The organism is Xenorhabdus budapestensis (assembly GCF_002632465.1).
GTDB lineage: Bacteria > Pseudomonadota > Gammaproteobacteria > Enterobacterales > Enterobacteriaceae > Xenorhabdus > Xenorhabdus budapestensis.
Genome location: NZ_NIBS01000012.1, coordinates 1 through 57,671, shown reverse-complemented (window position 1 = coordinate 57,671; position 57,671 = coordinate 1). Strand labels below are relative to the sequence as shown.

At 44.0% G+C, this 57,671-nt stretch carries 32 protein-coding genes, 8 tRNA genes and 1 pseudogene (1 of these 41 running past the window's edge); 20 read left to right on the top strand and 21 right to left on the bottom strand.

All coding sequences use genetic code 11. From position 1 onward, the window contains the following. From Xbud_RS11910 to Xbud_RS11865, 10 genes are all read left to right on the top strand, one after another. Positions 1-3,994, top strand: partial view of an AMP-binding protein gene (locus Xbud_RS11910; protein ID WP_099136261.1) — the 3' portion only. It extends 815 nt beyond the left edge of the window; the window shows 3,994 of its 4,809 coding nt (coding positions 816-4,809); its start codon lies beyond the left edge, outside the window; it ends in the stop codon at positions 3,992-3,994. Further along, a complete protein-coding gene (locus Xbud_RS11905; RefSeq protein ID WP_099136260.1) occupies positions 3,991-5,241 on the top strand; it encodes an ACP S-malonyltransferase in 1,251 nt (416 codons plus the stop codon). The genes Xbud_RS11910 and Xbud_RS11905 overlap by 4 nt, the downstream gene beginning before the upstream one ends. 2 nt (positions 5,242-5,243) lie before the next feature. After that, positions 5,244-8,654, top strand: a complete 3,411-nt coding sequence (locus Xbud_RS11900) for an AMP-binding protein (RefSeq protein WP_099136259.1) — start codon at positions 5,244-5,246, stop codon at positions 8,652-8,654. Beyond that, complete coding sequence (locus Xbud_RS11895; RefSeq protein WP_244589934.1) at positions 8,651-15,379, top strand: type I polyketide synthase; 6,729 nt, start codon at positions 8,651-8,653, stop codon at positions 15,377-15,379. Before Xbud_RS11900 ends, Xbud_RS11895 begins: the two co-directional genes overlap by 4 nt. Further along, positions 15,372-16,916, top strand: a complete 1,545-nt coding sequence (locus Xbud_RS11890; RefSeq protein WP_244589933.1) for a serine hydrolase domain-containing protein — start codon at positions 15,372-15,374, stop codon at positions 16,914-16,916. The genes Xbud_RS11895 and Xbud_RS11890 overlap by 8 nt, the downstream gene beginning before the upstream one ends. A gap of 39 nt (positions 16,917-16,955) precedes the next feature. After that, positions 16,956-23,681, top strand: coding sequence for a non-ribosomal peptide synthetase (locus Xbud_RS11885; protein ID WP_099136258.1), 6,726 nt, complete (start codon positions 16,956-16,958; stop codon positions 23,679-23,681). Then, positions 23,671-30,270, top strand: a complete 6,600-nt coding sequence (locus tag Xbud_RS11880; RefSeq protein WP_244589932.1) for an AMP-binding protein — start codon at positions 23,671-23,673, stop codon at positions 30,268-30,270. Before Xbud_RS11885 ends, Xbud_RS11880 begins: the two co-directional genes overlap by 11 nt. Further along, positions 30,267-35,333, top strand: coding sequence for a beta-ketoacyl synthase N-terminal-like domain-containing protein (locus Xbud_RS11875; protein WP_099136257.1), 5,067 nt, complete (start codon positions 30,267-30,269; stop codon positions 35,331-35,333). Before Xbud_RS11880 ends, Xbud_RS11875 begins: the two co-directional genes overlap by 4 nt. 73 nt (positions 35,334-35,406) lie before the next feature. After that, the gene (locus tag Xbud_RS11870) at positions 35,407-36,138 is read left to right on the top strand and encodes a GNAT family N-acetyltransferase (protein ID WP_099136256.1); all 732 of its coding nucleotides are present in this window, start codon (positions 35,407-35,409) and stop codon (positions 36,136-36,138) included. A 64-nt stretch (positions 36,139-36,202) separates the two neighbouring features. Continuing rightward, a complete protein-coding gene (locus Xbud_RS11865) occupies positions 36,203-37,054 on the top strand; it encodes a 3-hydroxyacyl-CoA dehydrogenase family protein (protein ID WP_099136255.1) in 852 nt (283 codons plus the stop codon). A 126-nt stretch (positions 37,055-37,180) separates the two neighbouring features. On the opposite strand, the gene crr is transcribed toward Xbud_RS11865, so the two are convergent. The 5 genes from crr to cysZ form a co-directional block, all read right to left on the bottom strand. Next, on the bottom strand, positions 37,181-37,690 hold the full coding sequence (gene crr, locus Xbud_RS11860; RefSeq protein WP_099136254.1) for a PTS glucose transporter subunit IIA: 510 nt from the start codon (positions 37,688-37,690) through the stop codon (positions 37,181-37,183). A 65-nt stretch (positions 37,691-37,755) separates the two neighbouring features. Continuing rightward, positions 37,756-39,483: a phosphoenolpyruvate-protein phosphotransferase PtsI gene (gene ptsI / locus Xbud_RS11855; RefSeq protein WP_099136253.1), complete on the bottom strand. Its 1,728-nt coding sequence runs from the start codon at positions 39,481-39,483 to the stop codon at positions 37,756-37,758. A 133-nt stretch (positions 39,484-39,616) separates the two neighbouring features. After that, a complete protein-coding gene (gene ptsH / locus Xbud_RS11850) occupies positions 39,617-39,874 on the bottom strand; it encodes a phosphocarrier protein Hpr (protein WP_038262654.1) in 258 nt (85 codons plus the stop codon). A gap of 468 nt (positions 39,875-40,342) precedes the next feature. Next, positions 40,343-41,296, bottom strand: a complete 954-nt coding sequence (gene cysK / locus Xbud_RS11845; protein WP_099136252.1) for a cysteine synthase A — start codon at positions 41,294-41,296, stop codon at positions 40,343-40,345. Between the two features lie 181 nt (positions 41,297-41,477). Next, positions 41,478-42,257, bottom strand: a complete 780-nt coding sequence (cysZ, locus tag Xbud_RS11840) for a sulfate transporter CysZ (protein WP_099136251.1) — start codon at positions 42,255-42,257, stop codon at positions 41,478-41,480. Between the two features lie 220 nt (positions 42,258-42,477). Between cysZ and zipA the strand changes: the two genes are divergently transcribed. The 4 genes from zipA (at position 42,478) to Xbud_RS11820 (ending at position 47,203) form a co-directional block, all read left to right on the top strand. Continuing rightward, positions 42,478-43,398, top strand: a complete 921-nt coding sequence (zipA, locus tag Xbud_RS11835) for a cell division protein ZipA (RefSeq protein ID WP_099136250.1) — start codon at positions 42,478-42,480, stop codon at positions 43,396-43,398. Between the two features lie 61 nt (positions 43,399-43,459). Beyond that, positions 43,460-45,478, top strand: a complete 2,019-nt coding sequence (gene ligA / locus Xbud_RS11830; protein ID WP_099136249.1) for an NAD-dependent DNA ligase LigA — start codon at positions 43,460-43,462, stop codon at positions 45,476-45,478. Positions 45,479-45,730: 252 nt separating this feature from the next. Further along, positions 45,731-46,921, top strand: a complete 1,191-nt coding sequence (locus Xbud_RS11825; RefSeq protein ID WP_099136248.1) for a NupC/NupG family nucleoside CNT transporter — start codon at positions 45,731-45,733, stop codon at positions 46,919-46,921. 63 nt (positions 46,922-46,984) lie between these two features. Then, positions 46,985-47,203 carry a DUF3820 family protein gene (locus Xbud_RS11820; protein WP_099136247.1) on the top strand — a complete coding sequence of 73 codons (219 nt, stop codon included), beginning with the start codon at positions 46,985-46,987 and terminating at the stop codon, positions 47,201-47,203. Here Xbud_RS11820 and Xbud_RS11815 read toward each other — a convergent pair. From Xbud_RS11815 to gltX, 6 genes and pseudogenes are all read right to left on the bottom strand, one after another. Then, positions 47,200-47,577: a VOC family protein gene (locus Xbud_RS11815; protein WP_099136246.1), complete on the bottom strand. Its 378-nt coding sequence runs from the start codon at positions 47,575-47,577 to the stop codon at positions 47,200-47,202. The two genes, Xbud_RS11820 and Xbud_RS11815, sit on opposite strands and share 4 nt — an antisense overlap. Beyond that, complete coding sequence (locus Xbud_RS11810; protein WP_244589939.1) at positions 47,571-47,888, bottom strand: MATE family efflux transporter; 318 nt, start codon at positions 47,886-47,888, stop codon at positions 47,571-47,573. Before Xbud_RS11810 ends, Xbud_RS11815 begins: the two co-directional genes overlap by 7 nt. After that, positions 47,872-48,245 (bottom strand): annotated as a pseudogene (locus Xbud_RS21355) (transposase); the annotation flags it as partial. The pseudogene Xbud_RS21355 and the gene Xbud_RS11810, both read right to left, overlap by 17 nt. A 147-nt stretch (positions 48,246-48,392) precedes the next feature. Further along, positions 48,393-48,468, bottom strand: a tRNA-Ala gene (locus Xbud_RS11800). Positions 48,469-48,493: 25 nt separating this feature from the next. Beyond that, positions 48,494-48,569 (bottom strand) — tRNA-Ala (locus Xbud_RS11795). A 186-nt stretch (positions 48,570-48,755) separates the two neighbouring features. Continuing rightward, complete coding sequence (gene gltX / locus Xbud_RS11790; RefSeq protein ID WP_099136243.1) at positions 48,756-50,171, bottom strand: glutamate--tRNA ligase; 1,416 nt, start codon at positions 50,169-50,171, stop codon at positions 48,756-48,758. Between the two features lie 269 nt (positions 50,172-50,440). Between gltX and Xbud_RS11785 the strand changes: the two genes are divergently transcribed. From Xbud_RS11785 to Xbud_RS11760, 6 genes are all read left to right on the top strand, one after another. Continuing rightward, positions 50,441-50,516, top strand: a tRNA-Val gene (locus Xbud_RS11785). 63 nt (positions 50,517-50,579) lie between these two features. Next, a tRNA-Val gene (locus tag Xbud_RS11780) sits at positions 50,580-50,655 on the top strand. 78 nt (positions 50,656-50,733) lie between these two features. Continuing rightward, a tRNA-Val gene (locus Xbud_RS11775) sits at positions 50,734-50,809 on the top strand. Between the two features lie 42 nt (positions 50,810-50,851). Beyond that, a tRNA-Lys gene (locus tag Xbud_RS11770) sits at positions 50,852-50,927 on the top strand. A 31-nt stretch (positions 50,928-50,958) separates the two neighbouring features. Continuing rightward, a tRNA-Lys gene (locus Xbud_RS11765) sits at positions 50,959-51,034 on the top strand. Positions 51,035-51,064: 30 nt separating this feature from the next. Further along, positions 51,065-51,140: transfer RNA gene (locus tag Xbud_RS11760), tRNA-Lys, on the top strand. 132 nt (positions 51,141-51,272) lie between these two features. On the opposite strand, the gene Xbud_RS11755 is transcribed toward Xbud_RS11760, so the two are convergent. From Xbud_RS11755 to Xbud_RS11720, 10 genes are all read right to left on the bottom strand, one after another. Continuing rightward, positions 51,273-51,923 carry an L-fuculose-phosphate aldolase gene (locus Xbud_RS11755; protein ID WP_099136242.1) on the bottom strand — a complete coding sequence of 217 codons (651 nt, stop codon included), beginning with the start codon at positions 51,921-51,923 and terminating at the stop codon, positions 51,273-51,275. Between the two features lie 12 nt (positions 51,924-51,935). After that, a complete protein-coding gene (mtnA, locus tag Xbud_RS11750) occupies positions 51,936-52,937 on the bottom strand; it encodes an S-methyl-5-thioribose-1-phosphate isomerase (RefSeq protein ID WP_339353658.1) in 1,002 nt (333 codons plus the stop codon). A 117-nt stretch (positions 52,938-53,054) separates the two neighbouring features. Next, positions 53,055-53,813, bottom strand: a complete 759-nt coding sequence (gene mtnK / locus Xbud_RS20535) for an S-methyl-5-thioribose kinase (RefSeq protein WP_244589930.1) — start codon at positions 53,811-53,813, stop codon at positions 53,055-53,057. Further along, a complete protein-coding gene (locus Xbud_RS20530; RefSeq protein WP_244589929.1) occupies positions 53,810-54,313 on the bottom strand; it encodes a hypothetical protein in 504 nt (167 codons plus the stop codon). Before Xbud_RS20530 ends, mtnK begins: the two co-directional genes overlap by 4 nt. A gap of 158 nt (positions 54,314-54,471) precedes the next feature. Then, positions 54,472-54,837: a YkgJ family cysteine cluster protein gene (locus Xbud_RS11740; RefSeq protein WP_099136241.1), complete on the bottom strand. Its 366-nt coding sequence runs from the start codon at positions 54,835-54,837 to the stop codon at positions 54,472-54,474. A gap of 292 nt (positions 54,838-55,129) precedes the next feature. After that, positions 55,130-55,435: an alpha/beta hydrolase gene (locus Xbud_RS20190; RefSeq protein ID WP_211283524.1), complete on the bottom strand. Its 306-nt coding sequence runs from the start codon at positions 55,433-55,435 to the stop codon at positions 55,130-55,132. Positions 55,436-55,707: 272 nt separating this feature from the next. Continuing rightward, complete coding sequence (locus Xbud_RS20185) at positions 55,708-56,166, bottom strand: alpha/beta hydrolase family protein (protein ID WP_211283523.1); 459 nt, start codon at positions 56,164-56,166, stop codon at positions 55,708-55,710. Positions 56,167-56,217: 51 nt separating this feature from the next. Further along, on the bottom strand, positions 56,218-56,499 hold the full coding sequence (locus Xbud_RS11730) for an isocitrate lyase/phosphoenolpyruvate mutase family protein (RefSeq protein WP_099136240.1): 282 nt from the start codon (positions 56,497-56,499) through the stop codon (positions 56,218-56,220). A gap of 53 nt (positions 56,500-56,552) precedes the next feature. After that, positions 56,553-56,744: an isocitrate lyase/phosphoenolpyruvate mutase family protein gene (locus Xbud_RS21350; RefSeq protein ID WP_099136239.1), complete on the bottom strand. Its 192-nt coding sequence runs from the start codon at positions 56,742-56,744 to the stop codon at positions 56,553-56,555. 351 nt (positions 56,745-57,095) lie between these two features. After that, positions 57,096-57,599 (bottom strand): glycosyltransferase family 9 protein, encoded by a 504-nt coding sequence (locus Xbud_RS11720; RefSeq protein WP_169923064.1) that lies wholly within the window; start codon positions 57,597-57,599, stop codon positions 57,096-57,098. Between the last annotated feature and the right edge of the window lie 72 nt (positions 57,600-57,671).

Sequence of the window (57,671 nt, the reverse complement as noted above, 5' to 3'; positions counted from 1 at the left end):
GTTTTTCACTGCGGTTGCTTATACGCAAATGGTGATTGAAGATAGCAACTGTGTGTTATTACAGGCACCTATTGGTAATCGCTGGAGCAGGGAAGAGAAACAGACTATCTCAATGGGAGTGGCTCCTATCTTGGTGCCTGTGTTTCGTCAGGATGGACAGACAGCCACAGACTGTTACCAGAGCCTGCAAAAACATTTGCAAAAAGCACTTATACATTCACGTTATGCGCCCGCGACCCGTTGGGGAGAATTAGCATCACCGGACTGGAAACAGATTATTCCCGCTTTTGGTGTTTCCTACCAAACAGGTAATTTTCAGAAAACAAGCAGTTATACAGAAACAATAATTGAACACCATCAGGCCGTCGAATCTCTGTTTGCTACCATCCATCTCCATGACCGCTTTGCAGATGGTTATTTGGCGATTGAAGCTGATTTCCGCAGAATATGGTCACCTGAACAATGCCATACCTTTCTGCACACTGTGCTTAATTATGCAGTAGATATTGCGGTTGAAGTTATGGCACAAGAGCACACTGATCATCATCCGAAAGCCTATCATACCTCTGACGAATGTTCGGCGGAGCCAATAGGTGTTCATTTACTTAAAGCATTTGAATGCCACACAGACAACGTTTTATTTAAGCCAAATGGGGAAAATAGTACGCTTACTTACCATGAGGGTTTACAGTGGATGCACCGTTTCAGTATGCGATTGCATGATATACATACTGAGAATAAACCTGTACTTATTCTGGGCAGGCGTACCCCTGAAACAGTACTGGCTTATCTGGCTTGTCTGATTAAAAACGTGACGGTTGTGCCTGTTTGCCCCACGACAACACCAACAGAAAGATTATTAACCATCACCCGTAATTCCGGGGCTTCCTTGTGTATTTACACCGAAGCTGACCAAAACTTAGCTGAGACACTGAATTTACCTTTGCTGCGGGTTTCTTTGCATAAGGGAGATAGTGCTCAGAAAGGGATCGTTCAGGAACAGATTGCCTCGACATCGTATCCTGAAATTCAGCATCTATCCTGTAATCCGGCTTATATTCTGTATACCTCCGGCTCGACGGGAGAACCAAAAGGCGTTGCCATTTCTTCTGTTGCATTGGCTAACTATGCGCTGGCAGCGAAAGCAGCATATGCTGATGAAATTCCATTTAACACGCCTCTGTTTACTTCCTTTGGATTTGACCTGACGCAAACCGCTATTTTAGTGCCCATTTTGTCAGGAGGATTTATCCAACCTTATGAACAAGACATTCGTGATAATCCTGAATTGTTACGTGCTCTGCTCGCTGATGAATCCCTGACAGGTGTTAAATGCACGCCATCCCATCTGTCTTTGTTGATCGAGCATGGCATTGGATCCACCAGACAACACCCGCTGACCTTTGTTGTAGGCGGTGAAAATCTGCCGGCTTCACTGGTGAATCAGGTACTGGATTGTTTGCCGTCAGGCAGTGAAATTATTAATGAATACGGGCCAACGGAGGCTACGGTTGGCTGCTGTATTTATTCGATAAACAATGGCGCTAGAAGCATTGAGGAAGAAAAAACCGCGCCTGCTCTTATTACGCCGATTGGTACAGCACTGGGTAAAGCAGAAATATCGATCAGGGATCGCTGGGGTCAAATTATGCCCCGTGGTTTTCATGGGGAAATCTGGATTGGTGGGCCTGTACTGGCAGATGGCTATCTGAACAATAGCACCCAGACAGAAGCAAAATTTGTGTTCAGTGTGGATAAGCAGTGCCGTTGGTATCGTACAGGGGATTTGGGGTTGCAGGATGAACAGGGCATATTCCATTGTCTCGGACGCATTGATGATGAATTTAAAGTGCGAGGTCATCGGATCCATCCGGTGGAGATTGAGAAAGCCGTGGAAGATGTGCTGGTACAGCTTGGTCAATCAGAGGATCATAATCGGCAGTTGAAGGCATTGAAATTAGTCATTGATGAAGCTGACGGCATAGCGGGTTATGAAACTATTGCCTTGTGCAGTAACCAACCAATCCCTCATGACAGTCACCAATTCCAAGATAAATTAAAAGAAAAAATAGCTGAATCCTGGTTGCCGAATCTGTATTGCACTGTGCAACCCTGGCCAATGAATGCTAACGGTAAGGTTGATATAGCGCTGCTTACCTCCGCTGCTGAAACTTACCGCAGGTCATTCATTGATGTTGCACAGTGCCCCTTAACGGATAAACCGGCAGCCGATAAAAAAACGCAGCAACAGGCCGAAAACTATAATCTGCCTTTATGGCTGGATGAGGAATTTTTTAGGCCAATTTGGCCTCACTCGGTGGATCTGACGGCTTCATTTCTTGCACAGGGAGGAGATTCGATCAAAGCAATCCGCCTGGTCGCATTATTAGCGAAAAGAGGCGTTAAACTAGAGATCAAAGAATTGCTGACGTTGACAGTATTAGGTGCAGTATTGGAAACGGCCTGTGCTGAACAACCGGCAGGTTGTGCAACAGATGCCGCAGTACTGGAAAAGCCATTGAAACCAGAAGATGCATTGGAGGAGTTAGCCGCCAGTTGGTTACATTATTTACCCAGTGTTCGCTGGTATCAACATCACCGCTTTATACATGGTGAACGGTTACAGCAAGGTGTTGTGCTCGAAGTCACCTCTGCCTTATCTGCCGAACATATCAATGCAGCGGTTATTGCAGTTAAAGCCAGACATAAAATTTTTTCCCTGCGAGCGAATCAAGATCTGACTGAACTGCATTTTTTGCCTGCTACTTCTGTATTAACGGATATGGTATTAACGGATATTGAATGGGAGTCGCAAAACAGCAGTAAAGTATTGGCACCGGGCGAATCTCTTGAAGACAGGCTTAAGCGATTACAGGGTAAAGTCAGTCTTGCGACTCAGCCCAGTGTGCATGAAGTGATATACGATCCACACGTAAATAAACACTATTTGGTTTGGGTTTGCCATCACCTGATTTGCGATGTGCATTCGTGGATCTACTTGCTGGACGAATTAGAGCAAGCATTAAACACTCCAATCGTTAAAACGAACACTTTTGCTGAGATTGAGGCAGAGCAGGGAGCGTTCTTGTGGGGTAAATGGCTGGCAGACAATCAGTCACAGGAAGAAATGACTGATGTATCCCCCTCATTTGATAGCAATCTCAATGACCAGCCAGCTACGACACCTGTCACAATAGCGTTATCAGTTTCCGGTGATGACTTCCGGCAAATGGAGCAACATAAAAAAGCTGATCGTTCACAACTTATTGCCGCTGCATTGCTGGAGGTGATACAGGAAAACGGCCTGTTACCACCGCAACCTGGCGTGTTGTTTGAAAACCACGGACGTTTATTCTCTGAAACAAAAATGCCTATAGCCTGGAATGCAGCCATGGCAAATGCAGTGGGATGGTTTACCGGCTTCCAACTGATGCAGTTGGATGTGGCTTCGAATCACTCATTGAGTTTTTTGCAAGTGTTGAAATTACAGCAGTATAAAGATAACTCGGATTGGAAAAATCAACTGGGGCTGAATAGCACGGGAGAGAGGCCACTGATTTGCATTAATGATCTTGGTTTCGGTTTCAGTCTGGGCGATAGCAAAGCATGGCAACATATTCATTTAATTCAGTCTCTCTCTGGCGGTTTTCGTCATCCTGATGAAAAAAGTGTGGTGGATTTCGACATACTGACCCACGATTGCCGGGAATCTGGCTCTGTTCTGGTCGAACTGAGTTTGGGCATTCCTGAAACCAATGCCGATGATGCCCTTAACTATCTGACACAACTCGATAACCGACTATCAGCGTGGTGCCGTGCCTGTTGTCATGACATCTATTGTCATGACAATGCCAAATGCAATGACAACCCTGATGAACTGAACAATGGGCAATCTGCTCACGGTCAGGAACACGCATTTATCCCTGCGGATTTTCCTCTTAGTCAGCTCTCACAATCGGAGCTCGATTTCATTATTCATGGAGCCTCAGAATGAGAACAGCTAGTGACTCAGCCAAAACCGTATTTTTATTTCCCGGCGTAGGCGTGCAGCAACCGGACATGTTTGCTGAATTCAAAACCTATCCAGAATATCGGGCATGTTTGGAGGAAGTATCAGATCTGTCACAAGTTGATCTATTTGATGTTATTCATGGCAACCGTCGTGACACGTTGCAGCAAGTCCGCATTGCACAATTGACACTAACGGCAACCACAGTCGCCATTGCCAATATATTGCGTCAGCATTGTGGATTAGTGCCTGAATTTATGATGGGGCATAGCTTGGGGCAATACCCTGCGCTGTGTGCTGCTGGCTATCTTGATTTAGCAACACTGACAAGAGTAGTCAATATTCGTTCTGAAATTGTGGGAGCCTGTGCGAGGCATTATCAGCAGGGTGATATGTGCTGGGTTCTGCATGTTCCCTCCGAAGTTGTTGTGCAGCAAGTTGATAAAGCCCGCATTGATGATGGTATAGCGATCTATGTATCTGCGATTGACGCATTTGATCAGGTCACTATTTCTGGTGAGATGGCAGATATCCGGCGTTTTGCACCGCGTATAGAAGCACTGGGAGGATTACTGTTTCCGTTGAAAATTGGTGGCCCTTTCCATTCACCTTTAATGATTGAGGCAAAGGAAAAATTAGATACATTGCTTGATTTTTTGCCGCAATCAGACCAGCAAAATGCTTTATTGTCTCGCTTAGTTTCACGTTTGGTTTGTAATGTCAGTGGTACGGAGTTACCTGCGGAAAATCTCAGAACATCGATTCTGCAACATCTTATTTCTCCGGTGCAATGGTTACCGAGCTTACAGTACGTTGCGCAAAATGGTGTGACCCGTTATCTGGAAGTCTCGCCTAAAAATGTGCTGAGTTATCTCACTCAACGTGCGGGGCTGCCTATGTGTTCGCTGTGGGGGGCGGATGAAATGTTCACCTCCATTCAGGCATTAAGCACGCAAGAGAATCGGTTGAAACAGTTTTCAGGATACTGTTATTTCCACCTTTACAGCTCAAAGCTACCTGCAATTACAGAGCCAGCGGCGATAGAACAATTGTCTCGTATTCGGAAAAACGTCAGACAGACGATGACAGGATCACGTCTGAAGGTTGAAGAGAGTCATTCTCTCTATCAACTCACACAACAGTGGCTGGAGATTGTTGAGGCAAACGGAAATCGCCCTCTTTGCGTAGAGAAAGTGAAATTACACACACTCTTTGATGCGGTAAGGAGTTGATCATGGCAGTGTTCAGGCATAATCCCATTGAAGAGTTGCTACAGGCGACGCCACAAGCGAATGGATTGTTGTTTCACGCTTTAAAAGATGGCAACAGTGCTTACCATATTGGTGTGGTATTCAGGCTACAAGCGGATGTTGAAAAAGAAGAAATTTTCAACGTGTGGCATCAGATACAACAATCACAACCCGCCTTGCGATCAGTATTTATCTGGCAGGGTATTCGGGTTCCTCACCAGATAATATACGCATTGCCACGCATTCCACTGGAATATGTCCGTATTGATTCCGGGCAGTCTACGTTATCCATCAGACAACATTGTCTTGACTGGCTGGCTCAATCGAAAACAACGCCATTCGCACTTAATAAAGAAGTGTTTCGTATTGCGGCCTTCCACGATATTGACGCAGAAACATTAAATATCGCGTTCTCCTTTCATCATATTTTGATGGATGGTTGGAGTAGTTCGTTACTGATTTCCTTATGGTTGCAAGGATTGCGTAAGCAAAAAATCATGCCTTTGACGGCGCGTTTGTATGCACAGCAACTTTGGCGGGGATTAAGTGAGGAAGAACAGGCAGCCAGCCGTAAATATTGGCAACACACATTACAACAATTGCCCGGTGGAAAAGATGCTGCGACGACCAAACTATTAGCGGAACCCTTGTTTCGTACTTCTGAATATCCGGCAATTAAACACGATGCCAACGTAAGAATAGCAGCAAGTAGTGTATGGAGTGAGGAGCGCAAGGCGGCGATAGAGGCGTTATGCCGTCGTGTTGGGGTAACTCCGGCAAGTTTCATTTATCTATGCTGGGCATTGACATTATCCAAACTGACTTTTCAAAAAACGGTTGCATTTGGCTGTACATTTTCTGGCAGAGGCGAGGCATTGACGCAAGATGGTGATTACCAGCCGTTGGGGCTATTTACCAATACCGTGCCACTGATTTTGATGCTGGATGGCAAATGGGGTCTGGATGTTGCACTGCGCACAATTTTTCAGGTATTGCAGCAGGTTCAGCAACATGAAAAAACACCCCCGCTTCTTATTCGGGAAGAGACGGGAATACGTGATGATCTTTATGACTCTATTGTTGTTTTCGATAATTATCCTATTGATACTACGTTACAGGACAGCCGCCGCGGCATATTTCTGACAGAGCTACACAGTGAAGAGGCAACGCACTTTGGTTTGACATTAACCGTTGCTGGCATTGAACATTGGCACGTTGAGTTAAGTGCAGGAGAAAGTTATCAAGGGGACCCTGCTGCCGTCACGATGGTATTTAATGCGTTCGAATCGCTGGCGGCGGATCTGCTCAAACATACTGTAAATAGCCCGATTGAAGAGAGAGTATTCACTCTTGGTTCAAGTAATCCCGAAGAAGAAAAAAAGGATGGTTTGCAGGAGATCTCGCTGGTAGCAGGGAAATTAAAAGAGCAATACCCTGATATCAACGAATTGCTATCTTGCATTTATCATCGATTCAATGAATTCCCACAGGAAATCAGTTTGATTGACCATCGGAACCGCATCCGTAATAACGAATTGTTACGGGGGGTGGGGATCTTACAGCAACACCTGCGGGAAGCTGGTTTTATGCCGGGGGATCGTGTTGCGGTTCATCTGGAGAAAGGGCTGTTATCCTCTCAGGCAATATTGGCCATTCTGTTCAGCGGCGGAAGTTACTTTTATCTCAACCCGAAAGACCCCTTACAACGTAAAAAGACCCTGCTGGAGTTGGCCAATTGCAGTATGGTTTTATGTGACTCAGCTTTATGTGATTCAGCCTTATTTAATTCATCTTTAAATAATTCGGTTCTGAACGAGGAATTCAGTAGTGACAGAGGACGTTATTTGTTGCTGGATGTTGAATCGTTAAATGCCGTACCCCCGAATAACACAGCAGCCCCCGTACTGTATCGTAATCGTCAACCTGAAGATGAGTTTTACTTCATTTTCACCTCAGGAACGACAGGCAAACCGAAAGGGATCTCCATCCGTAACGAATCAGTGGCAAATCTGCTGGATTGGTTTGTACAAGAAGTAGGCCTGACATCCGCAGATAGGGTGCTCGGATTGACCGATCTGAATTTCGATCCGAGTGTGGAAGATCTGTTTGCCAGCTTTGTCGTCGGAGCGACGCTGATCTATCCAGACCCTCATGTTTTGCTGGAAAGGCAATCCTTTATCGAACTGGTGCAAAATGAATCTGTTACCTTAATCAACTTTATTCCGGGAGCCATTGCGCAACTTATTCAAGATGCCCCTTTCTTTCCCTCCATGCGCTTATGGATATTCGGTGGCGAGGAGTTGTCGAAACATCTCAAAGACCATTTATTACAGCAGGGTTATGCGGTCAGAAATCATTACGGGCCGAGTGAGGCGACAGTAGATTGCCTTACGGCTGAGCAATCTTTGGTTGCGGATGTCGCCATTGGCTGGCCAATTCAAAATGTGGTTGCCTACTGTGCGGATGTGTTTGGTAAGCCATTGCCCGCAGGCATTCGTGGTGAGTTGTGGGTTGGCGGACTTGCTGTTGCTCATGGTTACACGACCAATCCGGTTGAGTCAGCCAAATATTTTGTCCAAGCCAAAGGCATGACTGACTACCCGAACCTGATTAAATCTTTGTATCGCACAGGGGATGCGGTAGTTTTTTCTTGTAACTCTGGTTTTCGCTATCTGGGTCGGATTGATGATCAGATGAAAGTGAATGGTGTTCGCATCGAACCACGAGAATTGGAACTGACTGTCGAAAAGCTGGAACAGGTAACAGCCTGTTATTTGTTGCCCGCAGTGCAGGCAGGAAAGCGCCAATGGCAACTCTTTATTGAGAGCGCAGAATCACCCGCAACACTGGTTCCCCGTGTAAGAGAACATATCCGTCAGCACTTCCCTGAATCGTGGAATCCTGCATTTATTGTGGTGGTGGAGGGTCTTGAGCGCACTATTACAGGCAAAATTGATCGTAAATGGCTTCAGGCACTGGCGGTTGAATGGCAACAAAAGCAAGCGGGCGAACATCATGCACCGTTAACCGATCCGGTAGAGATTCAGGTTCAGGCCGTCTGGAATGAAGTTCTGGGAACTCAGGTTATTGCCAGAGATGTGAATTTCTTCGATGCGGGCGGGGATTCGCTTAAGATCATTGCATTGCAATCCCAGATGCAGCAGGCATTCAGGCAGGACATTGGGATCGCCATCTTATTTGAGTATCCCACTATTGCCTCTTTTGCCGACTGGATAAAACAGCGCCACTTATCATCCGAATGCGCAGAAAATGCCGAAACGATCCGCACTAATCACCGCAAACAGTTATCCCAAGAATCCATTTTGTCGTCGGCCCGATCCGGTAAAAACAGGATGGCGGATCGGCGGCGTAAAGCAAAAGGAAGTTCAGCATGATGAAGCGTGAATATACCGGTAATGAAGTTGCGATTATTGGCATTTCCTGTCGGTTTCCCCATAGCCCGGATTGGCAGCGTTTTTGGCAAAACTTGCTGGCAGGGCGGGAATTGGTATCGTTCTTTTCTCGCGAAGAGCTTTTGGCTATTGGCATCCCGCAGGAGGTTATTGACCAACCCAATTATGTGCCAGCCAAAGCCGCCCTTGAAGATACTGAATGCTTTGATTATCGCTTTTTCGGCTATTCGCAACGGGAAGCACGGAAGATGGACCCACAGCTTCGGGTGCTGCATGAAGTCAGTTTCAATGCTTTCCTTGATGCAGGAATGACTCCCGGAGATGCAATGCTAAATGCAGGTGTTTTCATTGGTTCCACATTGAATCTGACCCGATTTGGGCAATTTACCGGAGCCAGTCAGGATACCTCAGAAATGTTCGATATCGGAAATTATAACGATCCGGCTTCGTTTGCGGCGCAAATCGCTTACCGCATGAAATTGAATGGGCCAGCCGTACATGTGCAGACAGCCTGTTCGACATCATTATCTGCCGTACATTTGGCCTGTAAAGCGTTGCTGGCGGGAGAATGTACGCTGGCGTTGGCCGGAGGTGCCTGCATTACTGATCCTGTAGCGGGTGGATATTTGCATCAGGATGGCATGATTTTATCGCCTGATGGACATTGCAAAACCTTTGCTGAAGATGGAAAAGGAACGGTAAATGGTAACGGGGTGGCAGTGGTATTGCTGAAACTATTGGAAGAGGCAATCGCGGACGGCGATCCCATTCATGCAGTTATCGTCGAATCGGGTATGAACAATGACGGTGACCGGAAAGTTAGTTTTGAAGCTCCCAGCGTTCAGGGACAAGCAGAGGTGATTGCACAGGTCTATCGGCTGGCAGATATTCCGTTTTCAAGCCTAGGAATGATTGAAGCGCATGGTACTGCCACTGTATTGGGTGATCCCATTGAAATTCAGGCATTAAACAGAGTCGCTCAGGAGTTGTTGTCCGCGGAGGAAATTAATCAATTCCGTTGCGCGGTAGGCAGTGTTAAATCCAATATGGGGCATTTGGATGCCGCAGCGGGTATCGCGGGGCTTATCAAAGCCGCTTTAAGTGTCCGCTTTGGGATCATTCCGCCTTCTCTGCATTTTAATCGACCAAACCCACATCTGGAGTTGGAACGAACACCTTTCTGGATACCGCCCAAAGCGACGGAGTGGCCGGAGCAACAGACAATTCGGCGTGCCGGTGTCAGTTCTTTCGGTATTGGTGGAACTAATGTTCATGTATTACTTGAGCAGCCGCCGGAAATTGTTCGTGACGAGACTTGCAAAGAAGCGGAACTCACGGAAAACAGCGTACCAATACAAATATTGCCTCTTTCAGCTCATTCACCTTTAGCACTGGCAAAGTTAACGGAAGCCTATTCGAATCATCTTAGTGTTGTTCAGAAAAAAACGGTTGTTCGGACAGAATTATCAGACTTACCAGCCATTGCCTATCAATTACAGGAGAATCGCGCTACTTACCCAAGCAGAGCTGCTTTTGTAACTGCAAATAGCGATGACTGGAAACAACAGCTTGATGATTGGTCGTTGATAGATAGTTTTTTGATAGATAGTTCTTTGATGAATGGTTTTTCGGGGAATAGCACTTTTTCAGCGACGGAACAGCAGGTTTGGTTATTTCCGGGACAGGGCTCGCAATCGCCAGAAATGGGCCTACACCTTGCAGCAGCTTATCCAGAATTCGGGGATATCTATCTGGGATTACTGAATATAGCCGCTGAATTGTTATCTGTGGATAAAGGCACAGCGATTCACAGAGAAACCATCATCGAATGGATCAAACAACCTGAAAAGCTGTCAACTTATTATCTCCAGCCTATTTTATATGCTTTACAGGTAGCATTAGGCGTTTGGTTACAGCAAATTGGCTGCCGACCGACCGCATTGTGTGGATTTAGTCTGGGAGAATTTGCTGCGGCAGCCGTTGCGGGGGTGTTTAGCCTTGAAGAGGGGATGGAACTCGTGATCGCCCGGGCAAAGCTGATGGACGCGATGCCCAAAGGGGCAGTCTTTGCGGTTAGCCAGAGAGCAGGCAAAAAAGAGCCGGAAGGTTATTCAACTGCCGGATCATTTCCTGAAACATTATGGTGTATATCGGAACTCAGCCCAAAAACATGGACATTAGCAACTGAGGAAGGATTAGTTGCAGAGGCAGAAGCATGGTTAACACAGCAGGGATTTGTTTTTAAACGCGTGGCGGTATCTCATGCATTTCACACACCGATGGTTGAACCTGCCGCCAAAGCGTTTGGTGAATTGCTGAAAAATTATCATCTGCAACCTGCACAGTGTGCTATCTACTCCACTGCGTTGGGACGGAAAATCTCGGCAGACGAGATGAGCAACCCGCAATACTGGGTCAAGCAGATGTTATCTCCAGTACAATTTGGTTCAGCGCTGAAACAGATAGGGCAAGATCACCCTGCGTCACTTTTTGCGCAAATTGGCACAGGCATTGATTTGTTGCAACACACACGTAAGTGGCTGCAACTGAATATGGAAAGGATGATACCGACCTTAGGAATGCGAGGCGCGACTCAAGAAGTTAAATCAACATTGCAGTTTATTGCCAGGGTTTGGATGAATGGGGGCAACATTGCATGGTCAAAGATTCGGCAACAAAATTATGCGGTTACTGATAAAAAAATCCATTTGCCCGGTCATGCCTTTGAACGAGAAATTTGTTTGCTGCAACAGCCTGTTGCCCAGTTGAATATCGCTGCAAAAGCAACCGAAGAAACACCAACACTCTCATCACTGTTTTTCGGTTCAAATTATTACGGTTTCGACTGGGAGAGAGTCAATATTTCGCTGTCAGGCAGTGAGCATACGCGGGCAGTAGCACCAATGACATGGATCATTTGTCAGAAAATAACAGCAAGGGAGCGGGATCTGGTTGAGTTGTTAGCGCTAAATGATAATGAATCAAAGCTCAGTGAAATCACTCTTGCCGACATTAACGCTTCCCACACCGATTTTTCTCATATCTACACCTTATTATCAGATTGGCTGACGCAACAAAAAGTAAAGCCATCCACAGAAATAGATGTGATCTTCACGGGATTGTTGGATGATTTAAGTGCTCAACAGGCTCAGTTATGGGCGTTCTGGTTACCTACGGCTCTGGCAAGATGGAGTGCAACCCTGAATCCAGTTCCGAAAATAAGACTGTTCTTCCCGACGACACAGATGGTGGCCTGGGATGGTACAGAGACACTGAACGCTGAAAAGCATCAACTTCTGGGGCCATTGTTGATCCTGCCGGAAGAATATTCCTATATCTCCACGGTTTGTATCGATTTTAAACAATCAGACGCAAAAACCATTGCCCGTGGATTGCAGCCGTGGAGAGAACAAGCGTGGCAAGGAGGGCAATTCTATTGTTTCCGGCAGGATAATTCGGGTGAAGGTGATTCTGGAGAATATCGTTTTTTCCATCGCAGGGTAACTTCACGTGTGCAAAAACGGACTTTGTCCCAGGTTCTGCCGGACATCAGCCGCAATAGTTGGGTATTGATTACCGGAGCCAACGGCGGCATGGGTGCTGCGATTGCTGAATATTTAACGCGTGTTTATCACTGTAATTTGTTATTGCTGGTGCGCCAGCCGTTGCCGAAAAAACAGGCTTGGCAGGCAGAGATTAATAATAACAGTACCCATGCCGAGCTGTTGCAGTGGGCCTTACAACTGGAAGCGAAAGGCAGTCGGGTAGAGTTTATACATGCTGATTTGGGGAATGAGCAAACTCTTGAAAAAGCATTTGCTCCCGTATTTCAGTTGGCTGCGCGTGGTGTGGGAATTGATTATATCTTCCATACCGCCGGACGGGGAGAAGGCGCTATGTTGCAAATGCGTTCTGAAACAGAATCCATTGCAACTCTGGCTCCCAAAGTGACCGGAACCCGTTTCCTTTGCGATAACCTGCATCGGTTAGGAGATCCCGCACTGTTATTGTTCTCCAGTCTGGGTAACTTATTGCCAAAAGAGAAAGTGGGGCAGATTGCTTATGTTGCTGCTAACGCCTGTATGGAATCTTACGCAGAACAAATGCGTAGCAAAGGGGGAAAAGCGCTGGCGATTGCGTGGGATGACTGGGCAGAATCCGGCATGGCAACACGTTCAGCACAGCAGTTGGATCAGGCTATGCAGAATAGTGCGAATCGTAATGAGACTGACTCCGTTCAAAATAGCAGCATATGGCGTTATCAATTAGATGCTAAAAATGACTGGTGGCTTGATGAACATCGGCTTGATACATCAACCACAGTGATGCCTGCGATGGGGATGGTTGTTCTGGTTCATCGTGCTGTAAGTGAGTTACGTACTGAAATGCAGGATGGTTTTTCATTACAGGGGATCACGATTGAAAGGCCGTTGACTGTGGTTGACAGAGTTAATCTTGATGTCGCCGTAGTTTTTGCAGATGACTCGGATTATTTTGAAATTTTTTCAGGTAATGGTGAATTTTCCCATAAAACGTGGATTAAACATGCCAGCGGTAAAGTCATTTCCTGTCACCGCCAAACCATACCATCTGATAAATCGTTACCAACCCGAATTATTCAGAACCTGTTCCGTGCCAGAAATAATATCGGAGTCAGCCCGAAGGCAGCACTGACTTTTGGCTCTCGTTGGCAAAATATTATTTCCGTCGATCAAACTGCCCCAAACGAAGTGCTGAACCAGTTGCAGCTTCCCGCTGTTTATCAAAGGGAGGTAGAAACTTCCGGCTTGCACGTTGCGCTATTAGATACTGCGACGCTGATTACCTCTCCAGAAGATGAAGATAGGCAATTTGCGCCGGTTTCCATCGGCAGTTTTACCCAGTTTGCGCCAATGTGTTATCGCGTAAAAAGCCATGTTCAGATACAGCAAGTTGGCACCAGCAGATTGTTACAGGTGGATATTTACTCAGAAGCGGGGGAATTACTGGTAGCAATCAATGATCTGTTACTGGTCGATGCAGCTACAGCATTGGCAAACCAGCCAGAGCCATCACAATTACACCAAGTCATGCGGTTGGATAACCAGGGTTCAGACAGAGCAAGTTTCACCTTTATTTCACAGCTTGAGGCGCGTAAGCATCTGGGGCGGCAGGATGTCGAAATTCAGGTCAAAGCGGCAGGCGTTAATTTCAAAGATGTATTAATTGCACTTGGTGTACTGCCGGCTCCTGTTGATCCTACGATGACTTTTGGTCAGGAGGCAGCCGGTATTGTTACCCGTGTTGGTCAAGAAGTCACAAAATTCCGTGTTGGCGATCGGGTGATGTGTGCCGGCCACAGTTGTCTGGCTGAACATGCTGTAATGCCACAGCATGTAGTCGCAACTATTCCGCAAACATTAGGTTTCCAACAAGCCGCCGGTATTCCTGTTGCTTTCACTACCGCCTGGATCGCACTCAAACATGCCGCCAATTTGAAAAAGGGGCAACGTATTCTGATCCACTCAGCAGCGGGTGGAGTTGGTATGGCCGCTGTGCAAATAGCCTTATATCTGGGAGCCGAAGTATGGGCTACAGCAGGTAGTGAAGAGAAACGCCAGTTACTGTTAAGTATGGGGGCGAAAGGGGCGGCGAATTCCAGAACACGGGAATTCGGCAATGTTTTCCGTCATGCGTTGGGAGAACGGCCTTTTGATGTGATCCTTAATGCACTGGCAGGAGAATTGCTGGAAGAAAGCGTCTCCCTGTTAGCACCACAAGGCCGATTCCTTGAACTGGGATTGCGGGATATTCTGCAAAACTGGCAATTAGGGCTGTCGATTTTTGCCGAAGGTGGCAGCTTCCATGCAGTACAGGCAGGTGCAGAGCATCCCGCTTATCAGGAGGCGTGGAATGAAGTCACAACACTGTTCGGGCAGGAAATTCTCAGGCCTTTACCGACGAAGATTTATCCTGTGAAAGAGGTTTCTGAAGCATTTCAGTATATGGCTCAGGGAAAACACATTGGCAAGATTGTCATTGCTATGGAAGAACGGGATAAGACGCTCAGTTTTGTTGAGAAGTTGCAGGCGGAAGGCTTGTCCAATGTGGAAGGCACGCAGATTGCTATGGCAATGGCAGTATTGGTTCAGCAAACCTCATTGCCCTATATTGCGGTTTCTAAACTTCCTGTTGGTACTGTTCTGGAGAAACAACAACATACTCAGCAGATGTTGTTCAGTACCGGCTCGACACCGAATACAGCAGATATCCACAGTGATGAAACTGATACATCGTTGAAAGACGCTAATGCAGAAGATTTACTGCAAGCGATGCGTTCTATGCTGGAAAGCTTTTTAGGGATTGTGGGTTTAGATGTAGATGCCAGTTTCTTCACCTTGGGGGCAACTTCTCTGGATCTGATCCAATTTGCCAAAAAGTTGGAGCAGCGCCTTGAACGGGAGATTCCCGTAGCATTGTTGTTTAAGGCCGCTTCTTTACGCGAATTGAGCAAAGAACTGGCTCCATTGCCATCCACGCAAGAACCATCCATAAAAGCACCATCTGTTGAAAAACAGCCCGTTGAAAAACTGTTCGTTGAAAAATTGTTCGTTGAAAAAGAAGTACAAATGCCTCAAGCAGGGCTTGGGGATAAACGGCGTTCGTTGCAGGCTCGTCGTAAATTACGTGGAACTGCGTCAGGACAAGAGGGCGGAACTCATGATTAATTCCATACGTGTCCGTAGTAAATTTTTTTTTATCGTCATTTGGCTTGTTGCATGGATACCGGGCACATCGGCTAATACGATTGATGTGATACAAGATGATATAAATCCAGTTAATCTAGAAATCATTGGGGACGCAGAACACGACAAAGTAAAACGCGGTCTGGAACAACAGATGAAGCTGGTACAGGTTATCAGTGGGTTATATCGTCGTTGGGATGTGAAGCAGGTTCCTACAGCCGGATTGAGTATTGTTGTTAATGGTCAGGCAGTTTCTTTGCGTCTGGGTAAAGCAGAAAAGGGAATATTTGAACTGGCTTCCACCTCCAAAGCCTTCACCGGCTTGTTGATTGCCTTGCTTGAACGTGAAGGGGTACTTAACCGGCAAGATTTGATTACGCGCTGGCTTCCTGAGTTAGCGGAGCATCCTGAAATGGGCTACTCCGCTATCCGAATTCATGATCTGTTATTTCACACCAGTGGCATTGCAAAAACTACGCTTGATCTGCTGCAACCTGATACTTCTCCCGATGCCTTAACCCATCTGCCGTCACTGCTAAAAAATGTTCCTCTGGCCTATCCTGTGGCAACCAAGGAAGAATACGCTACATTGAATTACAGCTTGCTGGGTTTAGTGGCGGAGCGGGCAGCCGGGAAACCATTCGCGACCTTATTAAGGGAAAAAATCTTTCTCCCTTTAGGGATGAGAAACACAACGGTAGAGAGCCGTGTCTCGGCAGAAAAAACCGAACCGCTGTTGATCCAGGGATATAAAATCAGTTTTACAGTTGCACTGCCTTATGATGCACCACGTTACTTACAAAATACCCCTGCCGGTTATGTTCAGAGTACTCAACAGGATATGCTTATTTGGTTGCAGTTTTTGCTACATCAATTACCGTTACGGGAATGGGTAACGTCTTCACTAGCCGAACTGTATGCTGCGCTGGAGCTGGCCCAACGCCCTTATGCGGGCAGCGGTAAGCAGGGATATGCTTACGGTTGGGATGTTGAAACCGATCAAACAACGTATTGGAGTCATCCGGGACAAAACCCCAATGCTACTGCTTACATCGCTTTTGATCCGCAAGTCGGAGTCGGGCTTGCTTTACTGGGGAACAGTAACAGCCCTCAAGTCATTGAACTCGGACAGTCCATATTCGAATACTTGCGCGGTGCTTCCGCAAAAGTCCTGCCAGAGCAGTTTCCCATTGATATGAATGATCGGATCTCTACAGTGATGGCGGCCATTTTCTGGTTAGGTGGCGTGCTGTGCTTACTGATGCTTTTCTACAAAAGGAAAAAGAAAAGCAAAAGGGAAATAAAAGGTATCGGTAAACCCTTCTTCATGGTGTTTATTGCACTGAATATATTGCTGATATCCATGCTTATGATTACCCCTCCGTTGTTATTGGGATGGAGTTGGTCAAACCTGTTGGTTTGGGGCCCTTTAAGTTTGCCTGTTGCGGCGGCAGGGCTGATTTTCTTTGCCAACACCATCAACCTGTTCTTTTTCCTCACCATGAAATCCAGTCAGTAAAAAATCCAGTGGCAAATATTCAGTTAAAGGAAGCGAGTTATGTGTAGTAAGTCGTTGTTATCGACATGCCATAAATATGCTGTTCATGAACTGTTTGAGCAGCAAGTAACGCAGACACCGGATGCTATAGCTATTCGGTTTGGGGAATTGACGTTAACTTACGGAGAATTAAACCGGCGGGCGAACAGATTGGCTCATTATCTCCGCTGCCATTATTTATCCGGTCGCAATGCAGACGGTAAATCGGATCAGGCTTCTGGAGATGAAATTTCTGCGGTCGGTATCTATTTAGATCGTGGCATAGAGATGATTGTTGCTGTCCTGGGTGTGTTAAAAGCCGGAGCTGCTTATGTGCCGGTTGATCTCAATTATCCCGCTGAGCGCCAATCTTATATTCTGCATGATTCCGGTGTTGCCGTCGTCATTACTCATGGTGAGCTCATCCATTTACTGCCCGATACCGTTAAATGTATCAATCTGGATCAACATGATTTTTGCCGTGGTGATGAAAGTGCAAATCATACCGATGAAAATTTAACGGCAACCTGCACTCCTGACAGCCTCGCTTACCTTATCTACACCTCTGGGTCGACAGGAAAACCCAAAGGTGTCTGTATGCCCCACAAGGCGCTGGTGAATTTATTAATGTGGCAGCTCAAAAATCAACGTGACATTTCCGATGATGCCATTTGCCACAATGATACCAGCCAGAAAACATTGCAGTTTTCTCCGTTAAGTTTTGATGTTTCTTTTCAGGAAATATTTTCCACTTTGTCCAGTGGAGGAGAATTAGTCCTGATCCCTAACCAATTACGGTTGGATCCGCTGGCATTGTTATCGTTTTTATCTGAGCAACGAATTGAGCGGATATTCCTGCCTTATGTGGCATTAAACAGTCTGGCATCCGCTGCGGTGGCTGAAGATCACTATCCTGAAAGTCTCAGGGATGTGCTGACGGCTGGTGAACAACTTGTTATCACCAGCGCCATCCGGCAGTTTTTCAAAACCTTGTCCCATTGCCGTTTGCATAACCATTATGGCCCCTCGGAAACACATGTTGTGACCGCTTATACCTTAAAGGAAGACGCAGATAATTGGCCGGCCCTGCCTGCCATCGGACAACCCATCGACAATGTGAAAATCTATCTGTTAGATGATAAGAACCGCATTATTGTTGATGGCTCGCCGGGTGAACTGTGTGTTGAAGGTATCCAACTGGCAGCCGGGTATCACAAACGTCCGAAGGAAACGGCTGCTAAGTTTGTTGACATTATTTCTAATAAAACTGTTTCTAATGAAACTGTTTTTGATAAAACGGTTGCTGCTGAAATCGCTGTGGATAGTAAAATGGCCAAACGTATGTACCGGACAGGCGATCTGGCGCGATGGCGGTCAGATGGTCTGCTGGAAATACTGGGGCGAATAGATTTTCAGGTCAAAATACGCGGGCATCGGGTCGAATTAGGGGAAATCGAAGCGTTACTGATGACACACCCCGCAGTACGAGATGCTGTTGTTGTTGCTCAGGGGAAAAGTGCGGAAGAAAAGCGCTTGATCGCTTTTGTCATTGCTTCTGAACGGGCTTTACAGCGCCAGACACAAGATAGTGTGAAAGAACGTATTCAGGAGTTTATCAAAGACAAATTACCGGATTACATGTGTCCTGCGGCCATTGTCATTGTTGAATGCTTTCCGTTATCTGCCAGCGGCAAAATTGACCGTAAAGCATTGCCTGTTATTACTGCCGATGAACTGGCCCGACAGGAAATCGAGCCGCCAAAAAATGCGGTGGAAAAAACAGTGGCTGAGGTGTGGCGTGAGTTGCTTGGTATAAAAAAGATCGGGCGACATTCCCATTTCTTGCAGTCAGGCGGGCACTCTCTGCTGACGATGAAAATGATGCTGGAGTTGCGTCGCCGTGGGTTTATGGTCGATGCCCATACCTTATATCAGTATCCGGTCTTGTCAGAATTGTCCGTGCAATTGCAGGAGGGATCACGACAGCGGAATATATCTGAAAAGGAAAGTGTCGGGACAGAAACTCCTGTTCCGTGGACAGAGCTGAGTCAGGCAGAAATTGAGTTGTTATCTGCCGCCATTCCCGGTGGTATTGCCAATATTAAAGATATTTATCCTCTTGGCCCTTTGCAGCAGGGGATGCTCTATTATTCTCTGACAAATACGGTGGGTGATCCTTATATCCTTTGGCAAATTACCCGCTTCCGTAATGCAGATTTATTGCAAGCCTACCTTAATGCCTTACGTTGCACTATCGCCCGCCACGATGCGTTTCGCGTCAGTATCCATTATGACGGTCTTTCTCAGCCTGTGCAGGTGGTTTGGCGGGAAGCGGAATTGATGGTGGAAGAGGTGGGGGAAAAGCTGAAACGGGCAATAGATTGCGAAGATCTACAGATTGCGCTGCAACAGTACTGTAACCCCACCATGCAGCATTTTGATATGACCAAAGCGCCCTTGCAGCGTTGCCTGTATTTTCATGACGCTAAGCAGGACGAATGGGTATTGCTGCATTTGTTTCATCATATGACGGTGGATCATACGACAGTCGAAAAGATGCAGCAGGAAATAGAAACCCAACTGCTTTCCTCTCCGCTGGCTGCACCTCAGTTAATTTCCCCACCGCTTAATGAGATATCCCCGTTATCATTCAGGCAGACAATGGTCGATCTCTTCAATGCAACTCATGCTGAGGGGCAAAAAGCCTTTTTCGATAATTTATTGCAGGATTATGAACCTGCTCCAGCCCCGTTTGGCATCAACAAATACTTAGGGGGCGAGGCGATTATTGCGGAAGCATGGCAACCACTGTCAGCGGAGTTGGGAGAACAAATACGTCAACAAGCCAAAACTCATGGTGTCAGTGTTGCAGCGATCTTTCATCTGGCATGGGCTAAGGTAATCGCTTGCCTGACCGGACAAGATGATGTTGTGTTCGGCACAGTTCTGTTGGGACGACTGTTTGCTGGCGAAGCTTCTGTCAACGCGATGGGACAGTTTATCAACACACTGCCGATGCGTATTCGTTTGAATAACTTGCCTGTTCTTGAATGCCTTTGGGGAACGCAGGATACCTTGATGCAATTGGTCAGGTATGAACAGGCTTCGTTGGCACAGGCACAAAAATCGGTACAAACTGTGGGAACAACGCCTCTGTTCACTTCATTGCTGAATTATCGTCATAGTGAGGTTCGTAATATTCCTTCGGCAGAGCCATTTCAGGCGCTTAATCCATCCTCCGTAGAAGGTATCCGCTATTCCGGCATTATGGAGCGGACGAATTATCCTATTTCAGTCAATGTTGATGATTTTGAGCAGGATTTTGTTATCAATGCACAGGTTGAACAGGGGATTGCTCCTGCATTGATCTGCGCTTATTTGCATACAGCACTGTGGGAAATCACTTCAACGCTGGCAAATACGCCTGAGCGGAAAATCGGTCGCATTAGTGCCCTGCCAGCGCAGGAAAAAGATAAATTGATTCGTGAATGGAACCAAACGGAAGCTGATTTTCCGCGTCATGTTTGCCTCCATACCCTGATTGAAGCGCAGGTTCAGCGAACGCCAGATGCCATTGCTGTGGAATTTGTCGACCAGGCACTGAGTTATGCACAACTAAACCAAAGAGCCAACCAACTGGCTTACTATCTTCGAACTGAGCTTAAGGTTGGCCCGGATATGCTGGTCGGCGTCTGCATGGAACGCAGCATTGAAATGGTAGTTGCATTGCTGGCGATACTGAAAGCAGGGGGAGCTTATGTCCCTCTCGATCCCGGCTATCCAAGAGAAAGGCTTGATTACATGTTGCACGATGCCGCTCCCTGTGCACTGTTATCACAGAGAGAAATTTCGCCAGAAATAAGTGCCTTATTGGTTGACTATGCTGCAAATACAGAAGTCTGTGTGATCGACCTAAACGAAGATGTGTTTAAGTGGTCTGCCCAAAGCCGTGATGATTTACCTACAGCAAGTATTGGCCTGACATCATCTCATCTGGCCTATGTGATCTATACGTCAGGATCGACCGGAAAGCCGAAAGGCGTAATGAATGAACACCGTGGCGTTGTCAATCGCTTAGTGTGGATGCAGAAAACGTATCAGTTGAGTGCAGATGATGCCGTTCTGCAAAAAACACCTTTCAGCTTTGATGTTTCTGTCTGGGAGTTTTTCTGGCCGTTAATGTATGGTGCTCGTTTGGTTGTGGCGAAACCAGAAGGCCATAAAGATCCCCTCTATTTAAGCGCTTTGATTTGTCAGCGGAAGATAACAACGCTCCACTTTGTACCGTCAATGTTGTCTATTTTTTTGGAACATGCCGCCCCAGAAATCGGAGCTTGTGTCAGACGGGTATTTTGCAGTGGTGAAGCCTTGCCGGCCCGCAGTTTATTGCGGTTTCACGAACGGTTTGCCGATGTTGAATTACATAACTTGTATGGGCCGACCGAAGCTGCAATCGATGTGACGGCATGGCATTGCCGTTTGGGAAAAATAAAAGACTTAACTGAGAAAAGCGTTATTCCCATTGGTAAGCCAATTGACAATATTCAACTCTATATTTTGGATGATTATGGTCAACCAACATCGGTTGGTGTGGCAGGGGAACTGTATATTGCAGGTATCGGAGTAGCACGTGGATACCTGAATCAGCCTGAACTAACAGCGGAAAAATTCATCAGAGATCCTTTCAGCCTTGAGCCAGACTGTATTATGTATCGTACTGGTGATTTGGCCCGTTATCTACCTGATGGTGATATTGAATATTTGGGGCGCAATGATTTTCAGGTCAAATTACGTGGCTTACGCATTGAACCAGAAGAGATCGAAGCTGCGCTGTTATCACACCATCCGTTATCACACCATAGCGTGAAAGAGTGTGTTGTGATAGTGCGGGAGGATATCCCCGGAGATGCTCGTCTGGTCGCGTATGTTACTGGCTCTTGTTCTGATTTAACCGATACTTCCTCAACCGTGCTGAATCAGGCTTTGAAACGGCATCTACAGACCTGTTTGCCCGCATTTATGATCCCGTCTCATATTATTTGGTTAGATGCATTTCCGCTAACCACAAACGGTAAGCTCGATCGTAAAGCATTACCTGCTCCTTCCGATCTACCCATAATGCAGACAGAGGAAGTCGAACCGCCTTGTACGGAAACAGAAATGAGATTGGCTCAGTTATGGGTTGAGTTACTAAACGTGAATTCGCCTGGCCGCCAGTCTCACTTTTTCGAAGCTGGCGGGCATTCATTGCTGGCTGTCACTCTCATGATACGGATACAACAAGAATTTGGTGTTTCGTTGCTGTTAAGTTCGATAGTCAATCATCTGGATCTTGCTTCACAAGCCGAACTGATTGACGCGAAGCTGAGTGAGACTGAAATTGCGGGAAGAAATCAGGGTGAGATGACACATTTATTTTCATCCGCTTTATCTACAGGGCCATTAACTGAATCGTCTGCTGTAGAGTGGGTTCGGGCATTGCCGACACAGAAAGCCATTTATAAAGCGCTAAAACTCAATCCTCAGGATTTGAACAACAATAGCTTCATTGCTCTGTCATTTGAAACTGAACCTGATCTCAAGCTATTGCGTAGTTTGTTGCAATCGGTGTTTTCCCGCCATATGGGATTGAGTGCGCGATTCATGCTGGTTGATGGCGAGCTTTATTTACAGTCGGCCAAACGTTTTGTATTCCGGTTGGAAAAGCGTCAAAGCCTCGGCTCGCTGGAAGAAGATCTGCGTGATTTTGTCCGTCCGTTTTCACTGGAGGATGGGATGAATGTTCGGGGTCGATGGCTGATGGCCGAGTCAAACCCGATCTTATTATTGGATTTTTCCCATGCTTGTATTGATGGTTCAGGTTTGATGCAAATACTTAATGAATTGGCTGCCGGAAGTCATACGGTTTATTCAGGTGTCAGTTTGGCGGCTTATTCCGCATTGTTCTACAGCGGCGAATTTGCGGCTCTGCGACAACAACATGCCGATTTTTGGCAAACGAAGTTACAGGGTTGGCAGCCCTCTGCTTATGTTGCTGGTGGGAAAACTGTAACTGGTTCTTGTCTGATAAGGGTCGATGCTAAACAAAAAGCGCAGATTGAAAGGCTCACTTCGGGTTTGAAGATCAGTATGCCCGAATTCTTTATGACACTATTTTTACGCTTTAAATCCTATCTGGAATATTCCGGCAACTCACAGACGGAACAGCTTATCTCCACCATATTTCACGGTCGTGATCGGTTGGAGCAACAGACAGTTATTGCGCCTTTGATGACGGTTCTGCCTGTGCGGGTGAAATTGCAAAGTGAAGGCAACAGTCTCGAAGATTTTGCAATGGTAAGCAGGGTAGTTCGGGAAGCCTGTCAGCATTATTTGTTTGCTACTGAACTGTTTGATACCGAACTGTTTGATGCTGAAGAATTATCGATGTTGTATCCAACTCTATCCAGACAAGCATTGCTACCCACAACGTTTTTCGGCTACTTCCAGAAAGAGGGGTTTGATGGTCGTATCTGTGGCATTCCCTGCCGTCAGTTGGAAACATCTAATGTTTTAGACGGGCAATCACATTGGAACCTGACATGCGAAATTGCGGAACACACAGCAGGTTTTGCTGTGCATCTGGAAGCGCTCTCATTCGGGACAGCGAATCGTCTGGAATCAAATCATGTGGAAACTTGGGAAGCGTTGTTTAACTCGATTTTGCAAGATGCGTTAAATGCAGGTGAAACGAAAAATGCCGGATGAAAAAAATAAAGCAGGAAGTTATGAGATGTTCATCAATGACCCTATTGCGCTAAACGCAAGAAAACAAGCAATAAAAGAGTATGTTAACCAACAGTTGAAGACAGAATATCAAGATTGTCCTTTTTTTGTGCTGGCGCAAGCTGTAGCGGAGACGGATACGGAATTTGTCATCACTTCTTTGGCTTTGCCGGAAAAACTGAATGATAGAATTTTCACTATGGCTTCCGCTTCTCCACTGCATCGCTTATCACTATTTTCCGCCAGTATTAATTATCTTGCATTTCTGCATTGTCATGAATCCGAAGGCAGCTTGACGTGGGTACTTGGGGGCAGTGATTTAACGGGTAATTCCTCATCAATGGAAGAAGCTGGATATTTTATTCCGGCTAAATGGTATCTGACAGAAAAGGAAATAGAGCAACCGGTAAAACGTCTGTTTGGTGAAGAGCTTATCCGCTGGAAGCAGGTTGCTGCATTAGTGTCGGCCGTACCGCCACAAATGGTGTCGTCTGTTATGCCATCGTTGCCGGAAATTTTGGTGGGCTATTCGGAAACCTTACCGCCTTTTATGTATCTGGCTTCTGAGGGGCAGAATACAACGCACTGTTCATTAACTAATTGGCCATTAAATATCTGGCTGCAAGCACAGCCGGAAGAAAGCGTGTTACATATGCGGTTTGATCCACGAAGAGTGGCACCAGAACTGATTACGTTGTTGATGAAACGGGTGATTTGCTTGTTGAGCAATATGGTATTTGAGCCGGTTGCACCGCTGGCATCAATGTCCTGGATACCGGAACAAGAGCAAGCGAGAATACGCGCTTTGTCTGCGCCAGCGCTACAAGAACAAACATTGCAATATCAAAATGTGGCGCAGGCGATTACGGTGTCGATCCGTGACAGGGCGGACACAATATTTTTGGCGGTGGCGGATAAAACCGTTAACTTTTCCCAATTGGCACAGTACACAGAGAACTTACTGATGTTACCGCAGTTCCCACAATGGGAAGCTCTGGGGGATTGTGTACTGATCGTAGGAACGAAAGGCATAGAAACGACACTTGCAGCAATGGCTTGTATGCGTATTGGTAAGCCATTCTGCCTGCAATCAAGTAGTGCACCGGAAAAGCAGTTATTGGATGTGATCGAACTGCATCAGACTAAGACTGTGTTATTGCAGAAGATGCCGCCGGAAAATGATCAGATGGAAGCATTTTTCCGTCGTCATGGCTGTCAGGTGGTGATTTTAGCGGATTTTCATCCCGCTTCTTTATCATCATCGTCATCGTCACCGCGGTTGCTGGCCGAATTGTTATCCAAAGGAGAAAGCGTTAACCCTGAAGATAATTTGTTTGTGGTCATGACCTCTGGCAGTGAAGGAAAACCGAAAGGTAGTATTAATACTCACAAAGCACTACTTAACCTCAGCGCAGAAACGCATATTCTGAATAGGTCGGCGGGTTCCCGATTTGCCTCCCTGTCCAACCACGCGTTCGATTATTTCGTTCTGGAATGTGTGCAGGTTGTGACACAGGATATTATATTAATCATGGCGCCGGAAGAGGCACGCATAGATGCGAAAAAATGTGTCGAATTTTTGCAGAAAAAGCAGATTGACCTGCTGTTTACCACAACCGTATTTGCCGAAAACATTATGGAGCAAGGGGATATTCCCACGTTGCGACAACTTTATTTCGGTGGAGAAAGTCTGAGGACGTTCCAAAAAAATAATTACCAGTTATTTAATCTCTATGGCCCCAGTGAAACAGGCGTTGTTACCACTTACTTACCTATTGAGCGCAATGATCAAAAAATGACTATCGGTAAGCCAATTGGGGGATATCAATGTGTCGTGGTATATCCCGATACTCTGGAGCCTTGCCCCATTGGGGTTGCGGGAGAATTATTGATAGGTGGTATCGGTGTAGGGGCGGGGTATTTGAATCGTCCTGATCTTACTGCAAAGGCATTTATCAACCTGAATACAGAATGGTTGTCCGGCAAATATTATCGTAGTGGAGATTTGTGTTGTTGGGACACGCAGGGAGAACTTGAAATCCTGGGGAGACGTGATCGTCAGCTAAAAGTCAATGGATTCCGCATCGAACTGGATGCGATTGAAAAGCAGGTACTGGATTTACCGATGGTATCCGAGGCCGCGGTAATTGGCCTGGAAGATAAACGCGGGCATGTTCGCTTAGGTCTTTTTATCGTTGTGGCAGATGGAAGCCGGATCACAGAACAAAATATCAGGGAAGCATTATTAAGCAGGATGCCAGCTTATATGGTGCCAAGTCAGATTACTTTCGTATCTGAATTACCACTGACAGGCACAGGCAAACTGGATCGGCAGGTATTGAAACAGCTAATGGGAAAAACGACTGCTGAGCAGCATGTCCGACCCAGTGGAGAGACGCAAGAATGGCTGGCTGCCTGTTGGGGGCGGTATTTAGAGTTGGAAGCTGATACGTTGTCAGTGGACAAAAGTTTCTTCGCATTAGGTGGGCATTCATTGCGAGCGGTGAAAGTGCTGGCAGAAATTCAGCAAAAATTTGACCAGATTGTCTCTTTGCAGGCGTTTTTCCAAAACGACACCATTGCAATGTTGGCCAAACTGATTGATTCGCGGGATACCCCTGATAAAAAAGTGACAACAGACGATTTTCTGAGTCTGTTGGAAACCGCTCCACCGCTTTCGCCTGATGGACGCGGGCCGCTATCGGCGCAGGAAGCGCGGCTTTATGCTCAGTATCGTCTGTATCCTGATTTGCTCGTTTATGTTGTGCCGCTGAAAATCCCGCTATCACCTCAAATTTCTGCTGATGCAGTGAAAACAGCATTACAGGTTTTTCTGGATCGCCACGATATCTTGCGTACTCGCTACCGAATCGATAGTGAAGGTATTCCCTATGCAGAGACATTACCGTCGCTGTCAGTTGACCAGATCCTGGTGGATAACCAAAACCAATGGTTACAAATACAGATGCAACCTTTCGATTTGGAGAAAGGGCCTCTGTTGAGAGGTTATATACAGGATGTGGATACAGAACACGCCTGTTTGCAGCTACAAGTCCACCATATCTTAATGGACAAGCCTTCGCTGGAAATTCTCCAGCATGAATTTGAGCAGTTATTGGTTAATGCCTCTTTGGCTCCAGTTACGCTGGATTACCGGCGTTATGCTATGGCGCAGATGAATGCCCGCCAGTATCCTGTCTGGGGTCAGGCCGAAACGTTCTGGAAAAATTACATGGAGGGGTTGGAGTTTGATCCGTTCGGACATGGCGCTATAGAGGTGGGGGGAAAGATGCGGTACACCTCCTGGGCATTGTCGGTTGAGCATCAACAGAAAATAAAACGATTGAGTCAGTCATTGAACATAACACCAGCTATGTTCTTTCTGGCGGTATGGGGGCTTACTGTAGCACGGGAAGGGCGCAGCAATCTGTTTGCTATTTCCGTCGCCAATGCGTTGCGCCCGAAATATGTGCTGAATACGGTAGGTATGTTTGTCTCTTTGTCTCCCTGTGCGTTTCGTTTTGATCAGTCCGTTGATAACTTTGAGCAATTTATCAAAAAGCTGGCGGATGAACAGTGGCAAACTGCCGATTACCTGTTTTTCCCTGTTGAAGAAGCCTTCGCATTGCTTAGTTGTGATCCGAGAATGTTCGGCAGCAATCCATTGCAGAATGTTTCTTATGCCTACATTGATTTAGTGGATGATTCCGAAAAAATAATCAATGAAACACCGGACGAGGATAATTTATCGAAGCAGGCCGATGAGGCGATTAATCTTTCTGTCGTCTATACTGCGCAAGGTTATCGGTTGGTTCTGGAATCTCACTCTGATGTCTTCACTGATGCACAAATAGCGGCGCTTGTAACCAGTTATCAGGCAATTTTTCAAAAAATTCTGCATCATAATCCTGCCACCTTGCAGATTAATGAATTGATCGTGTCCGATAAAGAGACGCAGAAAGCGTTCCGGCCGATACAACGGCGTACATCATATACTTCCATTGATAATATGCTGCTGACTGCATTCCAGACATTGGGAGATCGCCCTGCTGTTATTGAAGATGCCAGTATTGTTACTTGGCAGACGTTTGCGACATTAACAGCCACTTATGTACAACAGTTAAACTATAGTGCGATCCGGCGGGCACTTATTATTGGGCGTACGGGAAGTCAGATGCAGGCATTTCTGGCGGCTTGTTTTCTGACACGCACAACTTATCTGGCATTAGAGGTCGGGACACCGGAAGAGCGCATCAATGAAGTTATTTGCCATGCGGCACCCGATCTGATTGTGAATTCAGCGATTGTCAATTCAGGTATAGATGCTGACCTCAGTACCGTGACGGTGGATTGGCGTAATTTTCATAGTGTTAAATCCCGCGGTGATAACCCGGTTGCATGGATACTGTACAGTTCTGGCACAACCAGCCGACCAAAAGGCATCTGTGTCTCTGTGAACACCGTCGCACAGTATGTGGATTCTCTTATCAATACATTGGGATTGAATACATCTAGCTTGCATACATCGGGTTTGCAGCCAGCATTGCTAACAGAGCAACAAGGATTACGCGTAATCCAACAACTTTCGCCCAGTTTTGACGGTTATCTGAAAGAAGTTTTGTTATCTTGGGCACTACAAGGAACAAGTGTTGTGATGGACCGTTACAGCTTGCTGGATGAACATAAAGCAAAAGCACTTTTAACCCGTTATCACCCTGATATTATTTCTGCAACTCCAGCGCTTTTCGCCGCTTGGAACCGTATGCCGGATTTGGCACCTTTACCCAAGATTTGCATCAGCGGTGGCGATTTCTTGTTCGCCTCGGATATCAATAATTTGCTCGAACGCACGCAGATTTGGAATGGTTATGGCCCAACAGAAACCTGCATTTCCGTTTCGATGGTAAATTGTGCCTGCTTGGCAGCAGGCGCAACACTCTCTATCGGCAAACCCTTTGACCATGTTGCTTTTGCTGTGGTTGATCAAAATGGTGCCCGGCTCCGGGCTGGTCAGTGGGGTGAATTGCTGATCTATGGAGATTTTGAACATCATAGCTATTTGAATGATCCTCTCCAGACTGACCGCAAATTTGGGCGGGATGAACAGGGGAGTTTCTTTCGTACCGGTGATTTGGCGATGGTGGATAAAAATGGTTTGTTTTATCTCAAAGGACGCATGGATGACAGTTGTAAGGTACGCGGCAATTTTATTGGTCTGAGTGAACTGGAAAATCGGGCAAGGCAGTATCCAGGGGTACTGGCGGCGGGGGCAGCCGTAGCGTTCTCTGGAACTCCGGAAGCCTGTTTGATACTGGCGGTTGAAGGAAAAGAGAATATTCAGTCTGGATTACAACAGTATCTGGCACGTCATTACCCGCGTTCCCATCTGCCTTCGGTAATATTTATGGTAAAGAGCCTGCCACGCACAGGAATAGGCAAGATGGACAGGCAACGGATTGTGCAATTGTTTCAGGAGTGGTTTGAACATCAGCAGCAGACACAGCAAGACCTGATAACGGAAGAGACGCTGCAAAAATTAATGGGTTGCTGGAGGAATTGCCTGAGTTATAAAGGAACGCTGACACTGAATTCCGATTTCTTCCTGATATCTGGCTCATCGTTGAGCGCCGTGCGTTTGGCCAGTCAGTTAGAAAATTTGTTTGGTGTGACATTCAGCCCTGTTGATGTATTCCGTAATGCAACGGTTGGTGAACAGTGGTCTCTGATTAAAGCAAGGCAGGCGTTCAATGGAAATGTTGATGCCATATTCAGTGAAAAATATCTGAATATAGATGAACCTGCTCTTCCCAAATTGCTCTTGTTACCACCAGCAATGGGGGGATTGGTAGAGTTACAGGCGTTGGCAAATAATCTGGCAGGTCGGGTGACTGTCTCTGTTTTGACGACGCAGCCGAATATGGTTGAAAACCTGTCAGAGCCGGCGTTTAAAACAGCGCTATTTAATGCTTTGCAATTACTGATTGCAACACAGGCAAACTCTCCATCACGGCCATTGTGGTTAGGAGGATATTCCCTCGGCGCTGAAATGTTGGCTGCATTGTTACAATATGCAACGTTACAACATGCAACGTCGTCACAAAATAATTGGTTGAAAAACACATTATTACAAAGCATAGACAAACTGATTTTTTTCGACCCGAATCTTAAAACGGACGCATTTGATGGTCGTGCATTGTATGCAGGGTTTGTTGATTTCTTCTGTGAAATTAACCAGTTGGCCGGAGAACGTATTGAGATTAATGCGAATACTGATGTCGAAACATTACGGCAAACCTTCCCTGCGCTCTATCAAGAGTGGCGTCATTATTTATTGCAGCACCAATTACTGGAAAGCAGGACATTCCATGAGCGAATACTGGCGCTGTCATTAACGTCTATTCCCATTGAGATGTTCTTTTCTGACGATGCGGACAGCACAGATACTGATGAGCTTATGCAACAACTGCAAGGGCAGGCTTCTATCCATCGTCGAAGCGGTAATCACGTTGAATTCATTCAACGATTATCTCCTGATGACTTTATAGACTCGGAACAAGGTAAGGGATCATGAGTGTAAGTATAAGAGAAGATTTGGATATCGCGGTTGTTGGTTTATCAGGTCAGTTTCCGGGAGCAGAAAACTGTACTGAATTTTGGCGCAATCTATTGATGGGGATGGATGGCATCTCCCGCTTTACTGAAGGAGAATTGCTTCAGGCCGGGCACGATAGCAAAAAAATAGGCAATAAAGATTTTGTTCCGGTTAATGGCGTGCTGGAAGGTGCTAACTATTTTGATGCTGAGTTTTTTGGATATAGTCAGGCAGAGGCTGCACTGTTAGATCCGCAAACCCGTTTGATGATGCAATGTGTCTGGCATGCTCTGGAAAATGCCGGTATTGACCCGGACAAACGGGGACGCAATATCGGGTTGTTTCTGGGGGCACGCAGCACAGTACAGTGGACAATGCAGGTGATGTTATCTGAGCAGGTTGAAAATGTTGGTGGTTTTCTTGCCTCTCAGTTAGCCAACAAAGACGCCATGAGTACACTGATTTCCTGGAAACTGGGATTGGAAGGCCCCAGTTTTACCCTCCAGACAGCTTGTTCAACCAGTTTGGTGAGTGTGCATCAGGCTGTACAGAGTTTGTTAAGTGGTGAGTGTGATTTCGCGGTGGCAGGCGGAGTTAGCCTGTTGTTACCGCAACAAAATGGGTATATCTATCAGGACGGAATGTTGTTTTCAAAAGATGGAAAGACCAGAGCCTTTGATGCAGAAGCAACCGGCAGCGTATTTGGCAGTGGTTTGGGAGCTGTCGTATTGCGGCGAGCCGCGGATGCTATTGCAGATAACGATCCTATCTGGGCGATCCTGAGAGGTTCAGCTATTAATAATGATGGTGCCCGTAAAGTCGGCTATACAGCGCCTAGTGTTAAGGGGCAAGCAGATGTGATCCGTACTGCTTTGCAGCTGGCAGAAGTAGATGCAGCGGATTTGGATTTTATTGAGTGTCACGGAACGGCAACTTCGTTAGGTGACAGCATTGAATTTATGGCGTTATGTGAAGTATTCAATGAAGACCGCCCTTCTGGTAAGGCAACCATTCCACCGACCAGACTAAATAAATGTGCTCTCGGTTCGGTCAAAACCAATATTGGGCATTTGGATTCCGCTGCCGGTATAGCAGGTTTTATCAAGATGGTGATGGCCATCAGATATGGTGTGATCCCACCTATGCTGCATTTCCAATCTCCTAATCCACAATTGGGATTTGAGCAAGCACCGTTTTATATCAATACCCGTGCTGAACCGTGGTCATCTGAACAAGGGAAATTACGCACCGGTGGTGTGAGTAGTTTTGGTATTGGTGGAACCAATGCGCATATCGTGTTGCAGCAATATATTTCTCCCTCTGATAATTCCATGCCTGAAAAGGCGAATAATGGCGATATGCGATCCCAGGTCTATTATTTTCCCTTCTCTGCGAAAAATAAGGCATCGCTGGCACTGCAATTGGAGTCAGTATCTCACTGGTTGGTAACGCAATCTTATCTGGATCTCCCTGCGTTATCCCACACTTTAAACAAACGGCATCATTTTTCGTGCCGGATCATGTTTGCCGCCGATTCGAAATTTGCCTTAATGCAGCAAATTAAAATGTATTTGGAACTGGAAGAAGATGATGAGTCAATCCTGATCCCTCAATTTTTGGAAAAGAGCACCGTACCATCAGAAAAGCATACAGAAGTGTTGGCTGCTATCACTAGTTGGGTGTCTGGTCAGGAAAAAGAACCGGCAAAATGGCTTTTCCCTTCTTTTGATGGACAACCGCTTCTTGATGTTCCCGGATATGCCTTTATGCGTGAAGATCATGGCGCAGGACATATTACAGACAAAAGTTGGGAGCAGATTGCCGGTGTGATTGCTGCGACGGGCGGGAATAGTTTGTCCAGAAATATGCCGGGTTTGTTACTGCCATTCTGGAAAGCGATTCGTTTACCAAAAGCAATTCGTTTACCGAAAACATCAGTACAAGAAAAAACAGTGCAGGAAGAAACACCTCATTCGGTAATACTGATTGATCAGGCATTGCCAGTAAATGCCTGGGTGGATAAAAGCCAGATTGAGGCGTTCAGCCTGAATATGTTGTCTCCTGAGCAAGTCAGAAATGCACTGACCGGACTCTCGCGTGATTTGCAAAAGAATCGGGCTTTGATGTTGTCATTGCTATTCCCTGCGGATGGATTTTCTTTTTCGCCGGCCTCTCTGCAAATACTGGCTGAATTGGGTAATGTTTTGGCGGAGAATGAGTTCTCTGCGTTTAACTCAGTACATATTTACTTGATTGTGCCGGCTGTGACAGCCAAAGGCGAATGTTCCGCGGAGTCTGTTTTAACAGAGTCAGTACTAAAAGCGCTGGCTTTAGTGTTGCCGCAAGAGATACCCGGTGTTGAATGCGCATTCTTAAGTGTGCAGGACCCAGATGCTGACTGGGTGCCTGCCACATTAAATCAATTACTACAATCACCAATTCATGGCCCCCTGAAACTAAATCGCGAAGGCCTGTTCGTTGAGGATTTTCGTTGCCCGGATGTGGAAGAAAATGAAGTGGTGGACGAATCCCACTTCATGGAGAAAACCTATGTGATCACGGGGGCTGGCGGAAAAATGGCCAGAGCGATGGCAAAAGTTATTGCCCAACGTTTTCAGGGACGACTGGCATTGATCAGTCGCCAGCCCGCCGATACGGCTGCAATGCAGGATTGGCAGATGGAATTAAAAAAAGCCGGTGCGACTGCGGTAGAGATTTTCCCGTATGCCCTGGAAAGTGAAGAAAATGCGCTGGCTCTGTTTGAATCTATTCGTCATCGCCTGGGGGATATTTACGCCGTCATTCATGCAGCAGGTGTAACTGATGGGGAGTCGTTCTCTCCGTTAGTTAAACTCAATACGGAACATTACGGCACACAACTTAAACCCAAAGCTCAGGTTGTTACGGTACTTGGCAAAGTGTTCGAAAGTATTCCGGTTGAATACTGCTTTGTAACCTCTTCTATGTCGGTGTTTTTCGGTGGTATTGCTCATGCACCCTATGCGGCAGCAAATTTGTTTCTGAACGGCTGGGGGCAGAGACAAAACCGACAACCACAAAATCCCCGCTGGGTTGTTGTGAACTGGGAAACGGTACATTTTGATGAGCAGTCTCGTTCAGCAGAAGAACATACCTGGGGAAGTAATGAAGTTGCCTTTTCTGGCGCTGAATTCCCTGCTCTGTTTGAACGTAGTTTGCGTGAATATGATTGTGAAAATCAGAAAATTTTCTCGGCGGGACAGTTTATAGACAGGCTGTATACTTGGGGAGGAAGGCGAATTGCCAATAGTAATGGTAAATCACAACCAGCCAGCAACATCAGATTAAAACCCAGACCAAAAACTTTGCAGTCTGCTTATCAGCCGCCGGCAAACGAGATGCAAAAGGAAATTGCCGTAATATGGAGTCAGATCCTCGGCATTGATGGCATTGGTATTGATGATAAATTTATGGCGTTGGGTGGTGATAGCTTAAAGACTATCGTGATGGCAGAAAAAGTGTATAAACAGATCGGAAAACGGATAGCCATTCAAGATTTTTTTGCTCAACCTACCATCCGTGAAATTGAACGGCAGTTTCTCAGTGAACAGCAACATTCTCCGACGACTCTGTCCCGCACTGATTCATACGAACCGATTGATTTATATAAACCGATCGTTGCCAGCGCAGATCAGGATTTACTGTATATACATCAAATCACATTTGCCAATGGTAGCTATAACATGCCAATGGCTTTTCGGTGTCCCGGTTCGATCAGTGCGTCTTCTATTGCGGAAGCGCTGGAACAAGTTGCTGACAGACATCCTGTTTTGAAGTGCCTGTTTCAGCGTCAGGGAGCCGATTTGATGATGTTACCTCAGCGTGATGCCAAAGTAGGATTATCGGTATCTGAGGCAGGGGAGGATCAAGCAGAGAATTCTGCCCGTCTGGCACAATTCGCTAATTTGCCTTTCGACCTGCATACCGATTTACCTATTCGGGCCATGATACTCACGGGGTCAGATGATTCACCATTCCATCAGGTGCTTATCGTTGTTCATCACATTGTCTGTGATGCTGTTTCTTTAGGGGTCCTTGCTGATGATTTTCAACGTTTGTTGCAAGGATTATCACTCCCGGCTCCGGAATATAGTTTTGCTGCTTATAGGTGCTACAGGCAAAAGTCTGAAAGCGAAGATAAAGTGAGGAAAGAGAAAGCCTATTGGCTTGCCAATCTGTTACCTCTGCCTGCTCCGTTGTCGTTGCCTGTAGCAGAAGGCTATGACTGGCATACTGATACAGAAAGAGAGCAAGGTATCACGCTGGAGAAAGATCTCTCCTCACACACCAGCACGGAAATTAGACAGTTATGCGATGAGCTTGGTTTATCTCCCTTTGCATTCTTCCTTGGGGTATTTGGTGTTTTGATTGCAAAAATTGCCCGTGCCGACGCTTTCTTGCTTGGTGTTCCGGTCACCGGGCGTATACAACCAGAAGAGCTGAAGCTGGTCGGTTATCTTGTCAACATGCTGGCTTTAAAGATTGAGCCGGAGGCCGATCTGCCGATGGCGGATTACTTGCTGCAACTTAACGCTCAATGGGCTGAAAGTGTGCCTTACCAAACTTATCCGATGAGTGCATTACTGGAAGATCTCAGCACTGAACCGCAAATTCAAAATCGTCAGGGTAAACATCCACTGTTCGATGTGGTGTTCGGTTACCTGCCTTTGAGCCTGAGTGGAGTTGACAGAAATGATGATGTGAATGGAGAAAGCAAATTTTCTCGGCTTGAACTGACATTAGAAGCAGTCAAGTTCGATTTAGCAATGGATGTATCTGAAACTATAGAGTCTTTTAATTGTACGATACAGCTTCGCCAACAGATGTTCAGCGAAACCATTGCCAGAGCGATATTTGATTATTTCTTTGTGTTGATAGATGAAGTTATCACCAATCCTGAAGAGGAAATACAAGAACTGCTTAAAAGCCTCAATTATGGATATGCGCCGGAGTTGTTCGCACAGACGAACGATCAGGATATCGATTCAGAGTTTAATTTTTAGGGAGTGAAAAATGAATTTTTTCTGCTTCTCTGGAAGATCACCAGCATGACCCTAACTCAAGCGAGTAAGAAATATGCCCTTATTTTCAAAAGCAATAACTGATTTTTGGCAAGCTCCGTTACTAAATGGAGATATTATTTATAGTGATAATGTTTTTACTCTCGTTACCAATGCTAATCTGGCAGAAGATGATCGTGTGATGGTATTGGAAACCACGGATGGGCGGGTTATGGCGGTTATAACTCCAGAACTGGCCGAAAAAGCGGGGCTTTATCATCAAGAAAAGATGTCTGAATCGATCTTTCGCCAGAAATTAAATGCGGCAGACATTACTTTGCACGGTGCAGATTATATTTTTTATTTTTCAGAAGAAGAAAAGCGTAAGTTATTGCAGGAAAATTCGGATAGTACACTGCGCCAGCTAACGGAAAAGAAAGATAAAGATCTCTTCTCTGAGTTCCAATCTTCCGCTTCGGAGCAAGATTTGGATGGTGCTTATGTCGAACTGGATCACTGGGCAGTATTTGGCGTTTTTGACCAAGACCGTCTGATCAGCGCTGCCAGCATGTACCCGTGGGATAATGCGCAAATTGCCGATATGGGAGTACTGACCTTAGAAGCTTTCAGAGGTAAAGGCCATGCCAGAAAAGTGGTGCGTGCAATCAGTAAACATGCTTATGCCCAAGGGTATGAACCCCAGTACCGATGCCAGATCGATAATCTTGCGTCTTCGGCGTTGGCAAAAGCAGTCGGTTTGACGCTGTTTGGGCAGTGGGAGCTGGTCTCTCCTGATTCAACTAATTGAGTAAAGCGGCAACCTGAGTTTCATTGCTCATAATCCTTCTTAAACCCGATAAGAAATAGTCACTATGTCAAAACTTAAAATAGCTGTGGTTGGCGGCGGTAATATCGGCTCCAGCCTTGCCTTCGACTGTGCGTTGCGGGGGCATGATGTTGTTGTTATCGAAAAAGATGCGCTTTCTTGTGAGAAAAGCAGAGAGAGTATTACGGAAACCGCGGCTTATGCACCACTGTTCAGCCCGCTCGCGAAAGGAAAAACGCCTGAAACAATAGTACAAAACATCGTCTGGTCGCAGGATTTATCTGTGGTGTCCGATTGCGAGTTTATCGTCGAAAATATCACCGAGAATATTGCCTTAAAACAAGCACTATATGCGAGTATGGCCGAATTTATTGCTCCCCATGCGGTACTGGCGGCGAATACTTCCTGCATTCCCATCACAAAACTGGGTTCGTTCCATCGTGTACCGTCGCAGGTGATTGGGGTGCATTTTATGAATCCAGTGTATTTAAAGCCTACTGTTGAGGTGATTATTGGTTTTAATACCGCAGAGCAGACTCAGGAACGATGTTTGCAGATCCTGGAAAAACTGGGTAAGAATGCGGTTGTGGTAAAAGATGGCCCTGGTTTTGTTTCTAATCGAATTTCCCATTTATTCATGAATGAGGCTGCATTTACGATACAAGATGGTATCGCTCAGCCAGCGGATGTGGACGCAATATTTAAAGGCTGTTTCGGCCATAAAATGGGGCCATTGGAAACCGCCGATTTGATCGGTATTGACACCGTCGTTAATTCTCTTGAGGTGCTCTATCAAATGTTTCAGGATCCGAAGTACCGTGTTTGCCCGTTGATGCGGACAATGGTTGATGCGGGGCATTTAGGGCGTAAAACAGGTAAGGGTTTTTATACGTACTAGGTTTTTTGTTTATCTATAAAAAAGCTTTTTGTTTACCCATAAAAAACCGCCCTGTTTTATCAGATATCGTTATTGCTTAACCCGATAAAACAGAGGCGATTCACATACAACTCATCAATGGCGTTGTTACTTTTTGATGCGCATGATGACAGATTCACCGACGGTCACAGCACCATTCAGTTTAGATAACTCTTTGATTTCATCCATGTTAGAAATAACAACAGGAGTTAAGGTTGATTTAGCTCTTTCCTCCAGAAATGCCAAATCAAATTCTAAAACCAGATCGCCTTTTTGCACACGCTGACCTTCTTCGGCAATACGTTTAAAGCCTTCGCCTTTCAGTTCAACGGTATCAATACCGAAATGAACGAACAGTTCTATCCCACTATCGGATTCGATAGAAAAAGCGTGATTAGTTTCGAAGATTTTACCAATGGTTCCATCAACAGGAGAGACAATCTTATTGCCTGTAGGTTTAATGGCGATACCATCACCTACAATTTTTTCAGCAAAAACAACATCTGGAACATCTTCGATATTAACTATCTCACCTGATAACGGGGCGATAATTTCAATACTGCCGCTGTTTTTCTTATCATCTGAAACCAAAGATTTCAGTTTATCAAGCAGACCCATAAATCTTCTCCTAATTGTTTTAATGGAACCGTATTCTGGCTAACGTGCTATTTTGGTTAACGTATTTAGCAGAGAGTTTTTTCTCTGATGAAAGTGTCAACCAACTCCATCAATTCCTGTGCGGTCGGCTGAGTCAATGCTTGCTCTGCCAGTGCTTTTGCATCATCGTAATTTGCATTACGGATGATTTTCTTAATACTTGGAATTGATATTGCACTCATACTGAATTCATCCAATCCCATGCCTAAGAGCAATAGTGTAGCGCGTTCATCTCCAGCCAGCTCTCCACACATGCCCGTCCATTTACCTTCTGCGTGTGAGGCGTCAATAACTTGTTTGATAAGACTCAACACTGCTGGTGACATTGGGTTATAAAGATGAGAGATCAGCTCATTACCACGGTCTACCGCAAGAGTATACTGAGTTAGATCGTTTGTCCCAATACTAAAAAAGTCAACTTCTTTTGCAAGATGTTTAGCAATGGTTGCAGCAGCAGGCGTTTCTACCATGATGCCGACTTCAATTGATTCATCAAACGCCTTATTTTCATTGCGTAATTGATCTTTGAGCAACATCAGTTCTGCTTTCAGCTCCCGGATTTCCTCAACTGAAATAATCATAGGGAACATGATGCGGAGTTTACCAAATGCGGAAGCTCGCAGAATAGCACGTAATTGAGAATGTAAGATTTCTTTACGATCAAGGCAAATTCGGATTGCACGCCAGCCAAGGAATGGGTTCTCTTCTTTGGGCAGGTTCATGTAAGGCAGATCTTTATCACCACCGATATCCATAGTACGGATAATAACCGATTGATTAACAACAGTTTCTGCGACTGCTTTATAGGCTTCAAACTGCTCTTCTTCAGTCGGCAGAGAATCACGATCCATAAACAAGAATTCAGTGCGGTATAAACCTACGCCTTCTGCACCGTTACGCTCTGCACCCGCAATATCGCGGACTGTACCGATATTGGCGCAAACTTCCACTTGATGACCATCCAACGTGATAGCAGGCAGATCTTTCAGTTTTGCCAGCTCTGCTTTTTCTGACAAATATTCACTTTTGGTTTTTTTTAGTTGTTCAATTTCAGTGTCAGATGGGTCTACGTAGATGTGATTATTGACAGCATCTAAGATAAGGTAACTGCCATTTTTTATTTGGGTTGTGGCGTTAGTTGTTCCTACAATTGCGGGTAATTCCAACGAACGTGCCATGATTGAGGTATGAGAGGTGCGGCCACCTAAGTCAGTAATGAAACCCAGTACTTTATCCAGATTAAGTTGTGCGGTTTCTGAAGGTGTTAAATCATTGGCAACCAGAATAACTTCTTTTGTGATAGAGCCTAAGTCAATAATCGGCATACCCAGAATATTTTTCAGCAGGCGTTTACCAATATCACGAACATCGGCAGCACGCTCTTTCAAATATTCATCATCCAGTTCTTCCAGTGCCTTGGCCTGATCTTCGATCACTGAATAAATAGCGGCATCTGCTGTAGTCAGATTTTTCTTTATCAGGGTAATGATTTCCTGCTCCAGTTCCTCATCTTCCAGCAACATGATGTGGCCTTCGAAGATTTCGGCTTTTTCTGCCCCCAAATTTTTTTCTGCTGTATTTCTAATGACTTCTAATTGAGCAGAGGCTTTGTCGCGCCCTTGTTTAAAGCGTGAGATCTCTTGTTCGACTTGTTCAGGAATGATTTTTTTGTGATTGATAATAATGGGATCTTCTTTCAGTAATAATGCTTTACCGAAAGCAATACCTGGTGATACTAAGATGCCTGAAATCATATTATATGACCTTAACTGCGGGTGATTATATTTCATTGCGCCTTCAGAGGGCAGGCTCTAAATATCCCCAGATTTTGTTTTTCTGGGGATAGAATTGGATGATATGAAATAGACTGGTTTTACAAACGGATGATTATTCCAATTCACCCATCAGTTTAACTAAATGTTCAACAGCTTGTTGCTCATCTTCACCTTCAGCAGAGATTGTTACAACAGTTCCTTGAGTCAGTCCCAGCGTTTGCAACTTAAACAGACTTTTCGCACTGGCTGATTTACCGCCGGAAGTAAGAGTGATATCAGAAGAAAAACCCTTTGCTTCTTTGACGAACTGTGCAGCAGGGCGGGTGTGAAGGCCATTTGGTGCAGTAATAGTAACTTCTTGCTGGAACATAGTATTTCCTCAATAACTTAAATTTTCGTTGATAAGCCAAGAGAATGCTAAAGCTAGTTTAGACTTTAGCCGGATTATTTCTGACTTGTACAACCGTTAAACTGATAATGATATGTACCTTTTTTCTTTCAAGTTGTTTCTTTGGCGGCATTCATTTGCAACCTTGATACAACTCGAAATTTATTGGGTATAAAGTGTATTAAATCATTATCAAAAAATTAACACACTTGATGCCATTCAATTGTTGATTGAATGTTAACACACACCAACCGAATAACGAGCTAAAACCAAACAGAGTTCTTTGTGGTTGTCTGCGATTAATTTCGTGCATCAAAATAATTACTGGTTAAATACTAAAGCTACTTGAATAAATCATCTAGGAAAGTTTTAAACTTTGATCTGATGCACAAAAAAGCACCCTCACGGTGCTTTTTTATCAATAAAATTGAAAAATAATGAGGTGATAAATTAGTCAGTGACCAAATCAGCAAACAGTGCTGTGCTCAGGTAACGTTCAGCAGAAGAAGGTAGGATGACAACAATATTTTTATCTTTGTATTCGTCTTCCTGAGATAATTTGATAGCAGCGGCAACGGCAGCACCTGAAGATATACCGGAAAGAATTCCTTCTTTTTCAGTGAGTTCACGAGCAATTTTAATCGCTTCTTCATTACTGATTTTAAACACACGGTCAACTAATGTTAAATCCAGGTTATCAGGGATAAAACCTGCACCAATCCCCTGAATTTTGTGTGGGCCTGGTTTAAGTTCTTCGCCAGCAAGTTTTTGGCTGATCACAGGCGAATCTTCCGGCTCTACGGCAACAATAGTTACCTGTTTGCCCTGCGTATTTTTCAGATAACGGGCAACGCCAGTAATCGTGCCTCCTGTACCTACGCCAGCGACAAAAACATCGACATCACCATCGGTATCTTCCCAAATTTCTGGTCCGGTGGTTTTTTCGTGAATTTTAGGGTTTGCTGGATTACTGAACTGTTGTAGCAGGACATAACGCTCCGGCGCGTTGTCATGGATCTCATTCGCTTTATCGATAGCCCCTTTCATGCCTTTAGCACCTTCGGTCAACACTAAGTTAGCGCCCAGTGCTCTTAACAGCTTACGACGTTCTAAACTCATGGTTTCCGGCATTGTTAATGTCAGTTTATAGCCGCGGGCTGCTGAGACATAAGCAAGTGCAATACCTGTATTACCACTGGTTGGCTCGATAAGCTCTTTGCCTTTTGTCAGAATGCCACGTTTCTCTGCATCCCAAATCATGTTGGCGCCAATACGGCATTTCACACTGAAACTTGGATTACGAGACTCTATTTTTGCCAGAATGCGACCATTCCCGAAATTTTTTAAGCGTACAAGTGGAGTGTGACCGATGGTTAACGAATTATCTTCATAAATTTTGCTCATTGTCCGATTGCCCCTAAGATACTCTTAAATTCTGATTAATTAACCATACGCGAACATCTTATTAATGGAAATAAAGTTTAAATCTATTCTTATTATATAAAAGAATATTTAGTAATTTATTGTATTACTCTCCTGTATTTTTATTCTATTTCGTTATTCCTGTTCATTTTTATATTAGTAATTATTGATGAGGAGAATGGTTGTTCAGAACATGCTGAGTGCGATAATGGTCAACCCACATAGCGGTAGCGCCACAGACGGCAACAGGAATAATAAACAGATTAATGATTGGGATCATGGTTAATATACTGACTGCGGCCCCAAACTGGAGATTGTCAATTTTGTCTTGTCGTAGGGTATTACGCATATTGGCAAAGCTGATTTTGTGGTTATCAAACGGGTAATCACAGTATTGGATAGCCAGCATCCATGCACTGAAAATAAACCAGATAACCGGAGCCACAGTCTGCCCGATACCCGGAATAAAGTACAACAATAAGAGGGCGATAGCGCGCGGAATATAGTAGAGAATTTTGACTATTTCGCGTTTCAGAATGCGGGGCGTATCTTTTATTAGGTCAAGAACACCTGTGTCCGGCGCAGGGATACCCGTCAACTGAGATTCTAATTTTTCTGCTAATAATCCGTTAAACGGAGAAGCAATAAAATTCGCTAATGTGCTGAAAAGGTAGGTGAAAATCAGTAGCACAGAAATAACAGCCAGTGGCCACAACAAATAACTGAGCCATTGCATCCAATTTGGTACTTTATTGAGCGCCCATTGTATCCAGCCATCCAGCCTTTGGTATAACCACCAGAAAGAGCTGCCGAATAGTAAGATATTAGCCAGTAGAGGCAATAGAACGAATCTCTTGATGCCAGGGCGGGTTATTAAATGCCAACCTTGTACAATATAATGAAATCCGCCTAAATGTTTTGGCAATTTTTTCGAATTCGTCATATTTTCTTATTCTCTCTTAGAGGATTGAGACGGTATGATATAGGCAGGATTTTCCACTGACCAGTAGTTTTGTGTGTGAAAAACACTCGGAAAAACAGGAGATACCTCTCTTTATGATAAGAAAAGTCTGTAGAGGCTTGCACTTGTGCTATTTGACAAATACTCTTATCTAAAGAATATTCCGCCGTGGTGGCAATTAATTTAAACAACAGAGACAGCAATGATGCAGGATTTGCGTCTGATATTAATCGTTGTTGGTGCGATAGCCATAATAGCTTTGCTATTACATGGGTTGTGGACCAGCCGTAAAGAGCGTTCGTCACTCTTTCGTGATCGCCCAGTGAAACCTCATAAACAGGAGCGTCGGGAAGAGTTATTAGAGGATAATGATGGCGATGAACTGTTTGATAATTCGTCAAAATCACGTGTTCAGGAGCCAGTTAAGTCTCGTCATGAACATCGTGAAGAGTCGGTTATTGAGCGCGATTCACCTGATTTATCAGAAGTAACATCTGATGATGGAGTTGATCCTTTACTTTCAAAGCAGCAACCTGAAACATCTGTGGCAAAGGTGAAAGCTATTGATGAAAGCCAGAAAGAATCACAACTTGGCCTGTTTGAATCTGTTGAGAAAAATAGTGCAGAAGGTGCGGAAACGGAAGCTGTTCAAGAGCAGTCAAAGTTGGAAAATGCAACGAAAGCTGAGACTGAGCAAACTAAAAAAGAAACCGTGTTGGTATTACATGTAGCTGCCCATCATGGTCAGGAACTAAATGGCGAAGTACTGCTTCAGAGCATTTTGCAATCAGGTTTCCGGTTTGGTGATATGAATATCTTCCATCGTCACTTAAATCCATCGGGTAGTGGTGCGGTACTGTTCAGTTTGGCTAATATGGTTAAGCCGGGGTCATTTGATCCAGAACATATGGTAGATTTCAGCACTCCGGGGATCTCAATGTTTATGCTCGTACCTTCATATGGTGATTCTAATCAGAATTTCAAACTGATGTTACAGGCAGCGCAGCGTATTGCTTCTGATGTGGGTGGTGTGGTGTTAGATGCCGAGCGTAAAATGCTTACACCGCAAATGATCGAATCTTATAAGGCACGTATTCGTGATACACTCAGCGCCCAAGAATAAATCCTCTTTTTAGTATTAAGCCCCCGCCTAGTCGGGGGTTTTTCATCTCTGGTGAGAAGTCATGAAAAATATTATTCAAACAATCAACGAACTAAGAACAACATTGCGTCATCATGAGTATTTGTATCATGTTATGGATGCGCCAGAGATCCCTGATGTGGAATACGATCGCTTAATGCGTGAGTTGAAATCACTGGAAGAACAGCATCCAGAGTTGATTACGGCAGATTCTCCTACCCAACGGGTTGGAGCAGCGCCATTAACTGCATTTGAGCAGGTTCGTCACGAAATTCCGATGTTATCTCTGGATAATGTATTCGATGAAGAAAGTTATCTGGTATTTGATAAACGTGTTCGTGATCGTCTGAAAGACAGTCGCGAATTGGTATTCTGTTGTGAATTTAAACTCGATGGTGTGGCTGTCAGCCTGTTGTATGAAAATGGCGAATTAGTACAGGCTGCGACTCGTGGGGATGGTACGACAGGAGAAAATATTACCGCCAATATTCGTACAATTCGCGCGATTCCTCTGCGTTTGAAAGGAGACAACATTCCTGCTCGTGTTGAGATTCGTGGTGAAGTCTTTATGAAGCAAACGGGTTTTGAAAAACTCAATGAAGAAGCGCGCCGTACAGGTAATAAAGTATTTGCTAACCCTCGCAATGCAGCCGCAGGATCACTGCGCCAGCTCGACCCACGTATTACAGCCAAGCGTCCGCTGACTTTTTATTGTTATGGCATTGGTGTGATTGACGGTGGAGAGTTGCCAGCAAGCCACTACGAGCGGCTGATGCAATTCAAACAATGGGGGCTGCCGGTTAGCGATAAAGTGAAATTGTGTCAGGGAACCCAACAAGTATTGGATTTTTACCACGAGGTAGAGCAACAGCGCCCGACTCTGGGTTTCGACATTGATGGTGTTGTCATTAAAGTGGACTCCCTTGAATTACAGGAAACATTGGGGTTTGTAGCCAGAGCTCCACGTTGGGCAACCGCATTTAAGTTTCCTGCACAAGAACAGATAACAATCGTACGTGATGTCGAGTTTCAGGTAGGACGCACAGGGGCAATTACACCAGTTGCACGTCTGGAACCAGTACAGGTTGCAGGTGTGATAGTCAGTAACGCTACATTACACAATGCGGATGAAATTGAACGACTGGGGCTGCGTATAGGAGATACCGTCATTATTCGCCGGGCAGGTGATGTGATTCCGAAAGTTGTTGGTGTGGTAAAGGAGCAAAGACCAACAGAAAGCCAGGGAGTAACTTTCCCACAGCATTGTCCTGTTTGTGGTTCTGATATCGAACGTATTGAAGGCGAGGCTGTAGCGCGTTGTACAGGTGGCTTATTTTGTGGGGCACAACGTAAAGAAGCGCTCAGACACTTTGTTTCCCGTCGTGCGATGGATGTGGATGGAATGGGAGAGAAAATTATTGAACAGTTGGTTGATAAGGAATATGTCAAAACACCAGCCGATCTTTTCCGTTTGACCGCAGGGCAATTAACCGGCCTTGAGCGAATGGGGCCAAAATCCGCTCAGAATGTGGTTAATGCTCTGGAAAAATCCAAGAAAACCACATTTGCCCGTTTCATCTATTCTTTAGGCATTCGTGAAGTTGGAGAAGCCACTGCGGCTAATTTAGTTGCACATTTTGGCACATTGGAAAAATTGCGTGCAGCAGATACGGAAGCATTAATTGCTGTACAAGATGTAGGTGGTGTGGTTGCCAGCCATGTAGTTAATTTCTTTAACGAACCGCATAACCAGACAGTAATTGATGATCTTGTCAATAATATTGGCATCTGTTGGGAAGCGGCGGAAATACCGCAACCAGAAGAAATCGATAGCCCATTTGCGGGTAAGACCGTAGTTTTGACTGGCTCATTAAACCTTTTATCCCGGGATGAGGCCAAAGACAAATTAGTTGCGTTGGGCGCGAAAGTCACAGGCAGTGTCTCCAAGAAAACAGATTTGGTGATTGCGGGTGAGGCTGCGGGATCTAAATTAGCCAAAGCGGCAGAATTGGGTATAACTGTGATTGATGAAGAAAAAATGCTTCGTCTTTTAGGTGAATAATAAATAGAAAAGAAAACTTTCAGGAAAGAGGTGCTATTAGGATGCTTGATAATAAACCTTAATAGTGCCTTTAAATAAGATATTTTTGCATACATTAGTCGCCACGTTCCGGCTTAAAGTGTGATCAGGTTTGCTAAATAGGAATTTGTTGCCACTCTATAGTAAATTTATGTGATAGTTATCAATATTTATTATCGTATGTTGCAAAAATGCTATTATAAATTTGCACCTCGTCATGTTTGGAGTTCTTTTATGCCTCATATTTTTCACTTTGTTCTCGCTCTAGCGGTCATTGGCGGCTTGGCGGTTTTTGCGAGTAATAACCGGAAAGATATTCGGATTCGGTATATTATTCAGTTACTTGTTATTGAACTTGTTCTGGCGTGGTTTTTCCTTAATTCCAATGCTGGATTAGGGATCGTCAAAGGGTTTGACAGCTTGTTTGTCCACTTACTGTCTTATGCCGTGAAAGGTACTAGCTTTGTTTTCGGTGGTATGATTGAAGCAAATCTGGCATTTTTCTTCCTGAATGTACTTTGTCCTATCATCTTTATCTCTGCTTTGATCGGTATCCTGCAACATATAAAAATTCTGCCAATTATCATTCGTGCAATTGGTACTATGTTGTCCAAAGTTAATGGCATGGGAAAACTAGAGTCGTTCAATGCGGTCAGTTCATTGATTCTGGGACAATCAGAGAATTTTATCGCTTATAAAGATGTATTGAACAAAATGTCTGAGCGTCGGATGTACACAATGGCGGCAACAGCGATGTCTACGGTATCTATGTCTATCGTAGGTGCTTACATGACAATGCTGGATGCAAAATATGTGGTAGCGGCCCTGATACTTAACATGTTCAGTACCTTTATCGTTCTGTCCCTTATCAACCCTTACTCTGTTGAAAGTGAAGGGGATATCCATATGAGCAATCTGCATGAAGGGCAAAGTTTCTTTGAAATGCTGGGCGAGTACATTCTGGCTGGTTTCAAAGTCGCTTTGATTGTAGCGGCCATGCTGATCGGCTTTATTGCCTTGATTGCGGGTATCAACGCCGTTTTTGATATGGCATTTGGTATTTCTTTCCAGGAATGTCTGGGGTATGTTTTCTATCCATTTGCCTGGATCATTGGCATTCCCAGTGATGAAGCACTGAAAGTAGGTAGTATCATGGCAACTAAACTGGTTTCTAATGAATTTGTTGCAATGCAGAGTTTACAGGAAATTGCAGGACAATTGAGTGATCGTTCAAAAGGTATCCTGTCTGTATTCTTGGTTTCCTTTGCCAACTTTTCATCCATTGGTATTGTTGCCGGTGCTATTAAAGGCTTGAATGAAAAACAGGGGAATACTGTTGCGCGTTTTGGCCTGAAACTACTGTTTGGCTCAACATTGGTGAGTTTCCTGTCGGCTGCAATTACCGGACTGGTAATGAGCATTTAATTTTCTTAGCAATTTGAATTTTATCTTTTATATAAAGATAAAATGACTCAATAGGTCGGCATGATGAATAAAGAAAATTTGCTGGAGATCGCCAACACTGCCATGCCATTTGGTAAATACAAAGGACGGATGTTAATAGATCTTCCTGAAGAGTATTTACTTTGGTTTGCCCGTAAGGGGGAATTTCCACAAGGGAAACTGGGTGCACTAATGGAAATGACCCTTGCAATTAAAATTGAAGGGTTGGATTCATTGGTAAAGCCATTGAAAAAAACTGATTAGCCATAATTGCGGTCAAGTGGAGCTGTTGGTGCTGAAATATCGATCAGCGCACCACTTTTATCTTTAATTAAAAGACGACGCTGACCATAGGGCAAATCACGTGGTGGTTCAATAATTTCCAGAGCAAGGGTTTTGGCTTTTGAAAAATAGGGTTCAACATCCTTAACGACAAACGTGATAATCAGCCCCTGACAAGATTTTTGATATGAATCTGGGATAAATTTACTTGTCCTTAAAAAAGCTGAAACTTGCCCATCTGATTCAGAAGACATTGCTATAAACCAATCAGATTCGTATTCGATATTAAAATTCAATAGATTAACAAATAAATTGCTTGTGCCTGCCAGATCATCAGTAAGAATGTTAGTTAACATCTTGAGTTACCCATTCTTTCAGTGATGAAATCCGTTAGTCCTAATGTAAAACCAAGAGGTATTCCAACAAACCAGTAACCTAAAATGGGCACGTAGAATACTATTTTAGTCTCATGAAACCCTGGTAAAATACCTGATAATATGGAGTGTATAGAATCAAAAAGCTGAAAAAAGAATAAAAATATTGTGATACTAATAGCAATGTCTATGACAAGAGTATCTTTAGTGTACAAACCAATAATGAAATCGGCATATAGAAACTTGCATTCACATAATAAGCTACCGTCTTGATTGTCAAGTTTTGATAGCATAGTTTTCATCATATAATTGCTGCGTATTTAGTACCCCGTAGCACAAATGAACTAATTTACGCATCGCAGCTCCTAAAGCCAACATTTTCGCCTTTCCTTTATTAATCAATTTATTATATAAATCATTTATGTGGGGTTAAAACGAATTGCAGTTAGTGCAGACATAAACAACTTAGCACGGATTTCAGCAGGATCCGTTTTAGATAAGCGCACTCTACCATGCACCGATGTGCCTGACTGCTTTTCAATAGGAATAACACCAAGATATGCAGCTACTTGTGTTGCACTAGTAAAGGTATTCGTACGTAAGATAACCAGCATGTTAAGACCAATCTGAGATCCAACCCCCTTTATTGACGTAGACTCAAATTATTCGGATGGAACTTTCAGTTTAAAAATAAAAAGTATTACGATGATTTGATGTTTTAACAGACGGGCTGGTTTCATTATATTCAGCCACAAGAAAAATCCCTGAAAACTTGCGCTTTCAGGGATTCAGAATTTTGGTGGAGCTAAGCGGGATCGAACCGCTGACCTCTTGCATGCCATGCAAGCGCTCTCCCGGCTGAGCTATAGCCCCACAATTGTGGCTTAGGATAAGTATTTGGTGGAGCTAAGCGGGATCGAACCGCTGACCTCTTGCATGCCATGCAAGCGCTCTCCCAGCTGAGCTATAGCCCCAAATCAAAATCCTGTGGAACGGAGCGCATCATATGAAACCCAAAGAACTCTGTCAACGGATTCATTAATATTTCCGGTGTAAACGCTGAAAAAGCCATCAATGTTTGGTTGGGAGAATAAAAAATAAAGGCACTACAATAAATTGTGTGCCTTTATAACTTATTTTGGCCGATTTTTTAATGCTGATTATTGCGCTTCACGCTGGGCAATATAAGCCAGAGCTTTATCAATACGAGAGAGTGAACGTGCCTGATTAATAGCGTGGATAGTGACGTCAACACTCGGAGATTGACCAGCACCAGTAACTGCAACACGTAGTGGCATACCAACTTTACCCATGCCGACTTCTAATTCGTCAGCCGTTGACTGAATTGCATGATGGATATTCTCTGGTGTCCATTCGGTAATAGCAGCCAGTTTTTCACGGACAACTTCTAATGGCTGACGGGCCACCGGTCGCAGATGTTTTTTCGCAGCATCTGCATCGAACTCTGTAAACTCTTCATAGAAATAATGGCAAGCGTTGGCTATTTCTTTCAATGTCTTGCAGCGTTCACCCAACAGTTTAATCAGGTCAACTAGTTCCGGGCCAGTACGTGTATCAATACCTTGTTGTTCAATATGCCATGCTAAATGAACAGCTACTTTTTCCGCTGGCAGGGTATTAATGTAATGATGGTTCAACCATTGCAGTTTTTCAGTGTTGAAGGCGCTGGCTGATTTGCTGATAGCGTCAAGGCTGAACAGCTCAGTCATTTCTTCAACACTGAAAATTTCCTGATCGCCATGTGACCATCCCAAACGAACCAGATAGTTCAAAAGTGCTTCCGGCAGATAGCCATCATCACGATATTGCATCACGCTGACGGCACCATGACGTTTGGATAATTTTTTACCATCGTCACCGAGGATCATAGAAACATGAGCATATTCTGGTACTGGTGCACCGAGCGCTTTCAGAATATTAATTTGACGCGGGGTGTTATTGATGTGGTCTTCCCCACGAATAACGTGAGTGATTTCCATATCCCAGTCATCAATGACAACACAGAAATTATAAGTTGGTGAGCCATCAGTACGGCGAATGATCAAATCGTCCAACTCTTGGTTACTGAATTCAATCGGGCCACGGATGCTGTCATTAAAAATAACCGAGCCTTCCTGTGGGTTGCGGAAACGCACAACATGTGGCTCATTATGGATATGCTGGCACTCACTATCACGGCAACGACCGTCGTAACGTGGTTTTTCGCCATTTGCCATCTGAGTTTCACGTAATTGTTCCAAGCGCTCTTTAGAACAATAGCAGCGATACGCTGTATTTTGTTCCAGCATTTCATCAATAACCTGATTATAACGGTCGAAACGTTTGGTCTGATAATAAGGGCCTTCATCCCAATTCAGATTTAACCAGTTCATTCCGTCCATAATCGCATCAATGGCTTCCTGAGTTGAACGTTCCAGATCAGTGTCTTCAATGCGCAGAACAAATTCACCTTTGTTATGGCGGCTGTATAACCAGGAATAAAGGGCAGTGCGTGCGCCGCCAACGTGAAGATAGCCAGTAGGACTTGGCGCAAAACGGGTTTTTATTTTACTCATCGGGAATTGCCTTAATTACATTTCACTTTTCAGAGAACGTTTTGGATGATTGAAATAACAATAGTGGGGGTTATTTTATCACTGGACTTCAATTCCTCAATGGCGTTAATGGTAGGTTATTGAGAAAAGGTAAAATACATTGCCTAAATGATAACTCAAAGTGACTATAATTGTTTCATTCTGTGTAATTTTGCGACGAACAGAAATTTTAGTAATAAAAACCGTTGACTCACCTCGAACTATCCCTATAATGCGACTCCATCACGACGGGGCGATTAGCTCAGTTGGTAGAGCATCTCCCTTACAAGGAGGGGGTCATCAGTTCGAATCTGGTATCGCCCACCATTCTCTCGTAGTAATAAGCTGGAGAAAGTGGCAACCGTAGTGATAAAAAATGATTTTATGATTGGGCGATTAGCTCAGTTGGTAGAGCATCTCCCTTACAAGGAGGGGGCCATTGGTTCGAGTCCGATATCGCCCACCAATCATAACTCAGTGATATAGATGCCGTTACAATAACTTTTCAGTAATAGTCATCATGCAGTAATAGTCATCATGAAGTGGGCGATTAGCTCAGTTGGTAGAGCATCTCCCTTACAAGGAGGGGGTCATCAGTTCGAATCTGGTATCGCCCACCACTTCATTAGATTGTTCCGCAGTATCACAGCGATATTTACGATGGGTCGTTAGCTCAGTCGGTAGAGCAGTTGACTTTTAATCAATTGGTCGCAGGTTCGAATCCTGCACGACCCACCATCTTAAATATCAAAATCAAAATTATCTAATTGGGTCGTTAGCTCAGTCGGTAGAGCAGTTGACTTTTAATCAATTGGTCGCAGGTTCGAATCCTGCACGACCCACCATTTAGATATCAAAATCATAATTACCTAGTTGGGTCGTTAGCTCAGTCGGTAGAGCAGTTGACTTTTAATCAATTGGTCGCAGGTTCGAATCCTGCACGACCCACCATTTTCATCCAGCTATTTATAATCCAGCCATAAAATAATATACAGAAAAAATCTGTATCTGGTTTTTACTTAGATTATGTAAAAACAGCATAGTCCCTCAATAAGATTAGAAAATACTGTTTTTTTTACCTTGTTACTGAGTTTTTAATCCATAATTTTTAAATTTTGTCAAGATTCGTTGCATTTCTTCGGAAGAAAGTATCGGAATATTTTTTGCGGCATTTCCAACAACAAGCAGGATTTTTAAATAAAGTTTTGCTAGTATTTCCACCTCATTTGCCAGCCATAGTGCTTTTTCCAGATTGGCTTCCATCGCGATCATGCCGTGATGTTGCATTAACAGTGCGTTACTGTACTTAATTCCTTCCTTGACACTCTTTGCCAGTTCAGGAGTTCCAAAGGTTGAGTAGGGAATATGATCTGTCCCTGTCACCGCCACCATATAATGAATAGCAGGGATGGAATGATTGAGTATGGAAACTGCTGTTGCATTGACAGCATGGTTGTGCACAACGGCATTCAACTCAGGGCGTGCTTGATAGCAGGATAGATGAAAATGCCATTCACTTGATGGCACTTTATCCGGTTCAGTTTTCCCGTCATGTTTGATGTAGACAATCTGATCTGGGGTCAATCGTTCATAGGGAACACCACTGGGAGTGATAAGAAAACCATCCTGATAGCGAGCACTGATATTTCCCGATGTTCCTTGATTTAAACCCAGTGCATTCATCTTAAGACAAGCTTCAATGATTGACTGGCAGATATGTTTTCTATTTACCATAAAAAATAGCCATTACAAATATTTCTGGTATAAATCAGGGAAAAGCGTGCGCAATCCTTTTGTACTGGCATCACAGATCCCGCGTTCTGTAATTAATCCGGTAACTAATTCTGCTGGTGTGACATCAAAAGCATAATTTCCACAAAGTGTTTCTTGCGGAACGATATTGACCCAATTGCGCTTCCCTTCCGAAGTGAGCCCATAGACATGTGATTGCTCTTCACCTGAACGTTGTTCAATAGGGATCTTTTTTACTCCATCCCAAACCGTAAAATCCAGTGTCGGTGATGGTAAGGCAACATAAAATGGCACTTGATTTGCTTTGGCTGCCAGAGCCTTAAGATAAGTACCAATTTTATTGCATACATCCCCTCTGGCAGTCGTCCTGTCTGTACCAACAATACAAAGATCCACTTTCCCATGTTGCATCAAGTGACCTCCTGCATTATCAGCAATTAAAGTATGTGGTATACCGTGTGAACCTAATTCAAAAGCCGTTAATCCCCCCTGATTGCGAGGACGAGTTTCATCAACCCAAACATGAACTTTAATGCCTGCATCATGTGCCATATAAATGGGTGATAATGCAGTACCCCAATCCACTGTTGCCAGCCATCCCGCGTTGCAGTGAGTCAATATATTCACGACTTCACCTGCTGGTTTATTCTCAGCAACTCCTTGTATGATTTTTAGGCCATTTTCACCAATCTTACGGCATAGTTCGACGTCTTCATCAGCAATTTCGTTGGCAATACGATAAGCAGTCTCTTTACATTGTGGAGCGCGTGTATTTTCCAATACCTGATATGAACGCTCCAAAGCCCATTTTAAATTAATAGCAGTTAGCCGGGTTTTGACTAGCGTGTCATAAGCAAGTTGCAAATTCTCAGTGCTGCTGTTCTGATGCATTGCCAGTGCCATATCATAAGCGGCAACAGCACCAATTAAAGGTGCGCCACGTACCCACATATTTTTAATCGCTGTTGCAACATCCTGCATGGTGCTTAACTGAATGATTTATAATTCAAAAGGTAGCTTGGTCTGATCGAAAATTTCGACGGTATATCCATCGTCAGCAAGCCAAACAGAACGATAATGGATGCCATTAATTTTCATCTAAGTTTCTTAATCCTATGTGATATAACGTTTAATTAGTGAAAAATCTTGGTGTTTATGCTTGTTGACAATTAACTCACGTGCTAGTTTCAAGGCGCGTTTTTCACAAGTGGCGCGTAGTGTTATATCTTCAATCTTTTTGAAATCAGCGACATCGACAAAGCCAATAATACGGCGATTAATTTCAAGCCCGGCATAGACCAGAGTTTCTTCAAATAAATTGGAGAAAAAATTATCTTGTGCTGTTTTAAGGAACGATGAGCTGAAAGTTCCCTGCTGGTAAATTGTGATAGGATAGGCTTCTCCGGCACTCTTTTCATTCCATAATTGACGAAAATGATGCACAAATACTGCCCATGTCGTTTCAATCTGTGTTAGAAGCCACAACTGATAATCAGTACATTTCTTTTTATTATCTCGTAAAGCAGGTTGGGCAAAATAAGCGATAAACAGATTACCGATATAGTTGCCGATATCAAATGCCATTGGTCCCATAAAACTGAATTCTGGGTCGATTCCCTTTGTAGAATCCGGTGTTACCATAATGGAACCAGAGTGGAGATCACCGTGTAGTAAGGCTTGGACTTCAGTCATGAATTTGTATTTATACTGCATCACAGTTTGGATCATTGTCTGATCCTGCCAAACAGCGTGGGCGTCACTATCAAGTTGCGGAGAAGTCCAATTGTTTCTTTCGGCATTGAAATGTGGCTCTGTAAAAATCAGATCTTCGGTGATCTTACAAAGTTCGTGATTATTAGCAAAGCGGCTCACCAGCTCTTTTTTTCTTTACTGTCCATTCCGATATCAGAGGTGTGGAATAGGGTATCAGCAAGAAAAATTCCAATATCTTCTGCGAGATAAGGGAATTTCTGCCCGGCGATTAACTGCTTACGCAAGATAATATGCTGATATAAATATTCCATCACAAATAAAGACATTTCTTCATCGTAAAAATACACATCAGGAACATACTGGCTGACAAATTTATTTACTTCTAGCAGGTTATGATATTCAAAATAGGTACGATCAAGAGAAAGTTGCCATGATTCTCCTGCTGCCCGCATATAAGGTAAGGTTTGTTTGACAATAACCGTTTTTTCAGTTCCAGAAATAATGAAAACTAAGTTGAGATTCCCATCACCAACTTCCTTTATTTGCCATGTTTCAGGCAACCCGCCGAGTGAGATGGTTGTTGGTAAATTTTTCGCAAGATAATGTGGTAAGGATTCACAAGTTTGTGGGGTATATTCAGTAGGAACATAAGCAGACATTATTTTTCATCCTGATAATTTTATGAAGGGAAGTTCATAAGCTGTACAGTGATAACATATTCTGCGGTAATGGATTTTCACATTTGTTAACAATAAGTATACAAAAGTAAAGTGTCTGTGATGGAAATAACGAATATAGTCTACGACAGCGAAAGTCATCAGGTTTGTGGCTTTGGCAGAGGGGGAAGGCCATAAGCAGACCTGGCGCGATCACAGGCTTCATTGTAATCACCAGTTTCCCATGCTTGAGAAAACTCCCTACAAGGAGAAGGTCTTTTATCATAAATGGAACAGGAAACTGCGTGACCAATTTCCCCTTGTAGCTTTATACAACGAGGGTGTAGTTCATTCGTGCCTTTCATGCAATACATAAAATTGTTCAGTTTTTCAGTGGCAGAGATGGGAACTGTACCTCCTCCATCTTCTGCTTCTGCCCAATAAAACGAAACACGAAAATATGCACAGCAAGCACCGCAGCTAATGCAAGGATTATTCAAAGATTGAGAATTTAACACGTGACTCATACCAGATGTCTCTATCTAATTTTTGAGATATTCACTTAAGTAAAATAGCTCTGATTTCAAGAGATTATTTTTATATATCCTGAGTCTTTAAAGCTATAGCTTTGTTGGCTGTACTTTAAAATTCATAGGGTATATGGAAAGATAGCCTCTTTGAGAATAGATTATCTTTTTAGATAATAGGGGATATCAAGAGAAATTTATTTTTCAATGTTAAAAATCAAAAATAGTGTTATTAACAGACCACTTTTGATTTAGACAATTGAATATTACTTTTTAAAAATTAATAACAATTTTACTCTGAGAATGTTTGCTGAAAAAAGATAATAATATGCTTCAGTATTTCATTGTGAATTTTTTCCCGACTTCTCTTGCCTCCATCTTTACAAACTATTCCCTTTCCCGGAGCGTCTTTTTCGATTAGCACTATCGCATTAGGTTTACAATTTTGGATAAAGCTAAAATGCATTGCATCATCAATAATTACATATCTTGATTTATCTTTTGGAAGATTATTTGCCAGATATTCAGATTCCAGATCCGCAGGCGCATCTCCAACATCGACACCCGCAGCTATCACGAGTATCGGAGTATGTACCATACTCCGATTTTCAGGTGAAAAGCCTCTTGCTAACCCCAGATCAAGAGAGACGACGGCTTTAATTCGATGATCACCTAAATTACTATTTAGTTTTGCTTTGGCGACTTCGTTTTTATCTGTACCAAATTCAGAAAATATCCTACAAGAGGCGAGAATTTTATTGGATTTGCAGTCAGTGATTAAAAGATCCGAATTGAATCTAGCACCTGTAAGCTCGACAACAGTCCATCCTCCTAATGAGTGACCGATTGCCGCGATACGCTGTCGATCAACTACTCCGTAAAATCAGATTCATCCAGAATAAAATCAATAACTCGGCTTAGATCTTGAGGCCTTTCCCACAATTGCGTAGTGAATAGAGGACTTTTATCTTGTGTTGTCGTTTCGGGATGGGTTGGTGCAGCTACAACAAAACCTTTTTTGACCAGTTCACCAGCTAACCAATTAAGATTTCGCCAACTTCCTCTGTACCCATGAGACAGTACAACAAGAGGATATTTTTCTGATAACGGTGTGGCTTCTTTTAATATTGAAGTACCGTAATAGGCTGGATTTTCACCAACAATTACATAATTACCAACATCATTGGTGGGATACCATATAACGATATGCAAAGGGCGTTTACTTTCTTGATCTAAAAGTATTTCCCGAAAACCTATATTTCCCGATGCATAGGTTTGGATAGAGAAGGAAAACAGCAGGAAAATAAAAAAGCTTAGGTGTTTAGTCATTAAGATCTCCAATAGATAATGAGTTTAATAATACATTTAACTCGGTATAACTCAATTTTTCCTGATCGCTATTTTGTAGTAGGCCATTTTGTACAAAGTGTTTGATGCCTGCCTGTGTGACACCATAGGCTTGTTCGGCAAAAAAGATCCTCTTGAGACTCTTTTTACACCAGCAGCAAGATAAGCGTTAGCACGGAAAATTAAATGCTCAGGATCGGTATTTTCTCCGCGAAGCCATGAATCTATACGGGCATTGATAAATAAGCTGTAATGTATTTTGTTTGCGGCAGTACGCACTAAGGCAATACGTTCGGCACCATCATTTATGGACATTGATTTACCATATTGAGAATCTCTATGTTAATCCCTATGCAACCATTTTCCGGTTAGCTAACTAACTTGTCTGGGTATCCCAAACTCCAGGAGATTCCGGCACTGGTTGTTGCTATGGCTTTGACTCCGCATTGTTTAGCTAAACGAGTACTCATAACATCCCATGAGTTGGCTAATATGAGGTCTCTTTCTTCATGTAATTGACTAAGAACTTGAATTTTTTCGACCAGGCTTATTTTTGTCATGTTAGTTTCTCAATATTTTTTTATTTTCTTATAAAATAGAATCCATAATTGTAAATATCATGGTCATACATTTTTTAGAGCGATGCCAAATCATTACACTGTATATTTATATAGTTAACATATTGATTGATAAAAAAAGCACTGAATTAAAGCTATACCCTCCGTCTTTTAAGTTGCCTCTTTGTTGACTGCGCTTACTCACCCCGATCACCGTTTTTATAAACATACGGTTATCTATGCTCCCGGGGATTCGTTCCTTTGTCGCCGCGACGCAACTTGAAATCCATTGGATATATAATATCATTATTGTGTTAATAATTATTTCATATGAAAATATTTCCATTAAATTTTTTACTTTTCAAGTAGAGAAAAAATAGCATTAGTAATTTTATCTAAAGTAATATTATTGACATTCTCTGGTTCGTACAAGATAATACATATATCTTTTGATGTAAGTGGTGACCAATTTTCAGGCTTGGTAACACCATAAAGGGCAACAAGTTTTTTCTTTAATGCTGCTGATAAATGACAGATACCTCCAACTACAATCAGGGTCATATTATTTAATAATGCCAGAAAAGAATTTAGAGAATCGCACATGACAATTTTACTATTATCACCTATACGTGAATTTAAATTTTTAGCTGTATAAATATCATTGGGAAATGCTGAAATAATAAATTTTTCGGTAGGATATTTTTCTGAAATTTTACCAGAAATTAAAGTAAGGTTTTCATTATTAATTAAGCTATTTTTTCTATTATTGGAAACAGAAAATAAAATTAATGGTTCTCCTAGATAAATCGATGTGGATATATTATTTAACGTTAAGTGATTAAGAAAAATTAATTGCAAATTGAGCCCCATAACCTTCCAATAGCGTATTTAGCTCATACTCCATTGTCTCCTGAGTCCAGGTGATAAAAC

Coding starts and splice junctions, on each gene's coding strand:
- Xbud_RS11905 (WP_099136260.1), top strand. CDS start 3,991: ATGAGAACAGCTAGTGACTCAGCCAAAACCGTATTTTTATTTCCCGGC.
- Xbud_RS11900 (WP_099136259.1), top strand. CDS start 5,244: ATGGCAGTGTTCAGGCATAATCCCATTGAAGAGTTGCTACAGGCGACG.
- Xbud_RS11895 (WP_244589934.1), top strand. CDS start 8,651: ATGATGAAGCGTGAATATACCGGTAATGAAGTTGCGATTATTGGCATT.
- Xbud_RS11890 (WP_244589933.1), top strand. CDS start 15,372: ATGATTAATTCCATACGTGTCCGTAGTAAATTTTTTTTTATCGTCATT.
- Xbud_RS11885 (WP_099136258.1), top strand. CDS start 16,956: ATGTGTAGTAAGTCGTTGTTATCGACATGCCATAAATATGCTGTTCAT.
- Xbud_RS11880 (WP_244589932.1), top strand. CDS start 23,671: ATGCCGGATGAAAAAAATAAAGCAGGAAGTTATGAGATGTTCATCAAT.
- Xbud_RS11875 (WP_099136257.1), top strand. CDS start 30,267: ATGAGTGTAAGTATAAGAGAAGATTTGGATATCGCGGTTGTTGGTTTA.
- Xbud_RS11870 (WP_099136256.1), top strand. CDS start 35,407: ATGCCCTTATTTTCAAAAGCAATAACTGATTTTTGGCAAGCTCCGTTA.
- Xbud_RS11865 (WP_099136255.1), top strand. CDS start 36,203: ATGTCAAAACTTAAAATAGCTGTGGTTGGCGGCGGTAATATCGGCTCC.
- crr (WP_099136254.1), bottom strand. CDS start 37,690: ATGGGTCTGCTTGATAAACTGAAATCTTTGGTTTCAGATGATAAGAAA.
- ptsI (WP_099136253.1), bottom strand. CDS start 39,483: ATGATTTCAGGCATCTTAGTATCACCAGGTATTGCTTTCGGTAAAGCA.
- ptsH (WP_038262654.1), bottom strand. CDS start 39,874: ATGTTCCAGCAAGAAGTTACTATTACTGCACCAAATGGCCTTCACACC.
- cysK (WP_099136252.1), bottom strand. CDS start 41,296: ATGAGCAAAATTTATGAAGATAATTCGTTAACCATCGGTCACACTCCA.
- cysZ (WP_099136251.1), bottom strand. CDS start 42,257: ATGACGAATTCGAAAAAATTGCCAAAACATTTAGGCGGATTTCATTAT.
- zipA (WP_099136250.1), top strand. CDS start 42,478: ATGATGCAGGATTTGCGTCTGATATTAATCGTTGTTGGTGCGATAGCC.
- ligA (WP_099136249.1), top strand. CDS start 43,460: ATGAAAAATATTATTCAAACAATCAACGAACTAAGAACAACATTGCGT.
- Xbud_RS11825 (WP_099136248.1), top strand. CDS start 45,731: ATGCCTCATATTTTTCACTTTGTTCTCGCTCTAGCGGTCATTGGCGGC.
- Xbud_RS11820 (WP_099136247.1), top strand. CDS start 46,985: ATGAATAAAGAAAATTTGCTGGAGATCGCCAACACTGCCATGCCATTT.
- Xbud_RS11815 (WP_099136246.1), bottom strand. CDS start 47,577: ATGTTAACTAACATTCTTACTGATGATCTGGCAGGCACAAGCAATTTA.
- Xbud_RS11810 (WP_244589939.1), bottom strand. CDS start 47,888: ATGCTATCAAAACTTGACAATCAAGACGGTAGCTTATTATGTGAATGC.
- gltX (WP_099136243.1), bottom strand. CDS start 50,171: ATGAGTAAAATAAAAACCCGTTTTGCGCCAAGTCCTACTGGCTATCTT.
- Xbud_RS11755 (WP_099136242.1), bottom strand. CDS start 51,923: ATGGTAAATAGAAAACATATCTGCCAGTCAATCATTGAAGCTTGTCTT.
- Xbud_RS20530 (WP_244589929.1), bottom strand. CDS start 54,313: ATGTCTGCTTATGTTCCTACTGAATATACCCCACAAACTTGTGAATCC.
- Xbud_RS11740 (WP_099136241.1), bottom strand. CDS start 54,837: ATGAGTCACGTGTTAAATTCTCAATCTTTGAATAATCCTTGCATTAGC.
- Xbud_RS20190 (WP_211283524.1), bottom strand. CDS start 55,435: ATGGTACATACTCCGATACTCGTGATAGCTGCGGGTGTCGATGTTGGA.
- Xbud_RS20185 (WP_211283523.1), bottom strand. CDS start 56,166: ATGACTAAACACCTAAGCTTTTTTATTTTCCTGCTGTTTTCCTTCTCT.
- Xbud_RS11730 (WP_099136240.1), bottom strand. CDS start 56,499: ATGTCCATAAATGATGGTGCCGAACGTATTGCCTTAGTGCGTACTGCC.
- Xbud_RS21350 (WP_099136239.1), bottom strand. CDS start 56,744: ATGACAAAAATAAGCCTGGTCGAAAAAATTCAAGTTCTTAGTCAATTA.